General features: G+C 68.2%; 56 protein-coding genes (1 of these 56 only partly in view). 34 read left to right on the top strand and 22 right to left on the bottom strand.

What is annotated here, in order from left to right; all coding sequences use genetic code 11:
* Positions 1-737 carry the 3' portion of a hypothetical protein gene (locus A5764_RS18360; protein WP_082951776.1) on the top strand. It extends 202 nt beyond the left edge of the window, so only the last 737 of its 939 coding nucleotides appear in the window; its start codon lies off the left edge, out of view; it ends in the stop codon at positions 735-737.
* A gap of 24 nt (positions 738-761) precedes the next feature.
* On the opposite strand, the gene A5764_RS18355 is transcribed toward A5764_RS18360, so the two are convergent.
* Positions 762-1,556 carry a hypothetical protein gene (locus tag A5764_RS18355; RefSeq protein ID WP_067115131.1) on the bottom strand — a complete coding sequence of 265 codons (795 nt, stop codon included), beginning with the start codon at positions 1,554-1,556 and terminating at the stop codon, positions 762-764.
* A gap of 392 nt (positions 1,557-1,948) precedes the next feature.
* Between A5764_RS18355 and A5764_RS18350 the strand changes: the two genes are divergently transcribed.
* The 9 genes from A5764_RS18350 (at position 1,949) to A5764_RS18315 (ending at position 9,520) form a co-directional block, all read left to right on the top strand.
* Positions 1,949-2,965, top strand: coding sequence for a Ppx/GppA family phosphatase (locus tag A5764_RS18350; RefSeq protein WP_067115129.1), 1,017 nt, complete (start codon positions 1,949-1,951; stop codon positions 2,963-2,965).
* The gene (locus A5764_RS18345; RefSeq protein WP_067115127.1) at positions 2,962-3,957 is read left to right on the top strand and encodes a hypothetical protein; all 996 of its coding nucleotides are present in this window, start codon (positions 2,962-2,964) and stop codon (positions 3,955-3,957) included. Before A5764_RS18350 ends, A5764_RS18345 begins: the two co-directional genes overlap by 4 nt.
* Before the next feature lie 28 nt (positions 3,958-3,985).
* Positions 3,986-4,828, top strand: coding sequence for a sugar phosphate isomerase/epimerase (locus A5764_RS18340; protein ID WP_067115125.1), 843 nt, complete (start codon positions 3,986-3,988; stop codon positions 4,826-4,828).
* A gap of 28 nt (positions 4,829-4,856) precedes the next feature.
* A complete protein-coding gene (locus tag A5764_RS18335; protein WP_067115123.1) occupies positions 4,857-5,699 on the top strand; it encodes a thioesterase family protein in 843 nt (280 codons plus the stop codon).
* Positions 5,700-5,735: 36 nt separating this feature from the next.
* Positions 5,736-6,608 carry a pyrroline-5-carboxylate reductase gene (proC, locus tag A5764_RS18330; RefSeq protein ID WP_197501613.1) on the top strand — a complete coding sequence of 291 codons (873 nt, stop codon included), beginning with the start codon at positions 5,736-5,738 and terminating at the stop codon, positions 6,606-6,608.
* Positions 6,609-6,747: 139 nt separating this feature from the next.
* Positions 6,748-7,005, top strand: a complete 258-nt coding sequence (locus tag A5764_RS18325) for a cell division/environmental response transcriptional regulator (RefSeq protein ID WP_067115119.1) — start codon at positions 6,748-6,750, stop codon at positions 7,003-7,005.
* 133 nt (positions 7,006-7,138) lie between these two features.
* The gene (locus A5764_RS27680) at positions 7,139-7,240 is read left to right on the top strand and encodes a 30S ribosomal protein bS22 (RefSeq protein WP_003402602.1); all 102 of its coding nucleotides are present in this window, start codon (positions 7,139-7,141) and stop codon (positions 7,238-7,240) included.
* 70 nt (positions 7,241-7,310) lie between these two features.
* Positions 7,311-8,438 (top strand): SDR family oxidoreductase, encoded by a 1,128-nt coding sequence (locus tag A5764_RS18320; protein WP_067115117.1) that lies wholly within the window; start codon positions 7,311-7,313, stop codon positions 8,436-8,438.
* Positions 8,439-8,443: 5 nt separating this feature from the next.
* A complete protein-coding gene (locus tag A5764_RS18315; RefSeq protein WP_067115115.1) occupies positions 8,444-9,520 on the top strand; it encodes a lysophospholipid acyltransferase family protein in 1,077 nt (358 codons plus the stop codon).
* Between the two features lie 148 nt (positions 9,521-9,668).
* On the opposite strand, the gene cmaA2 is transcribed toward A5764_RS18315, so the two are convergent.
* The 7 genes from cmaA2 to A5764_RS18280 all read right to left on the bottom strand — a co-directional run bounded on the left by cmaA2 (position 9,669) and on the right by A5764_RS18280 (position 16,369).
* A complete protein-coding gene (gene cmaA2, locus A5764_RS18310) occupies positions 9,669-10,574 on the bottom strand; it encodes a cyclopropane mycolic acid synthase CmaA2 (protein ID WP_067115113.1) in 906 nt (301 codons plus the stop codon).
* Positions 10,575-10,584: 10 nt separating this feature from the next.
* A complete protein-coding gene (locus A5764_RS18305; RefSeq protein ID WP_067115111.1) occupies positions 10,585-11,097 on the bottom strand; it encodes a MaoC family dehydratase N-terminal domain-containing protein in 513 nt (170 codons plus the stop codon).
* A 44-nt stretch (positions 11,098-11,141) separates the two neighbouring features.
* Positions 11,142-12,062, bottom strand: a complete 921-nt coding sequence (locus tag A5764_RS18300) for an HAD family phosphatase (RefSeq protein WP_067115110.1) — start codon at positions 12,060-12,062, stop codon at positions 11,142-11,144.
* Between the two features lie 842 nt (positions 12,063-12,904).
* Positions 12,905-13,342: a hypothetical protein gene (locus A5764_RS27670; RefSeq protein ID WP_082951774.1), complete on the bottom strand. Its 438-nt coding sequence runs from the start codon at positions 13,340-13,342 to the stop codon at positions 12,905-12,907.
* Entirely contained in the window at positions 13,339-15,771 is a 2,433-nt protein-coding gene (locus tag A5764_RS29475) for a hypothetical protein (protein WP_067115109.1), read from the bottom strand. The genes A5764_RS27670 and A5764_RS29475 overlap by 4 nt, the downstream gene beginning before the upstream one ends.
* Before the next feature lie 3 nt (positions 15,772-15,774).
* Positions 15,775-16,065, bottom strand: coding sequence for a WXG100 family type VII secretion target (locus tag A5764_RS18285; RefSeq protein ID WP_067115108.1), 291 nt, complete (start codon positions 16,063-16,065; stop codon positions 15,775-15,777).
* A complete protein-coding gene (locus tag A5764_RS18280) occupies positions 16,058-16,369 on the bottom strand; it encodes a WXG100 family type VII secretion target (protein ID WP_067115106.1) in 312 nt (103 codons plus the stop codon). Before A5764_RS18280 ends, A5764_RS18285 begins: the two co-directional genes overlap by 8 nt.
* Positions 16,370-16,442: 73 nt before the next feature.
* Here A5764_RS18280 and A5764_RS18275 point away from each other — a divergent pair, with 73 nt between their 5' ends.
* The 7 genes from A5764_RS18275 to A5764_RS18245 all read left to right on the top strand — a co-directional run bounded on the left by A5764_RS18275 (position 16,443) and on the right by A5764_RS18245 (position 22,773).
* Positions 16,443-16,754, top strand: a complete 312-nt coding sequence (locus A5764_RS18275; protein ID WP_067115104.1) for a glutaredoxin family protein — start codon at positions 16,443-16,445, stop codon at positions 16,752-16,754.
* Positions 16,755-16,847: 93 nt separating this feature from the next.
* The gene (locus tag A5764_RS18270) at positions 16,848-18,236 is read left to right on the top strand and encodes a glutamyl-tRNA reductase (protein WP_067115102.1); all 1,389 of its coding nucleotides are present in this window, start codon (positions 16,848-16,850) and stop codon (positions 18,234-18,236) included.
* Positions 18,237-18,249: 13 nt separating this feature from the next.
* A complete protein-coding gene (hemC, locus tag A5764_RS18265) occupies positions 18,250-19,197 on the top strand; it encodes a hydroxymethylbilane synthase (RefSeq protein ID WP_067115184.1) in 948 nt (315 codons plus the stop codon).
* A 40-nt stretch (positions 19,198-19,237) separates the two neighbouring features.
* Positions 19,238-20,899 carry a uroporphyrinogen-III synthase gene (locus A5764_RS18260; protein WP_067115100.1) on the top strand — a complete coding sequence of 554 codons (1,662 nt, stop codon included), beginning with the start codon at positions 19,238-19,240 and terminating at the stop codon, positions 20,897-20,899.
* Positions 20,900-20,981: 82 nt separating this feature from the next.
* Positions 20,982-21,971 carry a porphobilinogen synthase gene (gene hemB, locus A5764_RS18255; protein WP_082951773.1) on the top strand — a complete coding sequence of 330 codons (990 nt, stop codon included), beginning with the start codon at positions 20,982-20,984 and terminating at the stop codon, positions 21,969-21,971.
* A complete protein-coding gene (locus tag A5764_RS18250; protein ID WP_067115098.1) occupies positions 21,968-22,516 on the top strand; it encodes a DUF3093 family protein in 549 nt (182 codons plus the stop codon). The genes hemB and A5764_RS18250 overlap by 4 nt, the downstream gene beginning before the upstream one ends.
* A complete protein-coding gene (locus tag A5764_RS18245) occupies positions 22,513-22,773 on the top strand; it encodes a hypothetical protein (protein WP_067115096.1) in 261 nt (86 codons plus the stop codon). The genes A5764_RS18250 and A5764_RS18245 overlap by 4 nt, the downstream gene beginning before the upstream one ends.
* On the opposite strand, the gene A5764_RS18240 is transcribed toward A5764_RS18245, so the two are convergent.
* Together A5764_RS18240 and A5764_RS18235 are read right to left on the bottom strand one after the other, a co-directional pair.
* The gene (locus tag A5764_RS18240; RefSeq protein WP_067115094.1) at positions 22,770-23,066 is read right to left on the bottom strand and encodes a hypothetical protein; all 297 of its coding nucleotides are present in this window, start codon (positions 23,064-23,066) and stop codon (positions 22,770-22,772) included. The genes A5764_RS18245 and A5764_RS18240 overlap by 4 nt on opposite strands.
* On the bottom strand, positions 23,067-23,723 hold the full coding sequence (locus A5764_RS18235; protein ID WP_067115180.1) for a DJ-1/PfpI family protein: 657 nt from the start codon (positions 23,721-23,723) through the stop codon (positions 23,067-23,069).
* A 74-nt stretch (positions 23,724-23,797) separates the two neighbouring features.
* On the opposite strand from A5764_RS18235, the gene A5764_RS18230 reads away from it, so the two are divergent.
* On the top strand, positions 23,798-24,745 hold the full coding sequence (locus A5764_RS18230; RefSeq protein WP_067115092.1) for a GlxA family transcriptional regulator: 948 nt from the start codon (positions 23,798-23,800) through the stop codon (positions 24,743-24,745).
* Here the strand turns inward: A5764_RS18230 and A5764_RS18225 are convergent.
* A complete protein-coding gene (locus A5764_RS18225) occupies positions 24,729-25,175 on the bottom strand; it encodes an STAS domain-containing protein (RefSeq protein ID WP_067115090.1) in 447 nt (148 codons plus the stop codon). The genes A5764_RS18230 and A5764_RS18225 overlap by 17 nt on opposite strands.
* Positions 25,176-25,456: 281 nt before the next feature.
* On the opposite strand from A5764_RS18225, the gene A5764_RS18220 reads away from it, so the two are divergent.
* Positions 25,457-26,734 (top strand): acyltransferase, encoded by a 1,278-nt coding sequence (locus A5764_RS18220; protein WP_067115088.1) that lies wholly within the window; start codon positions 25,457-25,459, stop codon positions 26,732-26,734.
* 168 nt (positions 26,735-26,902) lie between these two features.
* Positions 26,903-27,598, top strand: coding sequence for a GDSL lipase (locus A5764_RS18215; protein WP_067115086.1), 696 nt, complete (start codon positions 26,903-26,905; stop codon positions 27,596-27,598).
* 237 nt (positions 27,599-27,835) lie between these two features.
* Here A5764_RS18215 and A5764_RS18210 read toward each other — a convergent pair whose 3' ends face one another.
* Positions 27,836-29,998 (bottom strand): acyltransferase family protein, encoded by a 2,163-nt coding sequence (locus A5764_RS18210; RefSeq protein WP_067115084.1) that lies wholly within the window; start codon positions 29,996-29,998, stop codon positions 27,836-27,838.
* 9 nt (positions 29,999-30,007) lie between these two features.
* Complete coding sequence (locus A5764_RS18205; RefSeq protein WP_067115082.1) at positions 30,008-30,892, bottom strand: alpha/beta hydrolase family protein; 885 nt, start codon at positions 30,890-30,892, stop codon at positions 30,008-30,010.
* 121 nt (positions 30,893-31,013) lie between these two features.
* Between A5764_RS18205 and A5764_RS18200 the strand changes: the two genes are divergently transcribed.
* The 3 genes from A5764_RS18200 to A5764_RS18190 all read left to right on the top strand — a co-directional run bounded on the left by A5764_RS18200 (position 31,014) and on the right by A5764_RS18190 (position 35,252).
* Positions 31,014-32,663, top strand: coding sequence for a phospholipase C (locus tag A5764_RS18200; protein ID WP_231989748.1), 1,650 nt, complete (start codon positions 31,014-31,016; stop codon positions 32,661-32,663).
* Positions 32,664-32,762: 99 nt separating this feature from the next.
* Positions 32,763-33,908, top strand: a complete 1,146-nt coding sequence (locus tag A5764_RS18195; protein ID WP_067115078.1) for an LLM class flavin-dependent oxidoreductase — start codon at positions 32,763-32,765, stop codon at positions 33,906-33,908.
* 3 nt (positions 33,909-33,911) lie between these two features.
* The gene (locus A5764_RS18190; protein ID WP_067115076.1) at positions 33,912-35,252 is read left to right on the top strand and encodes an MFS transporter; all 1,341 of its coding nucleotides are present in this window, start codon (positions 33,912-33,914) and stop codon (positions 35,250-35,252) included.
* 25 nt (positions 35,253-35,277) lie between these two features.
* On the opposite strand, the gene A5764_RS18185 is transcribed toward A5764_RS18190, so the two are convergent.
* Genes A5764_RS18185 through A5764_RS18170 form a run of 4 tightly spaced genes read right to left on the bottom strand, consistent with a single transcriptional unit; the run spans position 35,278 to position 39,950 of the window.
* Positions 35,278-36,267, bottom strand: a complete 990-nt coding sequence (locus A5764_RS18185) for an NAD(P)-dependent oxidoreductase (RefSeq protein ID WP_067115074.1) — start codon at positions 36,265-36,267, stop codon at positions 35,278-35,280.
* Complete coding sequence (locus A5764_RS18180) at positions 36,264-37,964, bottom strand: nitric oxide reductase activation protein NorD (protein WP_067115072.1); 1,701 nt, start codon at positions 37,962-37,964, stop codon at positions 36,264-36,266. The genes A5764_RS18185 and A5764_RS18180 overlap by 4 nt, the downstream gene beginning before the upstream one ends.
* Positions 37,961-38,764 (bottom strand): CbbQ/NirQ/NorQ/GpvN family protein, encoded by an 804-nt coding sequence (locus tag A5764_RS18175; protein ID WP_231989747.1) that lies wholly within the window; start codon positions 38,762-38,764, stop codon positions 37,961-37,963. Before A5764_RS18175 ends, A5764_RS18180 begins: the two co-directional genes overlap by 4 nt.
* Before the next feature lie 19 nt (positions 38,765-38,783).
* Positions 38,784-39,950: a spirocyclase AveC family protein gene (locus A5764_RS18170; protein WP_067115068.1), complete on the bottom strand. Its 1,167-nt coding sequence runs from the start codon at positions 39,948-39,950 to the stop codon at positions 38,784-38,786.
* A 209-nt stretch (positions 39,951-40,159) separates the two neighbouring features.
* Here A5764_RS18170 and A5764_RS18165 point away from each other — a divergent pair, with 209 nt between their 5' ends.
* The 3 genes from A5764_RS18165 to A5764_RS18155 all read left to right on the top strand — a co-directional run bounded on the left by A5764_RS18165 (position 40,160) and on the right by A5764_RS18155 (position 43,130).
* A complete protein-coding gene (locus A5764_RS18165; protein WP_067115066.1) occupies positions 40,160-40,762 on the top strand; it encodes a TetR/AcrR family transcriptional regulator in 603 nt (200 codons plus the stop codon).
* Positions 40,763-40,943: 181 nt separating this feature from the next.
* Positions 40,944-41,684, top strand: coding sequence for a class I SAM-dependent methyltransferase (locus A5764_RS18160; protein WP_067115178.1), 741 nt, complete (start codon positions 40,944-40,946; stop codon positions 41,682-41,684).
* Positions 41,685-41,747: 63 nt separating this feature from the next.
* The gene (locus tag A5764_RS18155; protein ID WP_067115064.1) at positions 41,748-43,130 is read left to right on the top strand and encodes an amino acid permease; all 1,383 of its coding nucleotides are present in this window, start codon (positions 41,748-41,750) and stop codon (positions 43,128-43,130) included.
* Between the two features lie 4 nt (positions 43,131-43,134).
* On the opposite strand, the gene car is transcribed toward A5764_RS18155, so the two are convergent.
* The 3 genes from car to A5764_RS18140 form a co-directional block, all read right to left on the bottom strand.
* Positions 43,135-46,704: a carboxylic acid reductase gene (gene car, locus A5764_RS18150; RefSeq protein WP_067115062.1), complete on the bottom strand. Its 3,570-nt coding sequence runs from the start codon at positions 46,702-46,704 to the stop codon at positions 43,135-43,137.
* Between the two features lie 71 nt (positions 46,705-46,775).
* Positions 46,776-47,171: a nitroreductase family deazaflavin-dependent oxidoreductase gene (locus tag A5764_RS18145; protein ID WP_067115060.1), complete on the bottom strand. Its 396-nt coding sequence runs from the start codon at positions 47,169-47,171 to the stop codon at positions 46,776-46,778.
* A gap of 32 nt (positions 47,172-47,203) precedes the next feature.
* Positions 47,204-48,079, bottom strand: coding sequence for a hypothetical protein (locus A5764_RS18140; RefSeq protein ID WP_156664744.1), 876 nt, complete (start codon positions 48,077-48,079; stop codon positions 47,204-47,206).
* Positions 48,080-48,181: 102 nt separating this feature from the next.
* On the opposite strand from A5764_RS18140, the gene hemL reads away from it, so the two are divergent.
* The 7 genes from hemL to A5764_RS18105 are packed head-to-tail and all read left to right on the top strand — an operon-like array spanning position 48,182 to position 55,498.
* Positions 48,182-49,552: a glutamate-1-semialdehyde 2,1-aminomutase gene (gene hemL, locus A5764_RS18135; RefSeq protein ID WP_067115058.1), complete on the top strand. Its 1,371-nt coding sequence runs from the start codon at positions 48,182-48,184 to the stop codon at positions 49,550-49,552.
* Positions 49,552-50,160, top strand: coding sequence for a histidine phosphatase family protein (locus A5764_RS18130; protein WP_067115056.1), 609 nt, complete (start codon positions 49,552-49,554; stop codon positions 50,158-50,160). The genes hemL and A5764_RS18130 overlap by 1 nt, the downstream gene beginning before the upstream one ends.
* Positions 50,161-50,209: 49 nt before the next feature.
* Positions 50,210-50,791, top strand: coding sequence for a TlpA disulfide reductase family protein (locus A5764_RS18125; protein ID WP_197501615.1), 582 nt, complete (start codon positions 50,210-50,212; stop codon positions 50,789-50,791).
* Entirely contained in the window at positions 50,788-51,567 is a 780-nt protein-coding gene (locus A5764_RS18120) for a cytochrome c biogenesis CcdA family protein (RefSeq protein WP_067115052.1), read from the top strand. The genes A5764_RS18125 and A5764_RS18120 overlap by 4 nt, the downstream gene beginning before the upstream one ends.
* Positions 51,567-53,207, top strand: a complete 1,641-nt coding sequence (locus tag A5764_RS18115; RefSeq protein ID WP_067115050.1) for a cytochrome c biogenesis protein ResB — start codon at positions 51,567-51,569, stop codon at positions 53,205-53,207. The genes A5764_RS18120 and A5764_RS18115 overlap by 1 nt, the downstream gene beginning before the upstream one ends.
* Positions 53,204-54,181: a c-type cytochrome biogenesis protein CcsB gene (gene ccsB / locus A5764_RS18110; RefSeq protein WP_067115048.1), complete on the top strand. Its 978-nt coding sequence runs from the start codon at positions 53,204-53,206 to the stop codon at positions 54,179-54,181. Before A5764_RS18115 ends, ccsB begins: the two co-directional genes overlap by 4 nt.
* Positions 54,182-54,223: 42 nt before the next feature.
* Positions 54,224-55,498: a MinD/ParA family protein gene (locus tag A5764_RS18105; protein ID WP_067115174.1), complete on the top strand. Its 1,275-nt coding sequence runs from the start codon at positions 54,224-54,226 to the stop codon at positions 55,496-55,498.
* A 16-nt stretch (positions 55,499-55,514) separates the two neighbouring features.
* On the opposite strand, the gene A5764_RS28460 is transcribed toward A5764_RS18105, so the two are convergent.
* On the bottom strand, positions 55,515-55,676 hold the full coding sequence (locus A5764_RS28460) for a hypothetical protein (protein ID WP_156664743.1): 162 nt from the start codon (positions 55,674-55,676) through the stop codon (positions 55,515-55,517).
* Positions 55,677-55,721: 45 nt separating this feature from the next.
* On the opposite strand from A5764_RS28460, the gene A5764_RS18100 reads away from it, so the two are divergent.
* Positions 55,722-56,084 carry a DUF4229 domain-containing protein gene (locus A5764_RS18100; RefSeq protein WP_067115046.1) on the top strand — a complete coding sequence of 121 codons (363 nt, stop codon included), beginning with the start codon at positions 55,722-55,724 and terminating at the stop codon, positions 56,082-56,084.
* 102 nt (positions 56,085-56,186) lie between these two features.
* Here A5764_RS18100 and A5764_RS18095 read toward each other — a convergent pair whose 3' ends face one another.
* Positions 56,187-57,059 carry a 1,4-dihydroxy-2-naphthoate polyprenyltransferase gene (locus A5764_RS18095; RefSeq protein WP_067115044.1) on the bottom strand — a complete coding sequence of 291 codons (873 nt, stop codon included), beginning with the start codon at positions 57,057-57,059 and terminating at the stop codon, positions 56,187-56,189.
* Positions 57,060-57,093 lie beyond the last annotated feature (34 nt).

Genomic DNA, 57,093 nt, shown 5'->3' with positions numbered 1-57,093 from the left:
TCGCGCAGGTCGTCGCCAAGCGCTTCCATCCGGCTCTCTACTGGGCGACGATCGTCGCCTCGACGACGTTCGGCACGACGTTAGCCGACTTCGCCGACCGATCACTGGGCATCGGCTACACGGGCGGGTCGCTGCTGCTGTTGTGCTGCCTGTTGGCCACCTTGGGGCTCTGGTACTGGTCGGAGGGAACGGTGTCGGTCAACACCGTTTCGACGCCGAAGGTCGAGGCGTTCTACTGGGCCACCATCACGTTTTCGCAGACCCTTGGCACGGCACTCGGAGATTGGCTCGCCGACACGGGCGGGCTGGGCTACGAAGGCGGTGCGCTGGTATTCCTCGCAGGCCTCGCCGCCGTGGCGGCCATGTATTACTGGACAAGCGTGTCGCGTGTCACCCTGTTCTGGATCGCGTTCATTCTGACCCGGCCTCTCGGTGCCACCGTGGGCGATTTCCTCGATAAGCCTGTCAGCCACGGCGGCCTGAATTTGAGCCGCCCGCTGGCTTCCGCGGTCATGGCGGCCATAATCGTCGCGCTGGTGATTCTCCTGCCGCAGCGCCCAGGACAGCATCCCGGCCAGAAAACAGGGCGTGCGGCGGTGCGACCGGAATCGGTCGGCGTCGACGGTCGGCAGCCGGACGACGGCGTCGTGCCACCCAGTAAGGACGCCCCGGCGGGGGACGGCTCGGCCGCACCCGACGATAAATCCTGCAGCCGTCCGGGGCCGCTTGACGGTTGACCTATGCCGCGGCCTACCCCGCGGCTACTCGGCGATGCGGGTCGCCGGGTGCACCGCGATGAGCCCTAACTTGCTGCGCCGCTTGCACATTGCGGCCAGTTCGCCGTAGGCCTTGGCGCCGAGCAGCTCAGTGAGTTCGTCGGCCAGGGTCTCCCACACCTGTTTGGCGCCGATGTGGGCGGCCGGATCGCCGGTGCAATACCAGTGCAGGTCCGCGCCGCCGGATCCCCAGCCGCGGCGATCAAATTCGGTGACGGTGGTCTTGAGGATCTCGGTGCCGTCGGGCCGGGTCACCCACTCCTGGCTGCGCCGGATCGGCAATTGCCAGCAGACATCGGGTTTCATGGTCAGCGGCGGCACGCCCAGCTTGAGGGCTTTGGTGTGCAGCGCGCAGCCGGCGCCCGCGGGGAAGCCGGGCCGGTTCAAGAAGATGCACGCATCCTTGTGCTTGCGGGTGCGGTACTGGGGTTGGCCCTCATGCTCGTCGAGTTCCAGATAACCCTTGCGGCCCAAGCCTTTTTCGCGGAATTGCCAATCATCGTCGGTCAGTTTCTTCACCGCGTCGTCCAGCCGGGCGCGGTCGTCGTCGTCGGACAAGAACGCGCCGTGCGAGCAACATCCGTCGTCGGGGCGGCCCGCCACCGTGCCGCGGCATGCCGGTGTGCCGAACACACACGTCCAGCGCGACAGCAGCCAGGTGAGGTCGGCCGCGATCAGGTGCTCGGGATCGTCCGGGTCGTAGAACTCCACCCACTCGCGGGCGAAATCCAGCTCGACCTCTTGACCCGGCCGGACCGGTCCTGGGTGTGAATTCGCCACGTTTGCAACGTTAGACCACCGTTGCGGCGGGCTAGGCCGCTGACACTCCGGGCCAGGCGGTCGTGGACTGCGCTGCGACGGAACAGGGCGCAAAGTGAGCCGCACCGCCCCGCGCTGTGCTGAGTTGTCGGGTTCGCCCCCTCGCCGCTGCGCGGCTGGGAGGTGCCCCCAGCTCCCGCCGTTGCGCGGCGGGCATCGTCGCCCGCTGTGTTGAATTGGCGGGTTCCTGCTCCCGCCGCTGCGCGGCGGGCATCGTCGCCCGCTGTGCTGAGTTGTCGGATTCCTCCTCCCGCCGCTGCGCGGCGGGCATCGTCGCCCGCTGTGCTGAAGTGGTCGGGCTCCTCCTCCCGCCGCTGCGCGGCGCGCATCTTCGCCCGACTAGTTTGTTTTCTGTGCGATTGGGCGTGCTCGACGTGGGCAGCAACACGGTTCATCTGCTGGTGGTCGATGCCCACCGCGGTGGGCATCCCACGCCCATGAGTTCGACGAAGGCCACCCTGCGGCTCTCGGAGTCAATCGACGGCTCGGGCAAGCTCACCAAGCGCGGCGCCGAAAAGTTGATTTCCACGCTCGACGAGCTCGCCAAGATCGCCGACAGCTCGGGCTGCGCGGAGCTGATGGCGTTCGCCACGTCCGCGGTCCGCGACGCCGAGAACTCCGATGACGTGCTGGCCCGGGTGCGCAAGGAGACCGGCGTCGAGTTGCAGGTGCTGACCGGGGTCGACGAATCGCGGCTGACCTTCCTGGCCGTGCGCCGCTGGTACGGCTGGAGCGCCGGGCGAATCATCAACCTGGACATCGGCGGGGGCTCGCTGGAATTGTCCAGCGGCGTCGACGAGGATCCCGAGGTCGCGTTGTCGTTGCCGCTGGGCGCCGGACGGCTGACCCGCGAATGGCTGCCCGACGATCCCCCGGGGCGGCGCCGGGTGGCGATGCTGCGGGACTGGCTGGACGCCGAGCTGGCGGAGGCCGGCGTGCAGGTGCTCGAAGCCGGCAGCCCGGACCTGGCGGTCGCCACGTCGAAGACGTTTCGCTCCCTGGCGCGGCTCACCGGCGCGGCGCGGGCGGCGGCGGGGCCGCGGGTGAAGAGGACACTTACAGCAAACGGCCTCAGGCAACTCATAGCTTTCATCTCTAGGATGACGACCGCTGACCGGGCAGAACTGGAAGGAGTAAGCGCCGAGCGGGCACCACAGATCGTGGCGGGTGCCCTGGTGGCCGAGGCAAGCATGCGAGCGCTGTCGATCGAAGCGGTGGATATCTGCCCGTGGGCATTACGGGAAGGTCTCATCTTGCGCAAACTCGACAGCGAAGCCGACGGAACTCCACTCGTCGGCAGCTCGGTGCGGGATGCTAAAGGTCAGAAAGCAGATCGGAACTCCCACCGATCGAGAGGCGACAAATCATGACCGGACCACACTCCGAGACCGAGAGTCCCGGCACTCGGCCGATCTCGGTGGCCGAATTGCTGGCCAGAAATGGAACCATCGGCGCCCCGGCGGTCACCCGGCGGCGCCGCCGTCGGCGCGGCGACAGCGACGCGGTCACCGTCGCCGAGCTCACCGGCGAGATTCCGGTCATCCATGACGAGGAGCACGACGACGCAGAGCGCGAGGCCAACGGCGCGGTCCAGGTAGCCGAACCGGCCGAGCAGGCGCGGCCCGCATCCGTCTCCGACGCGGTGGCCCCTGAGGAAATCACCGAAGACCGGCCCAAGCCCGCCTACTGGTCCGAACCGGAGCCGCGCTGGCCGAAGTCTCCGCCGCAGCCCGCGCGCGCGTCGGGCCCCGAGCGCAGCGCCTACCCACGCCCCCTGCGCCAGGCCGAGACGCACAACGCGGAGCCCTCCGGTGCCGAGGACATGAGCCCCGACCCGGTGGACCATTACGCCGACATCCCGGTGGACGTGATGGATTCCGAGGTGCGCGACGCCGAACCGGCGTCGGAGGACTCGGCATACGTGCGCTCCTACCTGCAGTCGGACAACACGCTGTTCGGCGGGCAGACCCTTGCCGATGAGGTCGCCCGAGGGCGCGGCGGCGAGCAGGCGCACGAAGACCAAGAACTCCACGACGATCACCTCGACACCGAGCCCCATCCCGCGGGCGCGACCAAAGGGGTCCACGAGGGCAGGCTCGAGTCGCTGTGGCACGGCAGCCTGATCGTGTTGCAGTCGATTCTGGCCGTCGTGTTCGGCGCCGGGCTGTTCGTCGCGTTCGATCAACTGTGGCGCTGGAACAGCATCGTCGCCTTGGTGCTTTCGGTGCTGGTCATCCTGGGCCTGGTGGTGGGGGTCCGGGTGGTGCGCAAGACCGAGGACATCGGCAGCACGCTCATCGCGGTGGCGGTGGGTGCGCTGATCACGCTGGGTCCCCTGGCGCTGTCGTTGCAGTCGGGCTAGGCAGACCTACTCAGAGCCACGCGGACCGGTGCGCCCAGCGATCAAAGTCGGCCTGTCGACGGCATCCGTGTACCCATTGAGGGCCGAGGCCGCGTTCGAGTACGCCGAGCGGCTGGGCTATGACGGCGTCGAGCTGATGGTGTGGAGCGAGTCGGTCAGCCAGGACATCGACGCCGTCAAGAAGCTGTCCCGTAGCTACCGCGTGCCCGTGCTGTCGGTGCATGCACCCTGCCTGCTGATCTCGCAACGCGTCTGGGGCGCCAACCCGATCCCCAAGCTGGAACGCAGCGTGCGTGCCGCCGAGCAATTGGGCGCGCAGACCGTCGTCGTGCATCCACCGTTCCGCTGGCAACGCCGCTACGCCGAGGGCTTCAGCGAGCAGGTCTCGACCCTGGAAGCCTCGAGCGACGTGATGATCGCCGTGGAAAACATGTTCCCGTTCCGCGCGGACCGGTTTTTCGGCGTCGGCCAGTCGCGGGAACGGATGCGCAAGCGCGGCGGCGGCCCGGGCCCGGCGATCTCGGCGTTCTCGCCGTCCTACGACCCGCTGGACGGCGACCACGCCCACTACACGCTGGACCTGTCCCACACCTCGACCGCGGGCACCGATTCACTGGACATGGCGCAGCGGATGGGCGAGGGCCTGGTCCACCTGCACCTGTGCGACGGCAGCGGCCTGCCCGCCGACGAGCACCTGGTGCCTGGCCGCGGCACCCAGCCCACCGCGGAGGTGTGCCAGATGCTGGCCGGCGGGCGCTTCGCGGGTCACGTGATCCTCGAGGTGTCCACCTCGAGCGCGCGTTCGGCCCACGAGCGCGAAGCCATGCTCGCCGAATCGTTGCAGTTCGCCCGCACGCACCTGATGCGCTGACGAAACCCAGGAAGAACACAGGAGAACATTGACCGCGTTATTCACCAGCGCGATGGCGCTGCGGGAGGCCGCCCCCGGCGTCTATCACGGCGAGCTCGACAAACACTGGACCATTGGGCCCAAGGTGCACGGGGGCGCGATGCTGGCGCTGTGCGCCAACGCCGCGCGCACCGCGTGCGGCGGCTCGCCGGACGAAGCGGTCCTGCAGCCCGTCGCCGTGTCGGCAAGCTTCCTGTGGGCGCCCGACCCGGGGCCCATGCGGCTGGTGGCCTCCATCCGCAAGCGCGGCCGCCGGATCAGCGTGGTGGACGTCGAGCTCACCCAGGACGACCGGACCGCGGTGCACGCCGTGGTCAACCTCGGCGAGCCCGAGCACTTTCCCCCTGGTGGCCACTCCAAGCCGCTGCTGTCGGCGAACCCGGTGCTGGACCTGATGGCGCCGGAACCGCCCGACGACATCGCGCCCATCGGGCCCGGCCACCCGCTGGCCGGCCTGGTGCACCTCGGCGAGGGCTGCGACGTGCGGCCGCTGCTGTCGACGCTGGCGCCGCGCGGGGATGGAGGGGACGGGCGGCCGCCGGTGATCCAGATGTGGGCGCGCCCGCGCGACGTGGCTCCCGACGCGCTGTTCGCGCTCATGTGCGGCGATCTGTCGGCGCCGGTGACCTTTGCGGTGGATCGCACCGGCTGGGCGCCCACCGTGCAGCTCACCGCCTTCCTGCGCGGGCTGCCCGCCGACGGCTGGCTGCGAATCATCGCCACCTGCACCGAAATCGGGCACGACTGGTTCGACGAAGACCACACCGTGGTCGACAGCCTGGGCCACCTCGTGGTGCAAGCCCGCCAACTGGCGCTGGTTCCCGCCCAGTAGCGCGGCTCGGCCGTCCCGTCTGCGATGCTTTGCGGCATGGCAAGAATCGCGATCGTCGGCGGCGGCAGCATCGGGGAGGCACTGCTGTCGGGTCTGCTGCGCGCGGGCCGGCAGGTCAAGGACCTGGTGGTGGTCGAACGGGTGCCCGAGCGCGCCGAGTACCTGGCCGACAGCTATTCGGTGCGGGTGGCTTCGGTGACAGACGCGGTGGAGAACGCGACGTTCGTCGTCGTCGCCGTCAAGCCGGGCGACGTCGAGTCGGTGATGGCCGACCTGGCCCGCGCGGCGGGCGCCGCCGAGACCGACAGCGCCGAGCAGGTGTTCGTCACGGTCGCGGCCGGCATCACGATCACCTACTTCGAGTCCAAGCTGCCGGCCGGAACGCCGGTGGTGCGGGCGATGCCGAACGCCGCCGCCTTGGTGGGCGCGGGTGTGACGGCGCTGGCCAAGGGCCGTTTCGTCACGCTGCCCCAGCTCGAAGAGGTCTCGGCGCTGTTCGACTCCGTCGGCGGCGTCCTGACCGTCCCGGAATCGCACATGGACGCGGTGACCGCTCTGTCCGGTTCGGGGCCGGCGTACTTCTTTCTGATGGTCGAGGCGCTGGTGGACGCCGGCGTCGCGGCAGGTCTGAGCCGGGAGGTCGCCACCGACCTGACCGCGCAGACGATCGCGGGGTCGGCGGCGATGCTGCTGGAACGGATGGACTCGGACCGGACGACCCAAGGCGAGGCGGCGGGAACGCGCGCGGACACCACGGCGGCGCAGCTGCGTGCGACCATCACGTCGCCCGGCGGCACCACGGCCGCTGGTCTGCGCGAACTGGAACGGGGAGGATTACGGGCGGCCGTCGACGCCGCCGTTCAGGCCGCCAAAAGGCGCTCTGAGCAGCTAAGAATTACATCGGAATAATTCAAGAATTTCGGACCGATTGTCCCTCACCAGTACCAGTAACCCCACTAGTCCCGCTATTCTCCTTTCTGTATGCACGTGTGGGGCCAGCGGAGGGGAAGCCGTTGGCATTGCGCGGGCCTGACACGATTGGGTTGCGATGACGTCTACGAACGGGCCATCGGCGCGAGATTCCGCAGGTAAGGGGCGGGACACCGGTTCCGTCGATGGCCAGCAGGCCAGGACACAATTTCTCACCGTCGCCGAAGTGGCAGCGCTGATGCGCGTCTCCAAGATGACGGTCTACCGGCTGGTGCACAACGGCGAGCTGCCGGCGGTGCGCGTCGGGCGGTCCTTCCGGGTGCACGCCAAGGCCGTGCACGACATGCTGGAAACCTCGTACTTCGACGCGGGCTGACCTGCTAGTCCCCGTGCCACGCATCTAGGGCCCGCCAGCGTCGCGCGGCACCGGTTTGGTGTTCGGTGCCGCCGGGCGGGTAAAGTATCCCGGTCCTTAGTACAAGCAGGTCACGGCTCAGATAGCGGAGTTCATGGGTTCAGTAATCAAGAAGCGGCGCAAGCGCATGTCGAAGAAGAAGCACCGCAAGCTGCTGCGTCGCACCCGGGTGCAGCGCAGAAAACTTGGCAAGTAAGCCAAGTAAGCCCAGTCGAGCGTCACGCTGCCTTAACGCCGCCGTCTTGCCAGGTCGTTAGGCTATTCGGGTGGACCAGTCCAGCGGGAAGGGTGCCGGAACTGGCGGCACCGCGAGCGACACCGTGCACTACCCCAAGGTGGTGCTGGTTACCGGTGCCTGCCGGTTCCTGGGCGGCTACCTGACGGCTCGGCTCGCGCAGAACCCGTTGATCAACGGGGTGATCGCGGTGGACGCGATCGCCCCCAGCAAAGACATGCTGCGGCGCATGGGTCGAGCCGAGTTCGTCCGCGCCGACATTCGAAACCCGTTCATCGCCAAGGTGATTCGCAACGGTGACGTCGACACGGTGGTGCACGCCGCGGCGGCGTCGTACGCGCCTCGATCCGGCGGCAGCGCGGCGTTGAAGGAAATCAACGTGATGGGCGCGATGCAGCTTTTCGCGGCCTGCCAGAAGGCGCCCTCGGTGCGCCGCGTCGTGCTGAAGTCGACCTCCGAGGTGTACGGGTCGAGCGCTCACGATCCCGTCATGTTCACCGAGGACAGCACCAGCCGTAGGCCCTTCCGCGACGGTTTCGCCAAGGACAGCCTCGACATCGAGGGCTACGCCCGTGGTTTGGGCCGGCGCCGCCCCGATATCGCGGTGACGATTCTGCGGCTGGCCAACATGATCGGCCCCGCGATGGACACCACCCTGTCGCGGTATCTCGCCGGGCCGTTGGTCCCGACTATGTTCGGCCGGGACGCGCGGCTGCAGTTGTTGCACGAGCAGGATGCGCTCGGAGCGCTGGAGCGTGCGGCGATGGCCGGCAAGGCCGGCACCTTCAACATCGGCGCCGACGGCATCATCATGCTGTCGCAGGCGATTCGGCGGGCCAGCCGAATTCCACTGCCGGTGCCCGGTTTTGGCGTCTGGGCGCTGGATTCGCTGAGACGGGCTAATCGTTATACTGAGATCACTCGTGATCAGTTTGATTATTTGAGTTACGGCCGCGTCATGGACACCACCAGAATGCGCACCGAGCTTGGCTACCAGCCCAAATGGACGACGGCGGAGGCGTTCGACGACTATGTTCGGGGCCGCGGCCTGTCTCCCATAATCGACCCTGATCGGGTACGCTCCCTGGAGGGTCGTGCCATTGCGTTAGCGCAGCGCTGGGGCAGCCGAAATCCAATTCCTTGGGGTGGGGTCAGGTAGATATCGTGGCGGGTGAAACCAGAGCGAATGTCATTCCACTGCATACCAATCGGGGTCGGGTAGCGGCTCGGCGGAGAGCCGATCAGCGCGCGGAGACGGCGCGCCAGCATCCTTCGTTGTTGTCCGATCCGCGTGGTCGGGCGTCGGCCGAACAGATCGCCGCGGTTGTCCGCGAAATCGATGAGCACCGGCGCGTCGCGGGTGTGTCGGGCATATCGGGGACGGCCGAGGCACCGCTCAACGATCTCGCGCAACGCGTCGCCGCGGTCGCCGGCTTCCTGCGGCAGCGGATCACCGGCGACTACACCGTCGACGAGTTCGGGTTCGATCCGCACTTCAATAACGCGATCGTTCGGCCTTTGCTGCGGTTCTTCTTCCGCTCATGGTTCCGGGTCGAGGTCAGCGGTGTCGAGAACCTACCGAGCGAGGGTGGCGCCTTGGTGGTGGCCAATCACGCCGGGGTGCTGCCGTTCGACGGGCTGATGCTGTCGGTGGCGGTCCACGACGAACACCCGGCGCAGCGGGACCTGCGGCTGCTGGCCGCCGACATGGTGTTCGACCTGCCCGTGGTCGGCGAGGCCGCCCGCAAGGCCGGCCACACGATGGCCTGCACGACGGACGCGCACCGGCTGCTCGCCGCCGGCGAACTCACCGCCGTCTTCCCCGAGGGCTACAAGGGGCTGGGCAAGCGCTTCGAGGACCGCTACCGATTGCAGCGGTTCGGGCGCGGCGGCTTCGTGACGGCGGCGCTGCGCACCAAAGCGCCGATCATTCCGTGCTCGATCATCGGTTCCGAAGAGATCTACCCGATGCTCACCGACGTCAAGCTGCTGGCGCGGCTGTTCGGGTTGCCGTACTTCCCGATCACCCCGCTGTTCCCTTTGGCCGGCCCGGCGGGCCTGGTGCCGATGCCGTCGAAATGGCGCATCGCGTTCGGCGAGCCGATCTACACCAACGACTACGCCCCGTCCGACGCCGAGGACCCGATGGTCACCTTCGAGCTGACCGATCAGGTGCGCGAGACGATCCAGCAGACGCTGTACCGGTTGCTGGCCGGGCGCCGCAACATCTTCTTCGGCTGAGCGCGCCGGTTTGGTCCACGCGACCGTAACGGCAGGGCGAAAAAACCGGCCGGATTTCGCCGTGGCGTTACGCCCGCGAACGACATGCAATAACAAGCGCCCCGGTGCCTCTTCGATCGGAGACACCGGGGCGCTTTGCGTGCAAGAACTACTTGACCAAAGTGAACTGGCAGACGTCCGTGTAGTGGTCGCGGAACAGGTCCGAGCAACCGCGCAGGTAGTGCATGTAGATGTCGTAGGTCTCCTGCCCCTTCAGGGCGATCGCCTCGTCCTTGTGCGCCTCGAGTGCATCCGCCCAGGCGTTCAGCGTCGGCACGTAGTTCTTGCCGATGCGGTGGTAGCGCTCGACCTTCCAGCCGGCGTTCGACGAGTAGTGGTCGATCTGTGAGATGCGGGGCAGCCGGCCGCCCGGGAAGATCTCGGTCAGGATGAACTTGATGAAGCGCAGCAGGCTCATCGGCGACGTCAAGCCGAGCTGCTCGGCCTCTTCCTTGTCCGGAATGATGATGGTGTGCAGCAGCATCCGGCCGTCGTCGGGCGTCAAGCTGTAGAACTTCTTGAAGAAGGTGTCGTAGCGCTCGAATCCGGCGTCGCCCGCCCCGTCGGCGAAGTGCTCGAAGGCGCCCAGTGACACGATGCGGTCCACCGGCTCGTCGAATTGCTCCCAACCCTGGATCCGCACCTCTTTGCGCCGGGGGCTGTCGATCTCTTCGAACTTCGCCACGTCGTGGGCGTACTGGTTCTCGCTCAGCGTCAGGCCGATGACGTTGACGTCGTACTCCTGCACCGCGTGCCGCATCGTCGAGCCCCAGCCGCAGCCGATGTCGAGCAGCGTCATGCCCGGCTCAAGGTTCAGCTTGTCCAGCGCGAGCTTGCGCTTGGCGTACTGCGCCTCTTCCAGCGTCATGTTGGGGCGCTCTTCGAAGTACGCGCAGCTGTAGGTCATCGACGGGTCAAGCCAGAGCTTGAAGAACTCGTTCGACTTGTCGTAGTGGGATCGGACTGCTTCGACCGGCGGCTTCAGCTGGGTGCCACCTGATTCGCCCTGTGACATTGAATGGACCCTACTTTCCAGCAGATATGGATGCAATCGCGGCGACGGTTTCTTCGGCGCCAGCGTCTTGATGTGCGGCTTCCCCCAACATCGTAACGACGCTGGTGACGACCGGTTTGCCCTCGGCGTCGGTGACTTCGCTGCGGATCTCGGCGAGCACCGTGCCGTGGGACTCGAGCACCGAGTCTAGGTAGGTGTCGAAGTAGAGCTTGTCGTGGGCCAGGATCGGCCGGTGGAACCGGAACTTCTGGTCGCGGTGGAAGACGCGGGCGATGTTGATCGGGATGCTGAACTTGGTGAAGATCTCGAGCTGCACGCGCCGCCCCGCGATGGCCAGGAAGGTCAGCGGCGCCACCAGCACGGGATACCCGGCGGCCGCGGCATCACCCTCGTTGTAGTGCGTCGGGTGCTCGTCCTTCACCGCGAGCGCGAACTCCCGGATCTTCTCGCGCCCGACCTGGAAGTAGTCGGGTGCCCGGTAATGGCTGCCGATGATGTCTTGGACTTCTTCTGGGACGGTCATGACGCTTTGCTCCCCGCTTGACGATGTCTCAGCGGCGCAGCTTATCAGCGTGATTGGCGCCGGGATGCCAACGCCGCCAGCGCACCGCCCGCGGCGCCCAAGGCCAGCGCCGACGGCACCCCGATCCGGGCGGCCTTGCGCGCGGTCCGGAAGTCGCGGATCTCCCAGCCGCGCTCGCGGGCCAGGGCGCGCAGGCGCGCGTCGGGATTGATGGCGACGGCGGTGCCCACCAGCGACAGCATGGGTACGTCGTTGTAGCTGTCGGAATAGGCGGTGCAGCGCCTGAGGTTGAGGCCCTCCCGGATCGCCAGCGAGCGCACCGCGTGCGCCTTACCGGGGCCGTGCAGGATCTCGCCGACCAGGCTGCCGGTGAAGACCCCGTCGACCGACTCGGCGACGGTTCCCAGCGCGCCCGTCAGGCCGAGCCGCCGCGCGATCGTGGCCGCGAGCTCGTACGGCGTGGCGGTGATCAGCCAGACCTGCTGGCCGGCGTCGAGGTGCATCTGGGTGAGCTCGCGGGTGCCCGGCCAGATCTTGTCGACGATGATCTCGTCGTAGATCTCCTCGCCCAAGGTGACCAGCTGCTCGACGGAGCGCCCCTCGATGAACGCGAGCGCCTTACGCCGGCCCGCGGCGACGTCGTCGCTGTTCTCCTTGCCGAGCAACTGAAACTTGGCCTGGGCGTAGACGAATCCGAGCACATCGCGGTAGGTGAAGTACTTGCGCGCCGCCAGCCCCCGGCCGAAGTGCACGGCCGAGGATCCCTGCACCAGGGTGTTGTCGACGTCGAAGAATGCGGCCGCGGTGAGGTCGATCGGCGGCTGAGGGCGACCCCCTTCAGCGGTGCCCTCGGCCTGCAGGTCTTCCAGCGCACGCTTGGCGCTCGCGTTGTCGGCCAGCGACTCCAGGTCAAAGCGTTCGGTGGGCTCCGCGCTGCCCGACTCAGAGGAAGCCGATGAAGCCATGGCCCGACCTCCTTGATCGCTGTGCTGCCCGGCGACCCGGTGGGTGCCGGTATCCAACCCTATCCGGCAGGTGGCGTGGGGGCGTGACGTGTCTCAGGGCGTCCACAGGGCAAGGGCTGTTGAGCCAGCTTGTCCACTGCGGACCCTACGATCGCCAGAGCGGGACCTGATAGGTAATGCTTTCCGGCAACCCGTCCAGCAGTGCTGCCGTCAGCTCTTCGAACGAAAGGGCGAGGACTTGCATCATCGGTTGTTGGTAATCCAGTGCAAATCCGTAAGAGCCCGGATTGTCTTCTAGTGTGTATCTCCGGAGATGTTGTTCCGCATAGTCTCTTTCCAGGGTCGGTCTTTCCGTGGCCAGAAAGTCGATGGTCTTCAGGCTCGGTGCCTCGACTCTTATCCGTGAATCAAGCCCCCCGCGCCTCCCAGTCTACGACTAACGTTTTTTGTCGTATGTTGCGACTGCTGCGGATACCGTCACCTATTCTCGCAATAATGTATTTACCTGCATCAGTGAAGCGAGAGAACATCACCTCTATTCGTTCGCTTCGCTCTGATTCACGTTCATGCTTTAGCGAACGCAATACACAAATGTATCCTTCCGTCTTCGGCGCAATGATCCATGCTGCCCAATCGCCGAAATCCGTCCACTCGGGCCATCGTTTCAGTTTTCAGAATAGTCGGAACGAAAGTACAGACGATCCTCGAGCCACTCGGCTTCGTCGTACGGTCCATTTCCAATGGAGGTGGCGATCTTGCGCCACCAATTCTAGTACCGAATCACCTCTGCGGCTTCGTCTGCGATAGCCGCACCGCTATCATCCATCTGCTGGAAATCGAAATTAGGCCAGGCCCTGCTGCTTTCGCCATTGAGTCCAATAGCTATTTGCGTTCGAGCGGCGTAGCGACCTAAGAGTCTGGCATACGTTTTCGAGCTTGGAAACGTCGGAGAAAAGCTCCTCGACGCGTTCACTGTTTTCTCGAATCCAGGCGATTTCAGTGTCGGTCGACGAGTACTCAATCTCGCTCTCCCTATTCAAGTACTGTTTGATAAGAGATACGCGGAACCAGTTATCCGGTGTGGCCAGTGCAGTGGGCGCTATGCCAAGCAACATCTGCCCTCTGTCATTGGTCAGATCCCAACTCAGTGTCGGTCCTGTTATTGTGAGCGCTGCATTGTTCGTTTCCACCCCGCTCGTGGTCGAGTTCGTAATATGATAGCGAGGGTCAAGATACAGCATTTCGAAATGTTTCAAAAAATACTCTAAAAGAGTTTTCATTTTCCGATCTTTCCGCCCGGCGGGACCCATGTGGTGTCGTTTATTTGGCGATATCCGTGTAACTCCAGATATCTTATTTCAGCGCCCGTAAAGGTATCAGGGTTAACCATATCGAATGGCACGGACAGGGTAACCTTGTCACCGTTCGCGATGGCAACATCGAGTACATGCTGATTCGCAGCCAGTCGTTCAACTGGGGTGGCCGAATTCCAGGCGTCCCCAATGTCGAAGTAACTGGCTCCGTGCTGCTGCGCGACTTCGATGTAGGAGGGGCCACCCCCGGCAGGCCTAAATGGTCCGAGTACCGTTTCGCCACTTCCCGTCAGGTGTTGTTCCGACAAGGCTAGAAGCTGATCGCTCATGTGATCGAGCGGGTTGTCCAACGTGAATTCCGGGCGGTCTGGATCCGTAACCGGCTGCGCGGGGCTGTCGGTCGCGTCCGGCGGGTGAGCATCGGAAGGCGAGCCGTCGTCCGGCGGGTGTGACCGGGGCGGACCGTCGCCATCAGCAGGCGGATGTGGCGGTGCGCCGTCGTCCGGCCGGTGCGGCGTCCCGTCATCCCCAAGCGGATGAGGGCTGCCGCCATGAAGCTGGTGTGATTCGGGCGGATGAGCCGGCGGTTCCCCACCGTGGGGCGGCCCACCGAACGACGATGGCACTTCGCCCGGGACTCCGCCTGTCGGGGAGGTGGGCAGGTGCGCTGCCGCGGCCGCCGGAGCGGCGGCCGCCGGCTGCTCCGCGAACGCGGCACTGGGAACGGACGCAGCCGGATTGCCGCCGGGTGAGGCCGGAACATGAACGGGCTCGGGCGGTTTCGAATGGGTGAGCGGCGCTGGCTCTAGGGGCGCGGATATTGGGGGCTTGTTCCCGGCTCCCGGTGGAACCGCAACAGGTTTGGGCGGCTCACCAGCGGGAGGCTTCTCGACGACCGGCGGCTTGGATTCCGTCGGGCTGTGCGGCAGGGGACCGCTGGCGGGTGCGGGCGCCGGCTTGGCCGGTGGCTCGGGTGCGGGGCTGCGCGGTTCCGGCGGCCTTGGCCCGCTTGGCGGTGGCTCCAGGGGCTTCGGCGGTTCGATAGGCGGGATTTTCGGAATCTCCGGCGGCTTGCCCCTCATCGCTCTCAGCGCGTCGGCGAGCGCGCGGGCCTTGCCGAACAGCTTTGCCAGCGGTCCCCCGGGCAGGGGCAGCGTGGCGAGGTCGACGGCGGTCCGACCGGCGGCTTCGGCCGGGTTTTGGCTCCATTCGTCCCAGTGAGTGATGCCCTTGCCGAGGGCTACCAAAGACTCCCCGACGCCCGGAGCACCCTCGCCCCCCAAACCGACCAGCGGCAGGGCGCCCTCGATCTGGCCGCTCACCGCCTTGCCATAACCGATCGGGTCGATCGTCATCCGCAAGGAGCTGATGTCCCAGACTCCCTTGATGAGTCCGCCGGCCTCCGACCACGCGCCCTTGGCGTACTGCCCGACCTGGTTGGTGGCCCGTCCCACCTCGGTGCCGTGCAAAAAGTGATCCCACTCTTTGCCCGCGTAGCGGCCCATATCGGTGGCGATCGTGACCGCCTCGGCGAGGGTGGCCGCGATCTCGCCTCGCAGCGCCTCCACCTCGGCGCTGAAATTGTCGACCACCGCGCGGATGTCGTCGGCGATCTTCTTGATCTCGTCTTCGTCTTCGTCGGTCAGAAACTCCCAGACCTCTTTGATACCGGTCAGTGGGTCACAGATGCGCGCCAGCAGATCCAGGATCGCCGCGTGCACCTTGTCGACGTTGGCGGCATAGCTGCCCAGCTGGGTCGCGATCTGCTGACACTGTTGCACCAGGCGAGTGGTGCTGCCGAAGGCGTCGGTGAACGCCCGATCGATGAGCGCGCCTTCAGGAATCTGTTGCGCGCGAATGGCTCCCATCGGCCCGCCGGTGCCAAGGATCTCTGCGACCGCGAACTGCGTGCCGGCGGCGCTCCACGCCGCGGCCGCGGCGCGCAACTTCCCCGAATCGGCTGTCGGCCAGATCATCCCGATATACGGCGCCACCCAGCCCCAGCCGGCCGGGGCGCCCTTACCGCTGCCCACCGAAGACGGCGGAGAGCCGGCCAATATCGGCCCGGTCACCGAGGGCGTGAGAAGCGGGCTACCGTGGCCGGACACGTTGGACAGCGCTTCGACCAGCGAGTAGTTGTGCGCCGACATCCGGACGCCATCACCGAGGCTGCACAACCCATTTCTGGTGGCCGCCATCGCCTCGATGAGCTTGGCCGCCGACCTGTCGTAGCTATGTCCGAGCGCTGCGCCGACGGGATCGTCGCCGGCCATCCCGGCACACCCCGACAGCGCGCTGGTCAACGTCGTGATCACCGAGCCCAAGCCCTCGCCGGCCGTCACCACCTCGGCACCCGCGCTGTCGAGAGCCGCGGGATCGACTGCCAGCGGCGCCATGGCTCACGACCACATGGACAGGTTCTGTGCCATCGCCCCGGTGTAGTTGCGGTGGGCGGTCTCACCCGCGGTCCGTAACTTCGCCAACGCCTCGCGCATCATCGCCTCGCCGCGGGCCCAGTGCTGATGGGCCTCGACGTGCGCCGCCGCGGCTTCCCCCGTCCAGGCCCCATGCAAACGCTTTACCCGAGAATCGATTTCGGCGAGCATCTCTTCGGCACGGCGCTGAAACTCGGTCATCCGCTGCACCGCATCGGCCAACGCTTCGGGGTCGACGCGAAACGCCTCAGCCACGGTAAACCCCGCGCATCTCCTGTGCGGCGCTCGCCTCGTTCTGGTCGTAAAGGCCGCCGGCCTGCCCCACCAGATGCGCCAAGATCGCCAGGCCCGTCTGCACCTCGCGGGCCCCCTTGTGCCACAGCTCCCACGCCGAGCCGTACGCGTCGCCCGACGCCCCGCGCCAGCCGCCCAACATCTGGCCCACCTGGTCATCGAGCTGCCCCAGCTCCGCCATCAGGTGCTCGGCCGCACCGCCAAGCGAGACCGCAAACTCCTGCATCACCATGGGATCGACGCGGAGCGTCCCATCAGCGCCCATAACCGCAAGCTAGTGAATTCAGGGCGGTCCCACAATTCACCCGGGACGCTCAGCCGCTGCCACACTGGTGGCCATGACCCAGCCAACGACCCGGCGGCGCGTAGAGCTGCTCACCCGGGAGGGCTGCACCCTCTGCGCGCGGGCGCACGCCCGGCTGGCCGAGCTGGCCGGCGAGCTCGGCTTCGAGCTGTCCGCGACCGACGTCGACGCGGCGGCGTCGGCGGGCAACCCCGGATTGCGGGCCGAGTTCGGCGATCGCCTGCCGGTGATCCTGCTGGACGGCCGTGAGCACAGCTACTGGGACGTCGACGAACCGCGGTTGCGCGCGGATCTCGCCCCCCTGACCACGCGGGCCCGGGAAGCGCGGCGCGGGCCAGTGACGTAGATCAATTATTTGGTAGCCCAGCTGATAAACGTTTACCGTGGACAGCAGTTCAGTTACTGGAGGAAGCAAGGGAGCTGGCCAGGTGATGCTGCTGTGAGCGTCCTGCTCTTCGGGGTCTCGCACCGCAGTGCGCCGGTCTCCGTCCTGGAACAACTCAGCATCGACGAATCCGATCAGATCAAGATCGTCGACCGAGTGTTGCAGTCACCGCTGGTCACCGAGGCGATGGTGCTCTCGACATGCAACCGGGTCGAGGTTTACGCCGTCGTCGACGCGTTCCACGGCGGGTTGGCGGTGGTCGGGCAGGTGCTGTCGGAACACTCCGGAATGTCGATGGGCGACCTGACCAAATACGCCTACGTCCGCTACAGCGAGGCCGCCGTCGAGCACCTCTTCGCCGTTGCCAGCGGCCTAGATTCGGCGGTGATCGGCGAGCAGCAGGTCTTGGGCCAGGTGCGCCGCGCGTACGCCGCCGCCGAGTCCAACCGCACCGTCGGCCGGGTGCTGCACGAGCTGGCCCAGCGGGCGCTGTCGGTGGGCAAGCGGGTGCATTCCGAGACCGGCATCGACGCCGCCGGCGCCTCGGTGGTGTCGGTCGCGCTGGGCATGGCCGAACGCCGGCTCGGCGGACTGGCCGGCAAGAACGGCGTGGTCATCGGCGCCGGGGCGATGGGCGCGCTGTCGGCGGGGCACCTGACCCGCGCCGGCATCGAGCACATCCAGGTGCTCAACCGCTCCCTGTCCCGGGCGCAGCGGCTGGCCCGCAAGATCCGTGAATCCGGAGCGCACGCCGAGGCGTTGACGCTCGACCGGCTGCCCGACGCCCTGGCGGGCGCCGACGTCGTGGTCAGCTGCACCGGGGCGGTCAGCCCGGTGGTTTCGCTGGCCGATGTGCACCACGCGCTGGCCGCGGCCCGCCGCTCGGACGTTGATGAGGCCGCGCACCCTTTGGTGATCTGCGACCTGGGCATGCCGCGCGACGTCGACCCGGCGGTAGCCGGGCTGCCCGGCGTCTGGGTCGTCGACGTGCAACGCGTCCAGCACGAACCGTCGGCGCATGCGGCGGCCAGCGATGTCGACGCCGCGCGCCACATCGTGGCGGCCGAAGTTGCCAGCTACCTGGCGGGCCAGCGGATGGCCGAGGTCACCCCGACGGTGACCGCGCTGCGCCAGCGCGCCGCCGACGTCGTCGAGGCGGAGCTGTTGCGCCTGGACAACCGGCTGCCGGGCCTTCAGAGCGACCAGCGCGAGGAGGTCGCCCGCACCGTGCGGCGGGTGGTGGACAAGCTGCTGCACGCGCCTACCGTGCGGATCAAGCAGCTCGCCAGCGCGCCCGGCGGTGACAGCTACGCCGAGGCGCTGCGCGAACTCTTCGAGCTCGACCAGACCGCCATAGACTCCGTAGCCGCCGTCGCTGCCGGCGAATTGCCAGTTGTGTCAACAGGATTCGACGCGGGAAACCCGCAACAGTCCGGCGAGTAGCTGATTGGCGCACGTGATCCGGATAGGCACGCGGGGCAGCCTGTTGGCCACCACCCAGGCAGGCGTCGTCAGAGACGCCCTCATCGCCAACGGCCACCCCGCCGAGCTGGTGACCATCACCACCGCCGGCGACCGCTCGTCGGCGCCGATCCAAACCCTGGGTGTGGGCGCCTTCACCACCGCGCTGCGGGAGGCCATCGAAGACGGCCGCGTCGACGCCGCGGTGCACTCGCACAAGGATTTGCCAACCGCCGACGACCCGAGGTTCACGATCGCGGCGATACCGCCGCGCAACGACCCCCGCGATGCGGTGGTGGCCCGCGACGGGCTGGTGCTGGGGGAATTGCCGCCGGGTTCGCTGGTGGGCACCTCGTCCCCACGGCGGGCGGCACAGCTTAGAGCATTGGGTCTCGGTTTGGAAATCCGCCCCCTACGAGGCAACCTAGATACCAGGTTGAACAGGGTAAGCAGTGGTGATCTTGACGCGATCGTGGTGGCCCGGGCCGGCCTGGCCCGGCTGGGACGCCTCGACGATGTCACCGAGACGCTAGAGCCGGTGCAGATGTTGCCAGCACCAGCTCAGGGCGCTCTCGCCGTCGAATGCCGCGCCGGCGATGAGTTGGCGGCGGTGCTGGCGGAGTTGGACGACGCCGACACGCGCGCGTCGGTCACCGCGGAGCGAGCCCTGTTGGCCGAACTGGAGGCGGGTTGCTCCGCACCGGTGGGCGCGATCGCCGAGGTGGTCGAGTCCATTGATGAGGATGGCCGCGTCTTCGAAGAGCTGTCGCTGCGCGGCTGCGTGGCGGCGCTGGACGGGTCCGACGTGATCCGCGCGTCCGGCATCGGCTCTCCCGGTCGGGCACGAGAGCTGGGGCTCTCGGTCGCCGCGGAGCTGTTCGAGCTGGGGGCGCGGGAGCTGATGTCGGCGGCACGGGAAGACCCGCGCGCGAGAAAAGAATGACGCTGAAATAGGGCCGAATAGGAAAGACTTGGGAGCGACAATGACGACGCGAGGGCGCAAGCCGAGACCGGGCCGCATCACGTTCGTGGGCTCCGGCCCGGGTGATCCGGGGTTGTTGACCACGCGGGCCGCGGCGGTGCTGACCAACGCCGCGCTGGTGTTCACCGACCCCGACGTGCCGGAGCCGGTGCTGGCGCTGATCGGCAAGGACCTGCCGCCGGTCTCCGGCCCGGCGCCCGCCGGTCCGGACGGCAGCGCCGACGGGGCCGCCGAGGGCGACACCGGCCAGGCCGCGCCCGCGGTGATCTCCGCCGGTCCCGACGTCCGCCCCGCGCTGGGCGAGCCGGCCGAAGTCGCCAAAACCCTTGTGGCCGAGGCCCGTTCGGGTGTCGATGTGGTGCGCCTGGTGTCCGGTGACCCGCTCACGGTCGACGCGGTCATCACCGAGGTGAACGCCGTGGCGCGCAGTCACCTGCACATCGAGATCGTGCCCGGCCTGGCCGCCACCACCGCCGTCCCGACCTACGCGGGGCTGCCGCTGGGCTCGTCGCACACGGTTGCCGACGTCCGCGGCGACGTGGACTTCGACGCGCTGGCCGCGGCTCCCGGCCCGCTGATACTGCAGGCCACCGCGTCGCACCTGCCCGACGCGGCCCGCGCCCTGATCGACCACGAGCTGGCCGAGGCCACCCCCTGCGTGGTGACCGCTCAGGGCACCACCTGCCAGCAGCGCTCGGTCGAAACCACGCTGCAAGGGCTGACCGATCCGGCCGTGCTCGGCGGCGCCGACCCGGCCGGTCCCCTGACCGGGCCGCTGGTGGTGACCATCGGCAAGACCGTGGCCAGCAGGGCGAAGCTGAACTGGTGGGAAAGCCGCGCGCTCTACGGCTGGACCGTGTTGGTGCCGCGCACCAAGGACCAGGCCGGCGAGATGAGCGAGCGGCTGACCTCCTACGGCGCGCAGCCGATCGAGGTGCCGACCATCGCCGTCGAGCCGCCGCGCAGCCCCGCCCAGATGGAGCGGGCCGTCAAGGGCCTGGTCGACGGCCGCTTCCAGTGGGTGGTGTTCACCTCCACCAACGCGGTGCGCGCGGTGTGGGAGAAGTTCGGCGAGTTCGGCCTGGACGCCCGTGCGTTCTCCGGGGTCAAGATCGCCTGCGTGGGCGAATCGACGGCCGACCGGGTGCGTGCCTTCGGGATCAGCCCCGAGCTGGTGCCGGCCGGGGAGCAGTCCTCGCTGGGCCTGCTCGACGACTTCCCGCCCTACGACAGCGTTTTCGACCCGGTGAATCGGGTCCTGCTGCCGCGGGCCGACATCGCCACCGAGACGCTGGCCGAGGGGCTGCGCGAGCGCGGCTGGGAGATCGAGGACGTCACCGCCTACCGGACGGTGCGTGCCGCGCCGCCGCCGGCGGCCACCCGCGAGATGATCAAGACGGGCGGCTTCGACGCGGTGTGCTTCACCTCCAGCTCGACCGTGCGCAACCTGGTCGGCATCGCCGGCAAGCCGCACGCGCGGACGATCATCGCGTGCATCGGCCCCAAGACCGCCGAGACCGCCGCCGAGTTCGGCCTGCGGGTGGACGTCCAGCCCGATACCGCCGCCGTCGGCCCGCTGGTCGACGCCCTGGCCGAACACGCCGCGCGGCTACGCGCCGAGGGTGCGCTGCCACCGCCGCGCAAGAAGAGCCGCAGGCGCTAATGGTCGCCGGGCAGGCGAGCGTGCGTGTTTGTACACCGACACGCCGTCGGGGCTGGCATTCTGCGCACGCTCGCGGTTACGAATGAGCATGAGCGCCTATCCGCGGCAGCGCCCCCGCCGGCTCCGCTCTACACCGGCCGTGCGTCGCTTGGTGGCGCAAACATCGCTGGAGCCAAGGCATTTGGTGCTGCCGATGTTCGTCGCCGATGGAATCGACGAACCGCGGCCGATCCCGTCGATGCCGAACGTGGTTCAGCACACCCGGGATTCGCTGCGCAGCGCCGCCGCCGATGCCGTGACCGCCGGGGTCGGCGGGCTGATGCTGTTCGGTGTGCCCCGCGACGACGACAAGGACTCGACAGGCTCGGCCGGCACCGACCCCGACGGCATCCTCAACGTCGCGCTCCGCGACCTGGCCAAGGATCTCGGCGACGCCACGGTGTTGATGGCCGACACCTGCCTGGATGAGTTCACCGACCACGGGCACTGCGGGGTCCTGGACGCCCGGGGCCGGGTCGACAACGACGCCACCTTGGCCCGATACGTCAAACTGGCTGTGGCACAGGCGGAATCGGGCGCCCACGTGGTCGGGCCGAGCGGGATGATGGACGGTCAGGTGGCCGCGATCCGCGATGGCCTGGACGCCGCCGGCTACGCCGACGTCGTGATCCTGGCCTACGCCGCGAAGTTCGCCTCGGCGTTCTACGGCCCGTTCCGGGAAGCGGTGAGTTCCAGCCTGTCCGGGGACCGGCGCACCTACCAGCAGGAGCCGGGCAACTTCCGCGAGGCGCTGCGCGAGATCCGGCTGGATCTCGACGAGGGCGCCGACCTCCTCATGGTCAAACCCGCTTTGGGTTATCTGGACGTTGTGTCTGCGGCGGCCGCGATTTCGCCGGTGCCGGTGGCCGCCTATCAGGTCTCGGGGGAGTACGCGATGATTTGCGCTGCGGCCGCGAACAATTGGATCGACGGGCGCGCCGCCGCGCTGGAGTCCCTGACGAGCATCCGGCGCGCCGGCGCCGATATCGTGCTCACCTATTGGGCCGCCGAGGCGGCAGGCTGGCTGCGATGACGACAGCGAGGGGCGCCGAAGAACGGCGGTTGTTCTACGAGCCGGGCGCCAGTTGGTGGTGGGTGGCGCTGGGCCCGGCGTCGGCCGGGTCCATGATCCTGATCGAGGTCTGGAGCGGTGCCCCGGTGTCGTTCGTGGTCCCGCTGATCTTCCTGGTGCTGGTGGCGGCGTTCGTGGGATTGCAGGTCAAGGCGGCACGGATCCACGTCTCGGTCGAACTGACCGAGGACGCCCTGCGTGAGGGCACCGAAACCATCCTGGTCCGCGAGATCGTCAAGGTTTACCCGGAGCCCGAGCATCACGAGGCGTCGGGCAAGGAGCTGGCGCGGTGGCAGTCGGCGCGCGCGCTCGGCGAGTTGGTCGGCGTCCCGCGCGGGCGGATCGGCATCGGCCTCAAGCTGACCGGGGGTCGCGTGGCGCAGGCCTGGGCGCGCAATCACCGTCAGCTGCGGGCCGCGCTGACCCCCCTGGTCCAAGAGCGGGTCGAGCCCGCCCGGTCCGACGTGGCCGACGACGACCGCTACGACGACGGACCGTCGCAATGATGGCCCGATTCCGCGCCCTGGTCGAACTGGGCCTGGCCTGCGCCGCGCTGGTCGGCGGGGCCGTGAGCTGGTTGCACGCGCGCCACATTCGCGGCGTGGCGCCCATCGCCGACGGGCAGCCTGCCACGACGTCGCTGGTCTATAACCCGCAGCTGCTGTTGCTGACCATGCTGCTGGTGACGGCCGCCGGGGTGCTGGCGGTGCTGGGAATCGCCCGGCTGCTGCGGGAGCGGCGCGTCAGGCCGAACACCCCTTAGAGTCGCTTGCCGGCCACGGCGGACCGTGGCAGCCGACCGGCTCGGGAGTGGCCGGCCAGCGTGTCGCCGTCGAGGATCACATCGAAAGCCAAGTTGAGGCGCATCGGTCGCGTCACATTCTGCCGCCAGGTCACCCGGTCCCGGTCGATCCAGATGTCCTGCAGCGCAACGGTGTCACCCTTGTAGGTGGCCGTGCCGACGGCGCCGTCAACGGTCTGTCTGAAGCTGTAGCGGACCGCCAGAGAGCCGATCGGCGTCTTGATCGTCACGTCCCAATCGCCGAACACGCTCATTCAAACCTCCACTGGTTCGCGCCCGGCCGGCTTCCACACCGTGCCGCGGCGTTCGTACTCGAACAGTTGCTCGACGGCGCGCGCGATCCTCGGCCCGTAGGAGCGCTCCAACAGATACAGCGCCAGGTCCAGGCCGGACGTGACCCCACCGGCGCTGATCAGGTCGCCGTCGTCGACCACCCGCGCCCGCACGGAGTGCACTCCGGTCGCCTCGAGGAGGTCCATGCCGAGGTGATGGGTGACCGCGTGGCGGCCCTCGATCAGCCCGCTCATGGCCAACGCCACCGAGCCGCCGCAAACGGTCGCCACGGTGACCGCGGGATTGTCGAACGCCTCGCGCATCAACGGCGTCAGCGCCGTCTCGGCTGCCCGGGCCAGCAGCACCGGGATCGTCACAACCCCGTCGTCGGGATCCCCGGCGATCGGCCCGCTGGCACCCGGAACCACCACATACCCCGGTCTGGCCGCGTCCAGCCGAGCGGCCGCCGCGAGCACCAAACGTCGGGTGCCGCTGACGACTTCGCGCTGGCCCTCGGCCGAAACCAGCTCCACGACGAGATCGCCGCCCACCGCGTCGCTGCCCGCGCAAAGTATTTCGAACGGGGCGATGACATCGAGCGGGTCGAACCCGTCGAACAACACGATCTGCGCATGCACGCGCACAACGATCGCCTACGCCCGATCCGCAGACCAGTGGCCAGAGAGTCATATGCCGCCGGTATATTGCCAACGTGCATCGGGTCGTCGTGGTGGCGCTGCCGGACAGCATCGCCTTCGATCTCGCGACACCGGTTGAGGTCTTCGGCCGGACCCGCCTACCCGACGGCCGCCCCGGATACGACGTCCGCGTGTGCGGTACCGAACCGGTGGTAACCGCAGGCCCTATGCGGATAGCGACCGAGTACGGCATCGACTCGATCGCAGAGGCGGATTCCGTCGTCGTACCGGGCCGCAGCGATGTCACGGCGCCGGCCCCTCGCGAGGTCATCGCGGCGCTGAAAGACGCGTACGCCAAGGGCATTCGGATCGCGTCGATCTGCACTGGCGCATTCACGCTCGCGGCGGCCGGGATCCTCGACGGCAAACGGGCGACGACGCACTGGTTGGCCGCGGACCAGTTCGGGGTCGCGTTCCCCGCCGTCACCCTCGACGCCGACGTGCTCTACGTCGACGAAGGCACGGTCCTGACCTCCGCCGGCGCCTCCGCGGGACTGGACCTGTGCCTGCACCTGGTTGCGCGAGACTACGGGTCGGCGGTCGCGGCGGACGCTGCGAGGCTGGCGGTGGCGCCACTGCACCGCAGCGGCGGACAGGCGCAGTTCATCGTGCGCAACCGGCGGCCCGCCAACACCGAACTCGCTGCGCTGCTGGCCTGGATCGAAGAACACGCCCACCAAGAACTCAATCTCGGCGATATCGCGGCCCAGGCGTCCACCAGCATCCGGACCCTCAACCGTCGATTCCAGGCGGAGACGGGCCAAACGCCCATGCAGTGGCTCACCGGCGTGCGGATCCGCCACGCGCAGGAATTGCTGGAACGCACACCCGACAGCGTCGAATGCATCGCCCACCACGTCGGCTTCCCGTCGGCGTCCAGCTTCCGGGAGCAGTTCAGACGCGCCGCCGGGGTGTCACCACAGGGCTATCGCAACACGTTCCGCTCTAGGCCGACTTCTTGATCAGCGGCAGCACCAGCTGGCGGCGGCTGACGATGGCGTCGGCCAGGTTACGGAGCGCCTCACAGACCGAGCGGGTGACCGGAAACATGGCCTCGCCGTCTGCGGAGCCGTCGCCCAGCAGCTCGACGACCGCCGGGCCGGCGACCAACGTCCACTCCAACCCGGCCGCGCGGCATTGATCGTCGACGTCGTGCAGGAGCGAAATCCCGGCCGCGGCAAAGTGACTCACGTCGCTCAGGTCGAGCACGAGCGGATTGCTGCCGGTGATGAAGCGCCGGATGTGCTCACCCAGGCGGTCGACGTTGACGGTGTCGACGTCGCCGCGGACGGTCACCACCGTCGCCAGGTGACGACACTGCGCCCGGATCTGGGCGCCATCGCAGTCGAAGGTGCCGTACCCTCGGCGAGTCGCGACGTCTGCGATAGTCATGAGTGCCCCACTTCCCGGAAACCTGTCCTCAACAGTGCCCGCAAAACCTAAGGGGACCGAAAGCCGGCTCTAACTCTTTGCTAAGAAGCGACTTTCGGGGGCTCTGCGCAGGCCAAAGCAACGCCGTGGCCCGCCCTTCGGCCCGGCGGGACCGCGTGCCACACCACCGCCCCTCCCGCCATCGCCGCGTTCCCGCTGTTAGGCTGCCAGGGCTGCCGATTGCTGGTCGGGGGGCAATCCAGAGGCGAACGAGACGGCACAGTCCAGGCGGAAAGAGCATCGTGCGCACCGGAGAGATCAGGGGAGAGATCAAGGCCCTGACGGGACTCCGCATCGTCGCCGCGCTGTGGGTGGTGCTGTTCCACTTCCGTCCGATGCTGGCCGATGCGTCGCCGGATTTCCGCGACGCGCTGGCGCCGCTGCTCAACTGCGGCGCCCAGGGCGTCGACCTCTTCTTCATCCTCAGCGGATTCGTGCTGACCTGGAATTACCTCGACCGCATGGGCCGGTCGTTTTCACCGCGCGCCACCCTGCACTTCCTGTGGTTGCGGCTGGCCAGGGTGTGGCCGGTGTACCTGGTGACGTTGCACCTCGCCGCCCTGTGGGTGATCTTCACCCTGCACGTCGGTCACGTGCCCTCGCCGGATGCCGGTCAGCTCACCGCGGTCAGCTACGTGCGGCAGATCCTGCTCGTGCAGTTGTGGTTTGAGCCGTTCTTCGACGGCTCCAGCTGGGACGGGCCGGCCTGGTCGATCAGCGCGGAATGGCTGGCCTATCTGTTCTTCGGCGTGCTGGTGCTGGTGGTGTTGCGGATGAAGCAGGCCACCAGGGCTCGCGGGCTGATCCTGCTGGCCTTCGCGGCGTCACTGCCGCCGGTGTTGATGCTGCTGGCCAGCGGCCAGTTCTACACGCCGTGGAGCTGGCTTCCGCGCATCGTGACGCAGTTCACCGCGGGTGCGCTGGCCTGCGCCGCCGTGCGCAGGCTGCGGCTGACCGATCGCGCGCGCCGACTGTCCGGGTACCTGGCCCTGCTCCTCCTGGCGGCCATGGTCGCCATCCTGTACTGGTTCGACGCGCACCCGATCAACGGAGTCGTGGAGAACGACAGCGGCGGGGTGGTCGACGCGCTGTTCGTTCCGCTGGTGATAACGCTGGCGATCGGCGTGGGCAGCCTGCCGCGAATCTTGTCGACGCGGGTGATGGTGTACGGCGGGCAGATCTCGTTCTGCCTTTACATGGTCCATGAGTTGGTGCACACCGCCTGGGGATGGGCCGTCGAAGAGTTCGAGCTCACGCCGCAGGATTCACCGTGGAAATGGAACGTCATCGCCTTGCTGGCGATCGCGGTGGGTCTTTCCGTCCTGCTGTATCACCTGGTCGAAGAGCCCGCGCGGCGCTGGATGCGCAGGATGGTCGACGTCCGGCCCGTCTACGACGAGAAGGTCGACGAGAAGGTCGACGAGAAGGTCGACGAGAAGGACGCAGCCCCCGAGCCGGTGAGCACCAAGCTGCATCCCATCGACGGTGGGCGGGAGCCGGTTTCGGCGCGCGCGGTGTGACGTTCACCTCGGTGGGCGCACCGGGTCGCAACCAGGACCCGTCGCTACCATGGCGGGAGCGGCCGGCCGCGCTCGAGCGGGTTGACGCCGGGTTCGCGCCGTTTCCTCGTACGATTCCGTTGAATTTGGATGCGGCACCCGACGATGCGATTCCCCGTGGAGGTAGTAGTGAGTCGTCTGGCCACGTTCATCGTCGGCCTCATCCTCGCGGTGGGCGTCGTGCTTGAGCAGCCGGCGCACCCGCCGCAGGTACGGGCCTACGACACGCTCACCCTGGATTCCCGCCTCAACCACGTCGCGGTGGTCGGCGACTCCTATACCACCGGCACCGACGAGGGCGGCCTGGGCCCGAAATCGTGGACCGCGCTGGCCTGGCACACGCTCGCCCAGCGCGGCCTGCGGATCGCCGCCGACGTGGCGGCCGAGGGCAGAGCCGGCTATGTGGTGCCCGGCGACCACGACAGCATCTTCGAGGACCTGACGGCCAGGGCGGTCAAGCCCGACGACGCGCTGGTGGTGTTCTTCGGCTCCCGCAACGACCAGGGCGTCGATCTGGGGCTGTTGGCCGGCAAGGCCCGCGACGCCTTCGATCTGGCCCGCAGGTTTGCCCCGAACGCGAGGTTGCTGGTGATCGGGCCGCCGTGGCCGACCGCCGATGTACCCGAGCCGATGCTGCAGGTTCGCGACGTGCTCAACGCCACGGCCCGCGCGGCGGGGGCGACGTTCGTCGATCCGATCGGCGACCGCTGGTTCGTCGACCGGCCCGACCTGATCGGCCCGGATGGCGTGCATCCCAACGACGCCGGACACGAGTATCTGGCGGAGAAGATCGCACCGCTGATCGGCATGCAGTTATCTCGGTGAGTGGGCGCCGGCAAAACGCCGGCCGCACAAGGTCTTTAGCGCCTCAGTCTTCGGCGTGGCGCTCGTAGTCCCATTGCTCTAGACGCGCTTGCAAGTGCATCAGGCCGACGCCAACGACTGGCGTGGCGGCCGCAATGCAAGCCAGCAGCAGGGGAGTCATCTCTTAAACCTCCAAACACCTTTCACTGATCTGACGTTCGTCCGCGGCGACAAGTTCATTACTTCCTCACCCATGGGTCAGCCGCCGCTCACGGCGCGGTCCGCCAGCGCACCGACCGCGGGTGTCAGCAGCCGCGCGTATTCGGTTGTCACGTGGTTGTCGTCGCGGAAAACCAGGGTGTTGCCGACGATCACCGGGCAACGGTCGGGGGTGCAGAACAGGTCGGTCAGGTCGGCGTAGTGCCCGCCGGCGGCGGCGGTCGCCGCCCGCTCGGCGCCGATACCGCCGTCGTCGACCGCGGCCGGCCGCGCCGGCGCGCAGGCCCCTGCGTCACCGAGATGTCCGGACAGGCAGGCGGGCACCGAGCCGTGCGGGTCCGGGACGGGGCCGAGGACCAGGACGGTCGCGCCGATCTGTCGTAACTGCGACACCGTGCGGCCCAGGGTGTCGAGCCACGCCGGGTCGTACGACGTGAAGCCGAAATCGGCGCCGTAGCGCCGACTCACGTCCAGCACGACGAGGCCCGGACGCTCGGCCTTCAACCGATCCACGATCTCGCCGCGCCACTGCTCGCACTCGGCGTACTCGCGGCCCAGATACGGGCTGACGATGTGCAGTTGCTGCAGCGGGCAGGTCACCTTGGCCAGCGTCTCCAGCCGCCAGTGCCGCTGCTCGGCGACCTGCCGGAACGCCGGCTCCCACATCGCGGCGTGCGAATCGCCGACCAGGGCCACCCTCGTCGGCGACGCGATATCACCCGTCGCGCACTCGCCCTGGCCCACCTCCCGCCACGATCGCACGCAGCCGTTGACGAAGACGGCCGCCTTGTCGGCGGGCGCTGTGGCGAGCGGAGGGTCGAGGTTGGACGGGACCGCGCGCAGGCCCGCCGACACCGCCAACGCGTCGCGAACCTGAGCGAAGGCCTGGTTGACCGCCGCCTCCTGCGGGCTGACGGCGACGACGTTCGGCGGCGGCAGCGTGGCGATGTTGGCCTTCTGGGCGGCGACCCCGTGGCCGGCCGGCACCGGTACCAGCGCCAGCAGCAGCACGCAGGCGCACGCGGCGACCCCGCTGGCGGCTCCGGCCACCAGCAGGCTGGACCTCACCGAGCTGCGCAGGGCCGCGGCGAACCGGCCGGGGTTTTCCACCAAGTGCAAGGTGATCACGGCAAGCCCACCGGACACGGCGGTCGCCGACAGCCGGGCCGGCAGGCCCGCGGGCTCGCCCAGCAGCTGCGGCATGAGCAGCAGCACCGGCCAGTGCCACAGGTACCACGAGTACGACACCCGCCCGATGGCCCGCATCGCCGGATGGCACAGCAGCCGGCCGGCGCCCAGCCCGCCGGTGGCGCAACCCCCGCCGATCACCAGCGCGGCGCCCAGCACGGGCAGCAGCGCCGCGGTGCCGGGGTATGGCGTGCCGCGGCCCAGCTGGATGCAGGTGACCGCGATCAGGACCAGACCGCCCCATCCCGCGATCGACGCGGGCAGCAGGGGCAGCCTGCGCCAGTGCCCGATCGAGAGGGCCACCAGCCCGCCGGCCGCCAGCTCCCAGGCGCGGGTGGGTAGCGAGAAGAACGCCCACGCCGGCGACGTGCGGGTCCACAGCACGGCGGCCACCAGCGACGCCGCCCCGACCAGCCCCAGGACCACCGCGTACGGGACGGCCCGTGATGCGGCGCTCGCGCGCACGCGCCGCACCGCCCACGCGGTGCCGATGATCAGCACCGGCCACACCAGGTAGAACTGCTCCTCGACGCCCAGCGACCAGTAGTGCTGGAACGGCGAAGGCGGCAGGTCCGACGCCAGGTAGTCGGTGCCCTGGGTGGCGAAGCGGTAGTTGCCGACGTACAGGGCACTGGCGATGCCGTCGGCGAAGACGCTGCGCGCCTGCAGCGGCGGCAGCGCGATGGCCGCAGCGAGCGCGGTGGCGACGCCGACGGTGGCCGCGGCCGGCAGCAGGCGCCGGGCACGCGCGCCGTAGAAGCGGCCGAGCGCAACGGTATTGGTGGTGCTGACCTCGCGCCACAACAGCCCGGTGATCAGGAAGCCGGAGATGACGAAGAAGACGTCCACACCGATGTAGCCGCCCGCGACGCCCGGCACGCCCGCGTGGTAGAGCACGACCGCGATCACCGCGACCGCACGCAGGCCCTCGATGTCCGGGCGAAATCCGTTCCGGGAAGCCCGCCGCTCCACTCGACGTGGGCTGCTGGCGGTGTCTTCCTGCCGGACTGTCATATGCGTGGGCTAGGTCGCCATCCAGGCCAGCTCGCCAGGCAATTGCGTTCGCCAGTAGCCGATGTCGTGTCCGCCCAGGGCGAAGCTGCCTGCCGGAGGTGTCTTCAGCTGGCTCACGAATTGTCTTGTGGCGAAATAGAAGCGGTCGAAGGTGCCGCAGTCCACCCGCAACGGAATCTGGTTGAGCGCGGGCAAGCCCGTCACGCTGTTTTGCACCCAGTCGTCGTAGCTGTCGAACGCGCCCGCCTCACTGCCGGTGAACGAGGTGTAGAGCGCCGGGCTGATCGCGCAGATCCCGGCCGTGCGCGCCGGACCCAGCTTGGCACCCAGGCGCAGCGCCCCGTAACCACCCATCGACCACCCCAGGAAGCCAACCCGGGAGGTGTCGAAACCCATCGACGACAGCATCGGCAACAGCTCTTCGAGCACCATCGCGCCGGGGTCCTCGCCGGATGCCCTTCGGTGCCAGTAGCTGTTGCTGCCACCGTCGACGCCCACCACAGCGAACGGCGGCTTGCCTTGCTTGACCAATTGGGCCAGTGCCTTCTCGGCACCGCAGTCCAGCATCATGTTGGCGTCGCCGTCCTTGCCGTGCAGCGCGATGACCGGACGGAGGGCGCCGGCTTCGGCCTTCTGCCCGGGGGGCAGGGCGATCACCCAGTTGGTCTTGACGCCGCCGCGCGCCGCGGAGACGAACGAGCCGGTCAACCGGTTGGGCAGGGTGCTGCCGGCCGCCGACGGCTCGAACGGGGCGGGGGCCTGCGGCGCGGGCGCCGCGTGCGGCTCGAGCGGATCCAGCAGCGCGCTCAGAACCCACGCGCCCGCGGCCGCCGCACTGGCACCGGCGCCCATACGCAGTACCGCACGGCGGTTCAGGTCAGGCACAGGCGTCATAATGCCCCGCCGACAGGGCGTTTTCGCCCAAGCCACGCCGTTTTGGAAGCATTGTGTGATTTCGCGTGATCTCTCGGTCGCGAAGAGGTGACCTTGGAAGGGCCGTACGCTTCCTGTTGCTATGTCGTTAACGCGGTGGGCACCGGCCGAAGATGTCGATCCGGTACGCCTCAGCGGCATGGTAGTGAAGCGTCTCGCCGTCGTTCTTGCTGTGCTCGGTGTCGTCGTCGCCTGTGTGCACCGACCCTCGACCCCGGCGGCGGAACCCGCGACCGCCACGCCCATCCGCCACCTGGTGGTCGTCTTTCAAGAGAACGTCTCGTTCGATCACTACTTCGGCACCTATCCCCACGCCGCCAACGTCGACGGCCAGCCGTTCACCGCCAAGGCGGACACCCCGGCGGTGGACGGCCTCACGCATGAGTTGTTGACACACAACCCGAACACGGTCCAGCCGATGCGCCTGGGCGGATCGGGCCAGCAGGTGACCTGCGATCAGGACCACGCCTATCAGGCCGAGCAGTCAGCATTCAACGGCGGCGCGATGGACCGCTTCGTCGAGCACGACGAGGGCGAGCCGTGTTCACCGCCGGCGTTCAACGCACCCGGGCTGGTGATGGGCTACTACGACGGCAACACCGTGACCGCGCTGTGGAACTACGCGCAGCACTTCTCGATGAGCGACAACTTCTACAACACCACGTTCGGGCCGTCGACGCCCGGTCACATCAACCTGGTGTCGGGCCAAACCCACGGAGTGACAAGGACGTTCATGCCGGGTGGCCAGCCCTTCCCGCCGCACATGGTCATCGAGGACAGCGGTAACGGTCAAGGCACCCTCATCGACGATTCGCAGCCGTTCGGCGACGACTGCTCGTCGCGCGACCAGGTGCAGTTCAGCGCCACCAACAAGAACGTGGGCGACCTGCTCAACGCCAAGGGCATCACGTGGGGATATTTCCAGGGCGGATTCAAGCCGACCGGACGCAGGCCCGACGGCACGGCGGAATGCGGCGCGACCCACAACATCGGCGAGATCCTGGGTGGGACCGGCAAGGCCGGCTCGTTGGCGTTCGGCACCAAACCGGACTACGTCCCCCACCACGAGCCGTTCCAGTACTACCCGTCGACCGCCAACCCACACCACCTGCCGCCGAGCGCGACGGATCAGATCGGCCGCACCGACCAGGCCAACCATCAATACGACGTCTCGGACTTCTGGACCGCCGCCGACGCCGGTCACCTGCCGTCGGTGAGCTTCCTGAAACCGCCCGCCTACCAAAACGGGCACGCCGGCTACAGCGACCCGCTCGACGAGCAGCGGTTCCTCGTCGACACGATCAACCATCTGCAGCGGCTGCCGCAATGGCGCGATACGGCGATCGTCGTCACCTATGACGACTCCGACGGCTGGTACGATCACAAACCTTCGCCGATCGTGTCGGCGTCGGCGACGCCCGAGGATTCGCTGAACGGTCCGGGCCGTTGCGGTGATCCGGCCGCCGCGCCCATCGCCTACCAGGGACGCTGCGGACACGGCCCCCGGCTCCCGCTGCTGGTGTTATCCCCTTATGCCAGAGCGAATTTCGTGGATCACACGCCGACCGACCAAACGTCGATCCTGCGGTTCATCGAGGACAACTGGAGCGCCGGCCGCGTCGGCGACCACTCGTTCGACGAGGGCGCCGGGGCGCTTTCGGCGATGTTCGATTTCACCGGCCCGACCCGGCCGGCACTGACCCTCGACCCGGGCACCGGCAACCCGCAGTAGCGTCAGCCGCAATCCAAATCTGGAAGGTTTCAACCCTCCCGCGGCCCGGCCATGTCGCGCAGCATTCGAGGTTGGGCAGAAGGGCTAGAAGGAGAATGGATGAGCCTGGCATTTCACTGGTTTTTGCCGACTTATGGGGATTCGAGGAACCTGGTGGCGGGCGGGCACGGCACCGCGATGCACGGCGACCGGCCCGCGAGTTTGCGCTATCTGCATCAGATTTGCGCGGCCGCCGAAGACAACGGCTTCGAGGCGGTGCTCACGCCGACCGGATTGTGGTGTGAGGACGCATGGTTGACGACGGCGATGCTGATCGAGGGCACCGAGACACTGAAGTTCCTGGTCGCGTTCCGTCCCGGGCTAGTCAGCCCCACGCTGGCCGCGCAGATGGCGGGGACCTTCCAGCGGCATTCGGGCGGACGGCTGCTGCTCAACGTCGTGACCGGCGGTGAGCCGCACGAGCAGCGGGCCTACGGGGACTACCTGGACAAGGAGTCGCGCTACGCGCGCACCGCCGAGTTCTTGCATGTGGTCCGGCAGCTGTGGACGTCGCGGGAGCCGGTGACCTTCGCCGGAGACCACATCCGCATCGACGGCGCACAGCTCAACAACCCGCCCGACCCGATACCCGCGGTGTTCTTCGGCGGATCGTCGGCGGCGGCCGGGCCGGTCGCGGCCAAGTACTCCGACGTCTACCTCACCTGGGGCGAACCGCGGGCCGCGGTCGCGCAGAAACTGGACTGGATCCGGGGGCAGGCAACCGACAGTGGGCGAATTCTGCAGTACGGCTTGCGGATTCACGTGATCAGCCGCGACACCTCCGAACAGGCGTGGGCCGAGGCCGACCGCCTGCTCGCGGCCGTCGACCCCGCCGACGTCGAGCGGGTGCAGGCCAGCCTGGCGCGCAGCGAGTCCGAAGGCCAGCGCCGCATGTTGGACCTGCACGGCGGCGACAGCGGCCGGCTGCTGGTCGGGCCGAACCTGTGGGCCGGGGTCGGGTTGGTGCGCGGCGGCGCGGGCACCGCGCTGGTCGGGTCGCACGCCGAGGTGGCCGAACGGCTGGCCGAATACGCGCGGCTGGGCATCACCCACTTCATCCTGTCGGGCTATCCGCACCTGGAGGAGGCCTACTGGTTCGGCGAGGGCGTCCTGCCGCTGCTCGAGCGAAAGGGCTTGTGGCAGCACCCCAATCGCACCTCACAACCGGCACCGGCGACGCCGTTCGCGGTCGCCTCGGCGCACTAGGCCATGGCCACCACGCTGCCCGACGCGGCGCTCGCCGCGCCGCAAGGCCACGACGAGTCCGACGTCGAACGCCGTCGGCGCCTGCGCATCGTGATCGCCGCCAGCCTGCTCGGCACCACCGTGGAGTGGTACGACTTCTTCCTCTACGCCACCGCGGCCGGCCTGGTGTTCAACAAGGTGTTCTTCCCGGACGCCAGCTCGCTGGTGGGCACGCTGCTGGCGTTCGCCACTTTCGCCGTTGGCTTCGTCATGCGTCCGGTCGGTGGGCTGGTGTTCGGCCACATCGGCGACCGGATCGGCCGCAAGCGGAGCCTGGCGTTGACGATGCTGGTCATGGGCGGCGCTACGGCGTTGATCGGAGCGTTGCCCACCGCCGCGCAGATCGGGGTCTGGGCGCCGATCCTGCTGCTGGCGCTGCGCATCCTGCAGGGCTTTGCGCTGGGCGGCGAGTGGGCCGGCGCCGTGCTGCTGGCCGTCGAACACAGCCCACCCAAACGCCGCGGCCGCTTCGGGGCCGTCCCGCAGGTCGGATTGGCGCTCGGATTGGCCTTGGGCACAGGCATATTCGCGATCCTGCAGGTCGCGCTGGGGCAGGTCCGGTTCCTCGCCTACGGCTGGCGCATCGGGTTCCTGCTGAGCGTGGTGCTGGTCGTGATCGGGATCGTGGTGCGGTTGCGTGTCGAGGAAACCCCGGCCTTCCGCGAGCTGGCCCAGGCCGAGACCTCATCGACGGTGCCGATTCGGGAGATCGTCGGCGAGCCGCGTTCCCGGCGAAACACGGTGCTGGGGCTGCTGTCTCGCTGGGCCGAAGGCTCGGCGTTCAACACCTGGGGCGTTTTCGCGATCAGCTACGCCACCGGCGCACTGGGTTTGCATCGGGTGTCGGTGCTGGTGGTGGTGACGATCGCGGCGCTGCTCATGGCCGTGCTGCTGCCGCTGTCGGGGGCCCTGACGGATCACTTCGGCCCGCGGCGGGTGTATCTGGCCGGCGTGGCGTGCTACGGCCTGGCGGCGTTTCCCGCCTTCGCCCTGTTCGGCACCAGGAACCTGCTCTGGTTCGGGCTGGCGATGATCGTCGTGTTCGGTGTGGTGCACGCGCTGTTCTACGGCGCCCAGGGCACCCTGTATTCGGCGCTGTATCCGACCCGCACCCGCTACACCGGTTTGTCGTTCGTGTACCAGTTCTCGGGCATCTACGCGTCCGGTGTCACGCCGATGATCCTCACCGCGCTGATAGCGGCCGCCGGTGGCAAGCCGTGGCTGGCGTGCGGCTATCTGGTCGCCACGGCCGTGATCAGTGTGGTCGCCACGGCGCTGATCCGCGATCAAGACCTGCACCTCTGAGATGACGGCCGTGACGGCCCTCAGACTATTCCGGGCGGTGACCCTCCACGGCGACGCCGGCCTTCTTTGAGTGCGCGGAGCTGCGGGTGATAAACCATGTCGCGAGCGGGCGGACCAGCCGGATCAACGGGACCAGGAGGCCGAACTCCTTTCTCAGATCTGCCAGCTGCTCGTTGAGCCCTCGCTGCTGGTATCGAAGCAGGCGCTGGCTCTCCTCGGTGTCCACCCAATCGCCGAAGAAACGGGGGGGCGACGTTCGCACGAACGCGTCGATCGGAAGGGGGCCGATTCCGATCGCGCCCAACAGGGCGGTGACGAAGCCGTAATAGGTCATGCGGCAGTTCGCGCCGCCGGCGATGTACAGCGTCTTACCGATCGACTCCGCACACTCCACCGCGCGAGCAAACGCCGTCCCGGCATCGGCGGGATGGAGAAACTCGAACCGCGCGTCGGGACTGAACTCGAACATGATGCTGGGATCCTGCGCCTGCAAGCGGATTGGCGTCACCGCCGCGAGCCGCAGGATGCTCCACCGCAGCCGCGACTGCCGGATCGCTTGCTCGCAGGCTACTTTCTGACGCCCATACTCGTCGGTCGGAGAGACGGGCGTATCGACGCGGAGCGGCGGCTCGCGATCCTGGATGTCGCCGAAAATGCCCTGGGAGGACGCGAAAACCAGCCGTTTGGCCGTGGGCGACTCCTCCATCTGCGCGATCAGGCCCCGCGTCGCGTCGAGGTTCACCCTGCGCGCCAGATCCGGCGCCCGCTCCGAGTAAGGCGGAATGATGGCCGCCAGGTGGATGACAGCGTCGACGCCCTCCAGTGCGTCTCGCAGCGACTCCGGTCGGGTGAGGTCGCCCCAGAAGAACCGCACCCGTCCGTCGAAGCGGGATGCGAGTTTGCGTCCCCGCCGAGATTCGAGGTCGAATGCGGCGACGTCGTGGCCGTCAATGAGCAACGCCTCCAACGTATTAAGGCCAATGTTGCCCAGCGCGCCCGTCACCAGCGCCTTCATGCTCTACCTCGCGAAGCTGTCGGAACGGCAAGTTCCCGCAGAGAGGATAGGAACAACTCGTCCATCCGTGGGCTCAACTCGGCCAGCGTCGCGGCGCTGGCGTAGCCGACGGAGCCGAAGACGCGTTCGAGCTCCTGGGTAGCAGTAGCGGCGCCGATGGAAAGGCAAAGGCAGGCAACGCCGTCCGCGCGGAGCTCTTCGAGGGCTTTGCGGGCGTCGGCTTCGGCATAACGGCCTTCGTAGCCGTCGTCGTAGGGAAAGCCGTCGGAAAGGACGACCAGCAGACGATTTGGGGTTCCGGCGTAGACCTTCAGGATTTCACCTGCGCCGCGGATGCCGGCGCCCAGGCGCGTATAACCCGATGGTTGAAGCTGGTTGAGCCGGGCTCGCGCGACGGCGCCGAAACGGTGTCCGAAGGCCTTGATCGATAGCAGGTGGACCGAGTGCCGGCCGTGTGAGCGAAATGCATAGACGGCGACGCGGTCGCCCAGCTCTTCGAGCGTGACCGCCAGTGTGGCGGCGGCCCGCCGCTGGTGGTCGTGCACGGCGAGGCCGTCCGGATCGGTATCGGTGACCGAGCCTGAGGCATCGAGCAGGATCAGCACCCCGAGGTTGCGCGCAAGTTTGCGGCGTTCGAGGTAGACATTTTCCGGTGGTGAATGGCCGGATCGCAGATCGACGAACAGGTCGACGATCGCCTCGGTGTCGAGCTCGTCACCATCGGGGCGACCACGTAAGACTTTGGGGCCGAGTCCAATTCGAGCCAGGCATCGCCGAAGCGCCTCGTCGTGCGGAACGCTGGCCGCGGACACGTCGGCGGCGGTCGTTAGCGGCAAATCCAGGACCCGGCACCACTGCGGCCGGTAGCGGTGGTTGTGTACGTCCCATTCCGGATGAAGGGCGCCGCCGACGCCGGCGGCCGCTCCGGGGTGGCGATCATCGGTGAAGTGGATTCGGGTAGGCAGGGGCCGCGCGTTTGCTCCGGCGTGCTGCGCCTGGCGGACGGAGCGAATTTGCAGCTCTGCGCCGGGGGCGCTGTCTCCCGGGGAACGCGAGTTGCCGAACAGCTTCCGGAAGTAGTCGGACAGCGTCCGGGAGTTAAAGAGCGGATTCTCAAAGAGTTTGAGGATTTTGCTTTCCTCGGATTGCTCCCCGTCACCATCGTCGTCAGCCTCGGGGAGGTCAATGGGATCGAATTCCAGGCGCAGGTCGTTGTCGGTGGGTCTTGCCCCCGGCCCGGCAGGAGGTGCCAGTAGGCGGGACGGCTTGATGACACCGAACCACTCCGGTGCGTCGAGGATCTTCGCTCGGCCTTTTGCCACCGCCAGTGACTCGGGAGCGGTCGCGGTGCTCGGCTCCCCGTCGGGGCGAACCGCGGCCGCCAGTGGAATCTGGCTGCCAAGCTCGGCAAGCACGCGACGACCTTCCAGCGCCAGATAGCGGCGCGCTGTCACCGGACGTGCCCGCAAAGCCTTCACCAACGGTGCGTCCAGACTTCCGGCGCCAAGTAGAGCGCTCTGGAGCAGCGCCTCGCGGCGCTGCTCCGCGGCAGAACGGCCAGGCGAGACAAAGATCAACTGGCCGTTGGTGTATGCGGCCCGACCAGCCGGTGCCTCGGCGACATCGACGGACCTGCCGGCGATGAAGGTGGCGAGGAGTCGAAGCCGGGCCGGGCTGTTGTCGTCTGAGGCGATCATGACGCGCGGGGCAGCACCGCGTCGACGAGTTCGCCCAAGGCGCGAACGACATCCGAATCGTCGGAGAGGGCCTGGACGACGGCCGACTGGACGGCGCTGCGCAGGCTCAGCCCTTCAGCGACGAGGCTCCCGGCGAGGATCAGCATCCGGGTGGAGGAGACTTCGTTCAGCGGTGAGCCATCCAGGTTTCGGATGGCGTTGGCGAGCTTGACCAGAGCGCGCGCCGTCTCGGCATCGATGCCGGCCTCGTGGGCGACCACCTCCGTCTCGATCTCAGCGGGTGGGAAGCCGAGCTCGATGGCGACGAAACGCTGCCGGGTGGACTCCTTGATGTTCTTCAAAACGCTTTGGTAGCCGGGATTGTAGGAAATCACCAGCTGGAATCCGGGCGCCGCCGGCAACGTCGTGGCGAGCCGATCGACCGGGAGTTCACGGCGGTGGTCGGCGAGCGGATGGATGACTACCGTGGTGTCCTGTCGCGCTTCCACCACCTCGTCGATATAGCAGATGGCGCCCTGGCGCACGGCCCGCGTCAACGGCCCGTCCACCCACACCGTTTCGCCGCCTTTGAGCAGGAAACGGCCTACCAGATCCGCCGACGTCATGTCCTCGTGGCCCGCCACGGTAATCAGATCGCGACCGAGCTCGTGGGCCATGGCCTCCACGAAACGTGTTTTCCCGCAACCGGTCGGGCCTTTCAGGAGCACCGGTAGATCCCGACGTGCCGCTGCGCGAAAAACCGCCACCTCATCACCAACCGCCCTGTAGAACGGCGCTTCCGGGATGGAGCCAACTGTCACCGGTCGACTGTTGAGCACCTCACTTACCCCGATCGAAGGGAACGATCTTCGGAAGCTCTGCACCCTTTGGCAGCACAAGCTGGCCATCGCGGTTGATGTAGCCGGAGTTCTTGCTGGGGATCGGCAGCGCGGGATCGGGACAAGGCCGGTCCGTCCCGTCGCCGCAGATGCCCATCAGGAAATACGAGCGCTTCAGGATGTCCTGCGGCCAGGGGTCCTGGTGCATGGCGAGCCATTGCGCGGGAATGTTGTAGAACACGAAGAAGAACACGCTGCACGCCCCGAAGACGGCGAGGAATCGCGTGAATTGTTGCTTCGCAAAGCTGCCCTGGACCCGTTCCAGACCACGCTCGACGAATGTGCGGCCCCGGTCGTCGGTGAAGAAGCGCAGCGCGCACAAACCGGCCTGCACCCCACCCCACATGAGCCCCTCGTAGAGCGGCCATTGATAGTAGGTGCCGGCGTTGATCGACAACGACCGGATCGCACCGGGGTAGGTGAAAAGCCCCATCGGCATCAAGAACAAGCCCTCGATGACCAGATCGAAGAAAAACGTCCACAGGATCAAAATGCCGATCAGCCCAACGTTATTGATGTTCGGCCAGTGCGCCTTGGCTCGGCGCATGACCCAACAGCCGAGGATGGTGCACAGCAGAACTCCATACGAGTAACCCGGCGCGTTCATCAAAAGCGGCTCGGCCATCATCCGACCCGGTTCCCCGAAGGACATCCAACCCGGGATGTTCTGCACCCACGAGCCCCGATTGAACATCCACGTGTTGTACGTGCTCCACGTGTTGATGTAGTTCAGGAGTGGATCTTGAAAGAAGATCAGGCCGCAGGCGACCAGGAGCATGCCGTCCAGCGTGATACGCCGCTCCCGCCGCCAAGGCCTGACGATGAAGTAGTAGATGCCGACCGGTAGGCCCGCGACGATGACGGCCGTCCACGTCAGGAGGATGACCTTCATGAACATCGGCGGATCGCTCGGCCCCGTGGGCACCCGCACGAAATAAGGCCCGGTGATCCAGCGGATCCATACATACAGCTGGAAAGCCAGAATCACACCCCCGACGACGGCCCAGATCCGCACGGGCCGCGCTTTCGACTGAGCCTGGGCGCCAAGCGAAGCCGCATCGCCGACCGACTCAGTGACAGCGGGCTTCCTGTTCGACAGTTCGGTCATGACACTGTCCCCTTCTGAATCGTCGTGATACGGCGTTCGCGAACTCGATTGCCCCGAGACCCGGATCGGCGATGACGTTGCGCCTCAGACGTCTGACATCCACAGCGGTCATCGCTCGCTCTCCGGAAGAAGGCCGGGTCTGGCCCAATATACCAACCAGTATCTAAATGACCAACGGTTTTCTTAGAATCTATGACACAATCGCTGGCATGGTTGAGCGCTGGACGCGAGAGCGACGGCTCGAGCACACGCGCTCGCTTCTCCTCGATGCCGCCGAGGAGGTGTTCGCCGAGAAGGGCTTCATGGCGGCTTCTCTCGATGACATCGCGTATGCGGCGGGCTACACGAAAGGTGCGATCTACAAGCACTTTTCGACGAAGGAAGACCTGTTCCTGGCAGTGAGCGACCGGTACTGGCGCCGCTATTTCGACAATTTCGCCGAGGTGATGTCGACCGCGACGCAGATCGGGGCGCGGGAACTCGACCAGATCGCCGAGCGGTGGCGACAGCTGGGCCGTGACCGCGGCGCAGAGCACGCCGCGTTGGGACACGAGTTCACCCTTTATCTGCTGCGCAACCCCGACGCACGACAACAGGTCGCCGCCAAGCGAGCGCACGTTGTCGACGCGCTGGCAAAGTTCGTCGTCGAAGGCATCGACCGGTTGGGCGGCACGCTGCTGATCCCTCCGTTGACTTTCGCCCACATACTCGTCGCCACCACCGACGCCGTCATGCTGGGAAGCCAACTCGATGACATCGACCTCTATAGGCCGGTCCTCGAAATGTATATGTCCGTACTCAAATTGCCCTGAGCGCGGGACGCCCGGGAGCGGTTGCACTGGGTTCAGAATTGAGCCGCCCGCGGCATCGTCGCGTCGGCACGGATGTGCCGTAGTACGACCGAGGATCGCCCGCGTGTGTTCCTTGGCCGGCCGGGCTACACTCATCAATTAGTGAACGATTGCGTCTACATTGCACGGAAGCGAGAAGATCATGACAGCTGACGCGGGCGCCGGATTCGAGCCGTTGTACGGCCAAGCAGAACACACCGACGGGCTGATCCCGTGGGACATCGGCGGCCCGCAGCCCGCCGTCCAGCAGCTGGTGGCCTACGGGGCGATCCGCGGCGAGGTGCTCGACCCGGGAACGGGACCGGGCTATCACGCGATTCACTATGCGTCGCAAGGCTATTCGGCGACCGGAGTGGACGGTTCGCCCACCGCGATCGAGCGGGCCAAGCGCAACGCCGAGCGGGCCGGGGTGCAGGTCGATTTCCAGGTGGCCGACGCCACCAAGCTGGACGGGTTCGAGGGCCGGTTCGACACCGTGGTGGACAGCGCCTTCTACCACGTGCTGATGGGTGACGAGGCGGTCCAGACCCGCTACGCGCAGGCGCTGCACCGCGCCACCAAACCGGGCGCGCGGCTGTACATGTTCGAGTTCGGCACCCACAACGTCAACGGCCTGCAGTGGCCCGGCATCGCCGCCGACAACTTCGAGCGAGTGCTCGGGCCCAGCGGATGGCGCCTGGACTACCTGGGTGTCACCACATACCTGGCCCGCTTCGGCCCCGAGACATTCGACGCCATGAGCAAGGTCATGGCCGAGCAGCAGGGCGAGACCGCCGAACTCATGCAGCCGCTGAAGCGCCAGATGGACATCCTGAGCCCGCTGCTGGACGACGGCCTGGTGCACTTGCCGTTCTGGGCCGTGGTGGCCACCCGCCTGGACTGACGCCCTTCGCGTGGCGCCGGGCGCCCGGGTGGTGCCCCGCCCACCGATGTGCTGTGGTTAACCATGGCCGGCTCAACCCAACTGCGCCAAGGGCTGTCGCAGCGACAGCTCAGCATGATCGCCCTCGGCGGTGTGATCGGCGCCGGGCTGTTCGTCGGGTCCGGCGTGGTGATCAAGGGCACCGGGCCCGCCGCGTTCCTGACCTACGCGCTGTGCGGACTGCTGATCGTGTTGGTGATGCGGATGCTGGGCGAGATGGCGGCCGCCAACCCGTCGACCGGGTCGTTCGCCGATTACGCCGGGCGGGCGCTGGGCGGCTGGGCGGGGTTCTCGGTCGCCTGGCTGTATTGGTACTTCTGGGTGATCGTCGTCGGGTTCGAGGCCGTCGCCGGCGGCAAGGTCCTCAACTATTGGTTCCACGCGCCGCTGTGGCTGCTGTCGCTGTGCCTGATGGTGCTGATGACGGCGACGAACCTGTTCTCGGTGTCGTCGTTCGGCGAATTCGAATTCTGGTTCGCCGGTATCAAAGTCGCGACGATCGCCGTATTCCTGGCCGTCGGAACGGTTTTCGTGCTCGGGTTGCTGCCCGGCCGCCACCCGGACTTCTCCAACCTCACGTCGCACGGCGGGTTCTTCCCCAAGGGTGTCGGGGCGATCTTCGCCGCCATCGTGGTGGTGATCTTCTCCATGGTCGGCGCCGAGATCGTCACCGTCGCCGCCGCCGAAAGCCGCGACCCGGAGCTCGCGGTCCAGCGCGCGACGCGATCGGTGGTGGCGCGCATCGGGATCTTCTTCGTCGGTTCGGTCTTTCTGCTCGTCGTAATCCAGCCCTGGGATTCGGTGGAGGTGGGCGCCTCACCGTACGTGGCGGCGCTCAAGCACATGGGCCTTCGCGGCGCGGATCAGGTGATGAACGCCGTGGTGCTCACCGCGGTGTTGTCGTGTCTGAACTCGGGCCTGTACACGGCGTCGCGCATGCTGTTTGTGGTCGCCGACCGGGGTGAGGCACCGGCTCGGCTGGTCAGGCTCAGCCGGCGCGGGGTGCCCTACCTCGCCATCTTGTGCTCGTCGGCGATCGGGTTCCTGTGCGTGATCATGGCGTGGGTCGCGCCCGGCACGGTGTTTCTCTTCCTGCTCAACTCCTCGGGCGCCATCATCTTGTTCGTCTACTGGCTGATCGCGCTGTCGCAGATCATCCTGCGCCGCCGGACCGCCGAGGAAAAGCTGCGGGTCAAGATGTGGTTCTTCCCGGTGCTGTCGATCCTCACGCTCGCCGCGATCACCGGCGTGCTGGTGCAGATGGCGTTCGACCGCTCGGCGCGCAGTCAGCTCTGGCTCAGCCTGCTGTCCTGGGCGGTGGTGATTGGGCTGTACTTTCTCGCCCGGGCCCGGGCCCGGGCCCGCGGCCGGGTCCGTGCCGGACGTGAGATCCCTTCCGCGGAATAAGCAATCAGCCCGCCGGCGCCGCCGCCGCGCGTGGCCGAAGCAAGCCCAGCCGCTCCAGATCCGAGACGTATTTGTCGATCAACGCCTCGGTCACATGCGGCACGTCCAAGGCGGCACCGATCCCAGCGGATTGCACTGCGGCGCGGAACTTTTCGGCCGGCATCTGGGTGCCTTGCGTCGGCTGGCCGGGCCTGGCGTAGGCGCTCATGAGCGGCAGCATGGAGTTCTTCCGTTGGTTGTCCGGCAGCGACTTCATCGCCGCCTCGAACCTGGTAAGCCAATCGCCGTAGTCGTCGATCCGTTCGATCCGGTGGCCCGCCGCGACGAGCCAGTCGACGAACGTGTCCAGGGAGACGCCGTCATCGTGGGTGTTGAGCACGTTATAGGTGCGGTAGCCGGCGCTGATGCTCCCGCCCAGCGTGGTGATCGCCTCGGCGGTGAAATCGGCGGGCAGCCCGTCGTAATGGGCGCGTTGCGGGTTTCCGGACGCGTCCAGCCGATAGAACGACCGCGGCGCGATACCGGTGGCCACCACGCTCAAGATCAGGCGGGTGAACATGTCCGGCACATTGAGCTGACCGGAGAAGTGGCTGTGCGCCAGGATCATGTCGGACCGGAACACCGCCACCGGCAGCTCGCACAGATCGTGCGCCTCCCGCAACAGCACCTCGCCCGCCCACTTGCTAGTCGCATAGCCGCTGGCGTAGGACTCGTCGAGGGACCGCGACGGGCTGGCCGACCGCACGTCGACGTCCTCACCGATGAAGCCGCCGTCCGGCAGCGCGGTCACCGCGACGGTCGAGATGTAGTTGATTGGCTTGAGCCGCTTGGTGATTGCGAGCTTGATGATCTCGGCGGTGCCCACCACGTTGGGTCCGAACAGCTGACTGTACGGCAGCACGTGGTTGACCAGGGCCGCGGAGTGCACGATCAGATCCACCGAGCGGGCGAGCCGGTCATAGGTGGCGGTGTCGAGGCCGAGGTTGGCGGCGCCGACGTCACCGACGAGGACTTGCAGATGCCTGTCGGCCAATTCGCGGAAACGCGCCGACAATTCGGGGTCGCCGCTGTCGATCGCGGCCTCGATGCGCTGGCGTCCGGCGGTCGGGTCGGCGCCGCGGGCCAGGCAGATCACCTTGCCGCCGGTCGGCGCCAGCCGTTCGAGCCAATCGAGGCACAGGAAGCGCCCGAGATAACCGTTCGCGCCGGTCAGCAGCACGGTGTTGACCGTGCCGGTCGGCCGGGGCAGACCGCGGGCGGCGGCCAAGGTGTCGGCGTCGACGAACTTGTCCAGCGTGAGATCCGCCGCGCGGGCAATCGTGGCACCGCGCCCGTGCACCGATGCGAACGTCGGCCGTGTCGATACCGAGGTCCGTTCGCCGTCAATGTAATTCGCTATCGTCGCCAGCGTCGCGGTGGGGCTGACGATGGTCTGCACGGGCAGGTCGATCCCGAATATCCCCTCCAGCAGGGTGGCGAAGGAAAACGCGGAAAGCGAATCACCGCCCAGGTCAATGAACTTGGCGTCGGCGCCCAGGGCTGAGTCGCTCGACAGTCCGAGGGTGGCCGCGGCGGCCCGGCGAACGGTCTCTATCGTCGGCAGCTCGCGGCTCGCCGCGCGCAGCTCGGTGAGCTGGTCGCTCTGGCTTGCCTCGATGTCGGCGTACATGGCATCGAGTCGTTCGCCGTAGCGCGCCTTGAGGGCCGGACGCAGTAGCTTGCCCACGCCGGAGAGCAAGCCGTTGTCGCGGGTGAATCGCTCCGATTCCAAAAGGAAGTCGCGCGGAATCTCGTAGGGGTTGAGGCGGGCGTCGGCCGCTATTCGCTGCAGCGAGTCCGCGATCAGGGCCCGCGCGTCCCGGTCACCGATGGCGTCGGCGTTCGGGACGATCACGGCGAGCAGGAAGGGCTGCTCGCTGCTGCCGTAGAGGAAAACCTGCCGAATGTACGGGCTGGTCGAGAAGGTGGCCTCCAGCTGGGACACCGCGACGAACTCGCCCTGCGAGAGTTTGATGACGTTGTTGGAACGGTCCAGATACATCAGGTGATCGGGCCCGAGCTCGGCCATGATGTCGCCGGTCTTGTAGAACCCGTCGTCGTCGAAAATCTGCGCCGAGAGTTCGGGATGCTTGAAATATCCCGGAATGATGGTGCTGGCCTTGAGATAGAGCTCGCCGCGCGGGTACGGCTTGTCGGTGGTGAGGTACCCCAGCTCCGGGACGTCGACCAGTTTGTAGTCGGTCACCGGCGGGCGTTTCAACATGCCGTTGCGCAAGATTCCGCCGCCGGTCTCCGTGGCGCCGTAGCCGTCGGCGACCGCGACGTCGAGCAGTGACTCCATGAAGGCATGCATCTGCCTGGACAACGGCGCGCTACCACACATCGCCGAGAGCACTCGGCCACCGATAAAGTCTTCGCGCAGTTCGGTTTTTACCATTTCGTCCAGCTGTTCGGCGCTGAGGTCGCCGGGCGATCGCTGGTCGAGCTCCTTGCGGTAACGCCGAAAGAACATGTCGCACACCCGCGGGACGAGGTTCAGGGCGGTGGGTCGGACCAAGCCGATGTCGTCGAACAGGGTGGACATGTCGCTTTTGGCGGCGAAGTAACCGATTCCGCCGGAGGCCAGCGTGGCGATCAGCCATTCCAGCCCGTACACATGGGACAGCGGCATGTATTGCAAGTGGATCGCGGGAATCTGCCTTCCAATGTCCACCGAGGGGCTGTGGGGGCGCTGCCAGATGCGGGTCATCATGTCGGTGGTGTACATCGCCCCCTTCGGGGCGCCGGTGCTGCCTGACGTGTAAATCAGTGTGGCCAACGGGTTTTCGCCAGCCGACGGCACGAACGCCGGCGCGGCCGCGAGCCCGCGTCCGGACTCCAGCTCCGCGACGAGCGGCACCATCTCCACCCGGCGGCCGGCGGCACCCAAGCGTGCGCTGGCGTAGTCGTAACGATCGCGCTGGCCGTCGTCGTCGCTGGTGTAGTCGAAAACCACCAGCCGTTCGACCGAGGGGGCGTCGATCAGCACGTCGACGGCGGTGTCCAGCGATTCGATGCTGACGGCGAACACGCGCGGTGCCGTCTCGCCGACGATCGGGGACAGTTGCGCCGCCGAGGAACTCGTTTGCAGCGGCACAAACACCGCACCCAGCCGGATGCAGGCCAGGTAGTTCACCACGTAGTCGATGCTGGTGAAGCCCAGCACCGCAACGAAGTCGCCCGGGCGAAAACCGCCCGGCACACCGGACTGCCACGCGCTCGCCAGCGCCGAGACCCGGTCGCCCAGCTCGCGGTAGGTGATGGTCTCGAATCCGGACAGCAATGTCGCGGACGCGCTTCCGGTCGACTCGTCGCGGCTCACCTCGCAGGCGCGCTGTCCCAGTGCGGGCCGGTCGGCGTACCCGTCGACATAGGTGTCGACCACTTCGGAAAGCCGCAGCCCTGGCCGGTGCGCGGCGTCGGTCACCTCCGCTGACGGTGCGGCGGCCCGAAACTGCGGATCGTTGGCATACAGCTGCTCGACACGCTCGGCCAGTCGCTGTTCTCGGCCTAGCTCGGTGGCAGTCTCAGTCATCGGTGCCTCCTGTGGCCACGGTCCATGTCATGCGCGCGCCGGGGCCATACACCCGCACTGCCTCTGTGCAGTCAGTCGGTCTTGGTGAGCAGGACGGCCTCCTCGAACGGCAGCCTGGCGAATAACGGCCGCGCCCGGCCGGTGACGTACGCCGCCGCCTCGGCCTTGCTGACAACCTTGGGGTCGGAGATGCCGAAGGTCTTGCTGTTGCGGCGCATCCGCCCACTGCCCGCGGCGGTGAGGTTCTTCAGCCAGTCGCGGTCGGGGCCGTAGGTGAGCATGATCGCCACCCCCGGTTTGCCATTCACGCTGGTGTAGAAGGCATTCACCGGCGTGTGGTATTGCTTGCCCGAGCGCCGCCCGACGTGCTCGACGATCGCGAACGGGGGCAGCCAGCCCGCCCACATCCGCTGAATGGGGTTGGTGACGTGGCGGTTGAAACGCGCGAGTCCTTGAGGCAATTTCATGCCCTCAATCCAACTCGTCGGTGCCGTCGACATCAAGACGTCAGGCGCGTCGGCGGCAACAAGGCGCGTGCCACCCGCGCCGGCCGAGAGGGCGCCGGATGCCACGGTTGCTGATCACCCGCCGGCCATGCGTAGCAAGGGGTTTGGCCGTCGAGCAGCTGTCGCAGGCCGGGAACGGCCAGTTCGCGAGCCGACCAGTCGTAGAGTTGCTCGACTCGCGGTTGGATGACGCCGACGTCGAGCAGGTGCGCCACTCCATGTTCGGCCCGCAGGTACGGAGCCAGGTCGTCGCCGAGCGGGTAGCGGTCGGGAAGCACCCGGGACAGCGACAAGAAGATGCCCGTCATGCCCAAACGTGGGTCACCGAGCGGCCGCCCGGCCACGGCCAGCCAGCCGAGCGCGAGCCGGGGCGCGGCCACCAGCGCGTGGGCGTAGAGGACCCGCATCAGCACCAGGTTGATGAAGAAACGTTCGACGCGGGACTCGCCGGACGCGAGCTGCCGGTGCTCGAGGTACGCGCTGACGACGCTGAGGTTGTGCGCCCGGTACCAGCGCTGGGCCGACGGGCGCCGGATGAACTCCACCGCCGCGGCGACCGCCGCCGAGCTCGGGGCGCCGGGGTGGCCGAAGGCCAGGGCCCGGGCTTCCCACCCGTCGCGGAGCAGGCGCTCGTTCATCGCGCGCCACCAGGGGCTTCCGGCGGCCGGCCCGTCCGTCGGGTTGAGCAGCCCGCGGCGCAGCTGCCATCCCATGAAGGCCGACGCCGCCTGCCGAAACGGCAGATGGCCGCGGTCGAAGTTCGCCGGGACCCGGTAGAGCTCTCGCATCAGCACGAGCCGGCCGGGCGGATCCTCGCGGACCGCCGCGACCCGGGCCGCGGCGATGTCGGCGGCCGTCTGCCGTGTCACCGGTCGATTGTGTCAGCGCCAACGGTCGGCGCCCAGGCCTGACACCCCCTCCTGCTACACCCTGTAGTTGAACGATCCGCGGAGGCTGGGACACTGGTCGGCATGGGTAGCAGTGACCAGGCGACCGCGCATGCCCCGGCCTCGGTAACAGCCTCGTCAACAGCCTCCGTGGCCGAGTCGGCGAAGTTGTTCACCGAGGCTTGCGCCGTCATTCCCGGCGGGGTGAACTCCCCGGTGCGCGCGTTCACGGCGGTCGGTGGCACCCCGCGGTTCATCACCGAGGCGCGCGGGTGCTGGCTCACCGACGCCGACGGCAACCGTTACGTCGACCTGGTGTGCTCGTGGGGCCCGATGATCCTGGGCCACGCCCACCCGGCCGTCGTCGACGCGGTCACCCGGGCGGCCGCGTCGGGGCTGTCGTTCGGGGCGCCGACGCCGGCCGAAAGCCAGCTGGCCGCCGAGATCATCGGGCGGGTCGCGCCCGTCGAGCGCATCCGGTTGGTGAACTCCGGCACCGAGGCCACCATGAGCGCGGTCCGGTTGGCCCGCGGGTTCACCGGCCGGGCCAAAATCGTCAAGTTCTCCGGCTGCTACCACGGCCACGTTGACGCGCTGCTCGCCGACGCCGGGTCCGGGGTGGCGACGCTCGGCCTGCCGTCGTCGCCCGGGGTGACCGGCGCCGCGGCCGCCGACACAATCGTGTTGCCCTACAACGACCTCGGCGCCGTGCGGCAAACGTTCGACCGGTTCGGCGACCAGATCGCCGCGGTGATCACCGAAGCCAGCCCCGGGAACATGGGGGTGGTCCCACCGGCGCCGGGCTACAACGCGGCGCTGCGCGAGATCACCGCCGAGCACGGCGCGCTGCTGATCGTCGACGAGGTGATGACCGGTTTCCGGGTCAGCCGAAGCGGCTGGTACGGAATCGATCCCGTAGCCGCGGACCTGTTCACGTTCGGCAAGGTGATGAGCGGCGGTCTGCCGGCGGCCGCGTTCGGCGGGCGCGCCGAGGTGATGCAGCGGCTGGCGCCGCTGGGGCCGGTCTATCAGGCCGGCACCCTGTCGGGTAACCCGGTGGCCGTGGCCGCCGGGCTGGCCACGCTGCGCGCCGCCGACGACGCCGCCTACGCCACCCTGGACGCCAACGCCGACCGCCTGGCCGAGCTGCTATCCGACGCCCTGACGAAAGCAGGTGTGCCGCACCAGGTTCCGCGGGCCGGCAGCATGATCGGCGTGTTCTTCGCCGAGACCCCGGTGACCGACTTCGCGTCGGCGCGGGCCAGCCAGACGTGGCGTTACCCTCCGTTCTTCCACGCCCTGCTGGACGCGGGCGTCTACCCGCCGTGCAGCGCCTTCGAAACGTGGTTCGTGTCGACGGCGCTCGACGACGCCGCGTTCGACCGGATCGCCGAAGCTTTGCCCACGGCGGCCCGCCGGGCCGCCGATGCCGCCGCGCCGGAGACGCAACCCTGATGGCCGAGCAGACGCGGGTCCACGTGGTGCGCCACGGCGAGGTGCACAACCCCAGCGGCGTGCTCTACGGCCGGTTGCCCGGCTACCACCTGTCGGAGAAGGGCAGGGCGCAGGCCGAGGCGGTCGCCGATGCCCTGGCCGACCGCGACATCGTCGCCGTCATCGCGTCCCCGCTGCAGCGAGCCCAGGAGACGGCCGCACCCATCGCCGCCAAGCACGACCTGCCCGTGGACACCGACCCCGATCTGATCGAGTCGGCCAACTTCTTCGAGGGCCGCCGCGTCGGCCCCGGCGACGGCGCCTGGAAAGACCCGCGGTTCTGGTGGCAGCTGCGCAACCCGTTCACGCCGTCGTGGGGAGAGCCATACGCCGAGATCGCGGCGCGGATGACGACCGCGGTGGACAAGGCGCGCGCCCGCGGCACCGGCCACGAGGTGGTGTGCGTCAGCCACCAGCTGCCGGTCTGGACGCTGCGGCTGCACCTGAGCGGCAAGCGGCTCTGGCACGACCCGCGGCGACGCGAATGCGGGCTGTGCTCGGTCACCACCCTGATCTACGACGGCGACCGCCTGGCCGACATCGAGTACAGCGAACCAGCGGCGACGTGACCACGCGGCGGCGACGATGCAGAGCGGAGCGATGAGGAGGAGCGGCGCATTGGCCGCCCGGCGGCTGGCGATGGCCGGAGCGGCGGTGGCCATTGTGCTGGCCGGCTGCTCGGGTCGTGACGCGGTGGCCCAGGGCGGCAGCTTCGAATTCGTCTCGCCGGGCGGCAAAACCGACATCTACTACAACCCGCCGGCGACCCGCGGCCGTCCCGGCCCGCTGTCCGGGCCGGACCTGGCCGATCCGGCGCACACCCGTTCCCTGGACGACTTCGCCGGCCAGGTCGTCGTCATCAACGTGTGGGGGCAATGGTGCGGGCCGTGCCGCGCCGAGGTCGGCCAGCTGCAGCAGGTGTATGACGCCACCCGGGCCGGGGTGTCTTTTCTCGGCATCGATGTCCGCGACAACAACCGCCAGGCGGCCCTGGACTTCGTCGACGACCACCACGTCAGCTACCCGTCCATCTACGATCCGGCGATGCGCACCCTGATCGCGTTCGGCGGCAAGTACCCCACCACCGTGATCCCGTCCACGCTGGTGCTGGACCGCCAGCACCGGGTGGCGGCGGTGTTCTTGCGCGAACTGCTGGCCCAGGATCTGCAGCCCGTGGTGCAGCGGGTGGCCCAAGAATGACGGGCTTCACCCAGATCGCCGCCGCCGGCCCGTTGCTGCTGGCCCTCGGCGCGTGCCTGCTCGCCGGCCTGGTGTCGTTCGCCTCGCCGTGCGTGGTGCCGCTGGTGCCCGGCTACCTGTCCTACCTGGCCGCCGTCGTCGGGGTTGACGAACAGCCGCCCCCCGGCGCGATCAAGGCGCCCCCGACCGCCCGCTGGCGGGTCGCGGGGTCGGCGGCGTTGTTCGTCGCCGGGTTCACCACGGTGTTCGTGCTCGGCACGGTCGCCGTCCTCGGCATGACCACCACGCTCATCACCAATCAGCTTGTGCTGCAACGGATCGGCGGCGTGCTGACCATCGTGATGGGGCTGGTGTTCGTGGGCCTCATCCCGGCCCTGCAGCGCCAGGCGCGGTTCAGCCCGCGGCAGTTGACGACGGTCGCGGGCGCGCCGCTGCTGGGCGCGGTGTTCGCGCTCGGCTGGACGCCGTGCCTGGGGCCCACGCTGACCGGGGTGATCACCGTCGCCTCGGCCACCGACGGGGCGAACGTCGCCCGCGGCGTCGTACTGGTGATTGCCTACTGCCTGGGCCTGGGGATCCCGTTCGTGCTGCTGGCGTTCGGCTCGGCGGGAGCGGTGGGGGGCCTGGCCTGGCTGCGGCGGCACACCCGGGCCATCCAGATCTTCGGCGGCGCGCTACTGATCGCGGTCGGCGCGCTGCTGGTAACCGGGCTGTGGAACGACTTCATCTCCTGGCTGCGCGACGCGTTCGTCTCCGACGTGAGGTTGCCGATTTGATGTGGCTCGGCCAAAAAGCCCGCAACACCTGGCGCGCGCTGACCTCGATGGGCACCGCGCTGGTGCTGCTGTTCCTGCTCGCGCTGGGCGCGATACCCGGCGCGCTGCTGCCCCAGCGCAGCCTCAACGCCGGCAAGGTCGACGACTACCTGAAGGCCCATCGGGTGATCGGGCCGTGGCTGAATCGGCTGCAGGCCTTCGACGTGTTCTCCAGCTTCTGGTTCACCGCCATCTACGTGCTGTTGTTCGTCTCGCTGGTCGGCTGCCTGACCCCGCGGATGATCGAGCACGCCCGCAGCCTGCGCGCCACCCCGGTGCCCGCCCCGCGCAACCTGGCCCGGCTGCCCAAGCACGCCGGCGTCCGGCTCGACGCCGCCCCCGAGGAGCTGAACGCGCTGGCCAACACCATTGCCGGCCGGTTACGGGGCTGGCGCACGGCCATCCGCCACCCCGACCCGAACGAGGCCGGCACGGTCGAGGTGTCCGCCGAGAAGGGCTACCTGCGCGAGTTCGGCAACATCGTCTTTCACTTCTCGCTGCTGGGCCTGCTCGTCGCGGTGGCCGTCGGCAAGCTGTTCGGGTATGAGGGCAACGTGATCGTGATCGCCGACGGCGGCCCGGGATTCTGCTCGGCCTCGCCGGCCGTGTTCGACTCATTTCGCGCCGGGAATACCGTCGACGGCACGTCGCTGCACCCAATCTGCCTACGGGTCAACAACTTTCAGGCGCACTACCTGCCGTCGGGGCAGGCCACCTCGTTCGCCGCCGACATCGACTACCAGTCGGGTCGCGACCTGGCGGCCAACAACTGGCGGCACTACCTGTTGGAGGTCAACCACCCGCTGCGGGTCGGCGGCGACCGGGTCTACCTGCAGGGGCACGGCTACGCGCCCACCTTCACCGTGACGTTCCCGGGCGGGGAGACGCGCACGTCGACCGTGCAGTGGCGACCCGACAACCCGCAGACCCTGCTCTCGTCGGGTGTGGCGCGCATCGACCCGCCCGCCGGCAGTTACCCCAACCCGACCGAGCGCCGCCAGCACGAGATCGCCATCCAGGGCCTGCTGGCGCCGACCGAGCAACTCGACGGCGCGCTGTTGTCGTCGCGCTTCCCGGCGCTCAACGCCCCCGCGGTGGCGATCGACATCTATCGCGGCGACACCGGCCTGGACACCGGGCGGCCCCAGTCGTTGTTCACCCTGGACCCGCGGCTGATCGAGCAGGGCCGGCTGACCAAGGAGAAGCGCGTCAACCTGCGCGCCGGCCAGGAGGTCCGCATCGACCAGGGTCCGGCCGCGGGCACCGTCGTCCGCTTCGACGGGGCCGTGCCGTTCGTCAATCTGCAGGTCTCCCACGACCCCGGCCAGACATGGGTGCTGGTGTTTGCCATCACGATGATGGCCGGGCTGGTGGTCTCGCTGCTGGTGCGCCGCCGCCGGGTGTGGGTCCGGCTCACTGCGGCCGGCGGCGAGGCGGCCGGTACGGTGAACGTCGAACTGGGCGGCCTGGCGCGCACCGACAACTCCGGTTGGGGTGACGAGTTCGAGCGGTTGATCGAGCGGTTGTTGGCCGGACACGGCGCCGACCGGCCCGAAGCGGCCCCCACGTCCCGAAGGAGTTCTCAGGTGGACGTCAAATGAACACCCTGGACGTCAACGTCGGCTTGGCGCGATATTCCGACTGGGCGTTCACCTCGGCGGTGGTGGCCCTGGTCGTCGCCCTGCTGCTGCTGGCCTTCGAGCTGGCCTACGTCGGTGGCCGCCGCACCGAGCGCCGCGAGCGCGTGCTGGTCGGCTCCGTCGGCGCCGACAGCGCCGTCCCCGGCATCGTGGACGAAGTAGAGCAGCGGCCGTTCGACGAGCGCGTCGGGCGGGCCGGGCTGGCCGTGGCGTACCTCGGCATCGCGCTGCTGCTCGCGTGCATCGTGCTGCGCGGCCTGGCGACCGTGCGGGTGCCCTGGGGCAACATGTACGAGTTCATCAATCTGACCTGCCTGTGCGGGTTGGTCGCCGGCGCGGTCGTGCTGCGCCGCCCGCAATACCGCCCGCTGTGGGTTTTCCTGCTGGTGCCGGTGTTGATCCTGCTGACCGTGTCCGGGCGCTGGCTGTACGCCAACGCCGCCCCGGTGATGCCCGCGCTCCAGTCCTACTGGCTGCCGATCCACGTGTCGGTGGTCAGCCTGGGCTCCGGGGTGTTCATGGTCGCCGGCATCGCCAGCATCCTGTTCCTGCTGCGCACCTCGCGGCTGGGTGAGCCTGACGCCCAGGGCGCCCTGGCCCGGACGGTGCGGCGGTTTCCGGACGCCCAGACCCTGGACCGCGTCGCCTACCGCACCACCATCTTCGCGTTCCCGGTGTTCGGCTTCGGGGTGATCTTCGGCGCCATCTGGGCCGAGGAGGCCTGGGGCCGGTACTGGGGCTGGGACCCCAAGGAGACGGTTTCCTTCGTCGCGTGGGTGATCTACGCCGCCTACCTGCACGCCAGGTCGACCGCCGGGTGGCGGGACCGCAAGGCGGCCTGGATCAACGTCGCGGGATTCGTGGCCATGGTCTTCAATTTGTTCTTCGTTAACCTGGTCACTGTGGGCCTGCATTCGTATGCGGGTGTGGGATGACAGCCAGCAACCGACCCACGTAACACACAAGGGGGAGTGCACGTGTCCGACCATCCAACGACCGGCGCGGGGGCGCCCGATGAGCAGACCACTCAGCTGCCGCCGCCTTCACCACCGCCCCAGCACCTCGCCGAGCCGCAGGGCGAATCGACCCAGGATCCCCCCACCCGCGCCTTCGCCGGGTTCCGCACCGAGCGGCGGCAGGCGGCACCACCGGCCGCGCCGCGGCCCGCGGGGATGCCGCCCTGGGATCCCACCCCGGTCACCGGCATTCCGCGGGTCGACCCGACGGCATTCGGCGCCTACTACAGCGGCCCGGCCGAAGCGCCGCCCGCCCAGGCCCCGTCCCCCTACCGCCCGGAACCGGTGCCGCACACGCCCTATCCGGAGCTGTCCACCGGCATGCTGTTGCGGCCGGTCAAGCCGCCGCCATCGGAGGGTTGGCGCCGGTGGCTCTACGAGGTGTCCGGTCACCTGATCAACCTTGGGGAGAGCCCGCGGGCCGCCCGTCACAACAACCTGGTGGCCCAGGTCAACCGGCCGCTGCGGGGTTGCTACCGGATCGCGCTGCTGTCGCTGAAGGGCGGGGTGGGCAAGACCACCATCACCGCGACGCTGGGGTCCGCGTTCGCCCAGATCCGCGGCGACCGGGTGGTGGCCGTCGACGCCAACCCCGACTGCGGCACCCTGAGCCAAAAGATCCCGCTGGAAACGACGGCCACCGTGCGCCAGCTGCTGCACGACGCCGCCGCCATCGAGCGCTACAGCGATGTCCGGCGCTACACCTCCAAGGGCCCGAGCGGCCTGGAAGTGCTGGCGTCGGAAAACGATCCGGCCTCCTCGGAGGCGTTCAGCGCCGAAGACTACGCCCGCACCCTGGAACTGCTGGAACGGTTCTACGGCCTGGTGCTCACCGACTGCGGGCCCGGCTTGCTGCACTCGGCGATGTCGTCGGTGCTGGAAAAGGCCGACGTTTTGATCGTGGTCAGCTCGGCGTCCATCGACGGCGCGCGCAGCGCCTCACAGACGCTGGACTGGCTGGACGCGCACGGCCACGAAGAGCTGGTCCGCAACTCGGTCGCGGTGATCAACGCGGTGCGGTCGCGGACCGGCAAGGTCGACATGAACAAGGTGATCGACCACTTCTCCCGCCGCTGCCGCGCGGTGCGGCTGATGCCCTTCGACCCCCACCTCGAGGAGGGCGCCGAAATCGATCTCGATCGGCTGAAGCGGTCGACCCGTGAATCGCTGACCGAGCTGGCGGCCGTCGTCGCCGACGGGTTCCCGGGCGACCAGCGCAACCCGGGCCTGGTTTAAGAGGGCCTAGCGGGGCCTAGCGAGGGTTGTTATCCCCGTGACCTAACCGCCGCAAGAACTCCGGATCGTCGTCGGGTCCGATCACGCGAGTCTTCGGCCGGTTGACCTGTGACCGCGCCGCGCGCCAGCCAACGTAGATCAGCGTCCCCAGAATCAGGACAAGCAGCAGGTAGAGCACTCAACACCTCCTCGGACGAATATACCCGCGCCGTAGGCTCGGGCTGTGTCAGAAGGGGCTAGCGACAACGGCACTGGGGATCGCCCAGGAAACCGCGTGGTCATCGACGTTTTGCTGTACGCGGTGGCGCGTTTGCTGCTGGTGATCGTGCTCAGCGGCGCGGTCTACGGCGTCGCCCGCCTGCTGGGGCTCAACCAGTTCCCCGTCGTCGTCGCCGTGTTGTTCGCTCTGATCATCGCGATGCCGCTGGGCATCTGGCTGTTCGGCCCGCTGCGCCGGCGCGCCACCGCCTCGCTGGCGATCGCCGGCGAACGCCGGCGCTCCGAACGCGAGCAGCTGCAGGCCCGGCTGCGCGGCGAGGCGCCAGACGAGCGAGCCGACGAGGAGCCGGGGGAGTCCGGCGCCTAGCGCGTGCCTCATGGGCGTTGCGTGTGAATCCACGGCGACGACACGCCGAGAACCCGCGCCCTGGGCGCCCACTCAAAGCCCTGAGCGCACAGTCAAAGCCTCCTAGCGCGCGAGCGCCAGCGCCGCCGCCACCGCGAGTGCCCACACGACCATCGCCAGCCCGGTGTCGCGCAGCACCGGGATCAGCTCCCGCCCGCCGCGGCCGGACCGCACCGGACCGAGGGCACGCAGGGCCAGCGGCGTGGCCACCAACCCCACCGCGCACCACGGCGTCGCCGCCATCAGCACCAGAGTCGAGACGCCGGCGATCGCCAGCAGCGCCTGATACAGCAGGCGGGTGCGGGCATCGCCCAGCCGCACCGCCAGGGTGATCTTCTGCGACTGCGCGTCGGTGGGTATGTCGCGCAGGTTGTTGGCCACCAGCACCGACGACGACAGCGCGCCGATCGCCACCGCGAGCACCAGCCCCACCCAGTCCACCCGCACCGCCTGGGTGTACTCGGTGCCCAGCACGGCGACCAGGCCGAAGAAGACGAACACCGCGACCTCACCCAAACCCGCATAGCCGTAGGGCTTCGACCCGCCGGTGTACAGCCACGCCCCGGCGATGCAGGCGGCGCCGACCGCGATCAGCCAGGGCGCGCTCAGCAGCGCCAGCGCCAACCCGGCCGCCGCGCCCACCGACAGGCTCGTCACCGCCGCGGTCAGCACCGACCGCGGGGTCGCCAGCCGCGACCCCACCAACCGCAGCGGCCCGGCCCGCTCGTCGTCGGTGCCGCGGATGCCGTCGGAGTAGTCGTTGGCGTAGTTGACGCCGATCACGAACGCGACCGCGACGACCAGCGCCAGCAGCGCCTTCCACCACACCGCGGCGTGCAGCCCCGCCGCGGCGCCGGTGCCGGCGACCACCGGCGCCACCGCGTTGGGCAGTGTGCGCGGCCGCGCCCCCGAGATCCACTGCGCGAAACTGGCCACCAGGGCATCCTGCCCTATGCACCACAATGGGCGG

This window comes from Mycobacterium sp. 852002-51057_SCH5723018 (genome assembly GCF_001667035.1).
Classification (GTDB): domain Bacteria; phylum Actinomycetota; class Actinomycetes; order Mycobacteriales; family Mycobacteriaceae; genus Mycobacterium.
Note: the sequence above shows the minus strand (reverse complement) of the source record. Positions and strands in the feature narration are given on the sequence as shown.

Coding starts and splice junctions, on each gene's coding strand:
- A5764_RS18345 (WP_067115127.1), top strand. CDS start 2,962: ATGACCGGACCACACTCCGAGACCGAGAGTCCCGGCACTCGGCCGATC.
- proC (WP_197501613.1), top strand. CDS start 5,736: ATGGCAAGAATCGCGATCGTCGGCGGCGGCAGCATCGGGGAGGCACTG.
- A5764_RS18325 (WP_067115119.1), top strand. CDS start 6,748: ATGACGTCTACGAACGGGCCATCGGCGCGAGATTCCGCAGGTAAGGGG.
- A5764_RS27680 (WP_003402602.1), top strand. CDS start 7,139: ATGGGTTCAGTAATCAAGAAGCGGCGCAAGCGCATGTCGAAGAAGAAG.
- cmaA2 (WP_067115113.1), bottom strand. CDS start 10,574: ATGTCACAGGGCGAATCAGGTGGCACCCAGCTGAAGCCGCCGGTCGAA.
- A5764_RS18305 (WP_067115111.1), bottom strand. CDS start 11,097: ATGACCGTCCCAGAAGAAGTCCAAGACATCATCGGCAGCCATTACCGG.
- A5764_RS18300 (WP_067115110.1), bottom strand. CDS start 12,062: ATGGCTTCATCGGCTTCCTCTGAGTCGGGCAGCGCGGAGCCCACCGAA.
- A5764_RS27670 (WP_082951774.1), bottom strand. CDS start 13,342: ATGAAAACTCTTTTAGAGTATTTTTTGAAACATTTCGAAATGCTGTAT.
- A5764_RS29475 (WP_067115109.1), bottom strand. CDS start 15,771: ATGGCGCCGCTGGCAGTCGATCCCGCGGCTCTCGACAGCGCGGGTGCC.
- A5764_RS18280 (WP_067115106.1), bottom strand. CDS start 16,369: ATGGGCGCTGATGGGACGCTCCGCGTCGATCCCATGGTGATGCAGGAG.
- A5764_RS18275 (WP_067115104.1), top strand. CDS start 16,443: ATGACCCAGCCAACGACCCGGCGGCGCGTAGAGCTGCTCACCCGGGAG.
- A5764_RS18260 (WP_067115100.1), top strand. CDS start 19,238: ATGACGACGCGAGGGCGCAAGCCGAGACCGGGCCGCATCACGTTCGTG.
- hemB (WP_082951773.1), top strand. CDS start 20,982: ATGAGCATGAGCGCCTATCCGCGGCAGCGCCCCCGCCGGCTCCGCTCT.
- A5764_RS18250 (WP_067115098.1), top strand. CDS start 21,968: ATGACGACAGCGAGGGGCGCCGAAGAACGGCGGTTGTTCTACGAGCCG.
- A5764_RS18245 (WP_067115096.1), top strand. CDS start 22,513: ATGATGGCCCGATTCCGCGCCCTGGTCGAACTGGGCCTGGCCTGCGCC.
- A5764_RS18240 (WP_067115094.1), bottom strand. CDS start 23,066: ATGAGCGTGTTCGGCGATTGGGACGTGACGATCAAGACGCCGATCGGC.
- A5764_RS18225 (WP_067115090.1), bottom strand. CDS start 25,175: ATGACTATCGCAGACGTCGCGACTCGCCGAGGGTACGGCACCTTCGAC.
- A5764_RS18210 (WP_067115084.1), bottom strand. CDS start 29,998: ATGACAGTCCGGCAGGAAGACACCGCCAGCAGCCCACGTCGAGTGGAG.
- A5764_RS18205 (WP_067115082.1), bottom strand. CDS start 30,892: ATGACGCCTGTGCCTGACCTGAACCGCCGTGCGGTACTGCGTATGGGC.
- A5764_RS18200 (WP_231989748.1), top strand. CDS start 31,014: ATGTCGTTAACGCGGTGGGCACCGGCCGAAGATGTCGATCCGGTACGC.
- A5764_RS18195 (WP_067115078.1), top strand. CDS start 32,763: ATGAGCCTGGCATTTCACTGGTTTTTGCCGACTTATGGGGATTCGAGG.
- A5764_RS18190 (WP_067115076.1), top strand. CDS start 33,912: ATGGCCACCACGCTGCCCGACGCGGCGCTCGCCGCGCCGCAAGGCCAC.
- A5764_RS18185 (WP_067115074.1), bottom strand. CDS start 36,267: ATGAAGGCGCTGGTGACGGGCGCGCTGGGCAACATTGGCCTTAATACG.
- A5764_RS18180 (WP_067115072.1), bottom strand. CDS start 37,964: ATGATCGCCTCAGACGACAACAGCCCGGCCCGGCTTCGACTCCTCGCC.
- A5764_RS18170 (WP_067115068.1), bottom strand. CDS start 39,950: ATGACCGAACTGTCGAACAGGAAGCCCGCTGTCACTGAGTCGGTCGGC.
- A5764_RS18165 (WP_067115066.1), top strand. CDS start 40,160: ATGGTTGAGCGCTGGACGCGAGAGCGACGGCTCGAGCACACGCGCTCG.
- A5764_RS18160 (WP_067115178.1), top strand. CDS start 40,944: ATGACAGCTGACGCGGGCGCCGGATTCGAGCCGTTGTACGGCCAAGCA.
- A5764_RS18155 (WP_067115064.1), top strand. CDS start 41,748: ATGGCCGGCTCAACCCAACTGCGCCAAGGGCTGTCGCAGCGACAGCTC.
- car (WP_067115062.1), bottom strand. CDS start 46,704: ATGACTGAGACTGCCACCGAGCTAGGCCGAGAACAGCGACTGGCCGAG.
- A5764_RS18145 (WP_067115060.1), bottom strand. CDS start 47,171: ATGAAATTGCCTCAAGGACTCGCGCGTTTCAACCGCCACGTCACCAAC.
- hemL (WP_067115058.1), top strand. CDS start 48,182: ATGGGTAGCAGTGACCAGGCGACCGCGCATGCCCCGGCCTCGGTAACA.
- A5764_RS18130 (WP_067115056.1), top strand. CDS start 49,552: ATGGCCGAGCAGACGCGGGTCCACGTGGTGCGCCACGGCGAGGTGCAC.
- A5764_RS18120 (WP_067115052.1), top strand. CDS start 50,788: ATGACGGGCTTCACCCAGATCGCCGCCGCCGGCCCGTTGCTGCTGGCC.
- A5764_RS18115 (WP_067115050.1), top strand. CDS start 51,567: ATGTGGCTCGGCCAAAAAGCCCGCAACACCTGGCGCGCGCTGACCTCG.
- ccsB (WP_067115048.1), top strand. CDS start 53,204: ATGAACACCCTGGACGTCAACGTCGGCTTGGCGCGATATTCCGACTGG.